The following is a 46,440-nucleotide window of genomic DNA, read 5'->3' as shown; positions in this document are numbered from 1 at the left end:
TATTAGGTGATCGGCTTAGATAGTATTAGGTGATCGCGATGCATGAGAATATGCACAAGTATTCAACCAAATTTGCGAATCTGTAAAAGTTCACTCAGAACGTGGAAAGTTCTCTTTTGCAAAATCGTTATTAAAAAGTGCCGTTACAAAAGAAGAGCTAGAAGAAGTTTTATCTGAAGTAAAAAGTAAAGGTTACAAAATAACTATGCACTCTGAAAAAGAAGATTCTTGGCTTTTCGAAGTATCATGGTAAAGGACTTCTAACAAGACGCGTCAATAGGATTTCATAAGCGGTTGGAAACTGATATTAGCAAGGTATAGTAGCAAATTGAATGTTACGTTATTAGAAATATGTTCGATTAACGCACTATTTAAATACTGTGTTTTATTTGCGCTGCGCACTATACTGTTTATACATTCAGTGTTAACATCCGCAAAATTTTGAGTAAGGAGTAGGATATGGTCACAGCACTAGATGTTGCTAAGGTTTTGGTTAATTACCAAAATCAAGAAGACAGTGATTTGTCTAATCTAAAACTGCAAAAGTTAGTATGGTATTGCCTCGGTTTCTGCGGTGCATTGACAGGTAAGAAATTATTTGATGATGAGATAAAAGCTTGGGAGCACGGGCCGGTTGTACCAACTTTATATCATGAGCTTAAAAAGTTTGGTCGAAACCCAGTAGAACTGGACGTTAACCCTGATTTAGAAGAGAAGTTTGAAAAAGAACAGCTAGAAGTCATATATGAAGTTGCTGAAGTCTTTGGTAAATATAGTGCCTGGAAGCTAAGAAATATGACTCATGAAGAGGCGCCTTGGCTAAATCATGAATCAACAGCGGGTACAATACCTTTTAATGAAATTGTTGAATATTTTAAAACTAGGCTAAATTAATAAACGAATGGCTGGAAAAATCAAAGGAAAGATTAAAGATGCGGATAAAGCATCTAAAAATACTCAAGGTAATAAGTCTCGATTCCAGGTAAACGAGAATACTCAAGACTATGATAGCAGCAAAATAGTTTTTTCTTTGGAGCGCGTTGTAAATGGAAAGCATTGTTTTAGTAAACTAGATAAAAACAATAAAGCTTTTTTTGCTGAAGCTATTTTTCGTCGTAAACACCTCTCTTGGAGAGAGATTCAAGAAGAAAATCGACATGGCTTAGGATGCGAAAAGATTGCTAGAAATTCAATTAAAGTGGCTATCCCGAAAGAGATTCCTGAAGATACAGAATACTTTCTTGCCTTCCGATATAAAGCTAAACACCCTGTTGTAGGTATTAGAAGGCAAAATATTTTTTACGTGCTTTGGTTTGATCATAACTTCAAAGTTTATCCTCATTAAAAAAATAACAACCACTTTACTCTATCGCTCTAGTTCGTTGGGAAGTCCAGTAACACGTGTGCTCTGTCTTAGCCCATAAGTAATGATTCCTTATATAGGTACTGTGTAAAATGAGACCTATGAATCACACAGCTTCAAAAAGTTTCCTGCAAAGCACAGCATTCCCTATGTCTGCTTTTGGCACAAAGCACGCATTCGTCATAACTCATTTTTGTCCATCGACGATTTATCAATATAACTCACCTTTGCCCCAAAACGTGTTGAGGCGAATGCCTCAAAAGAGCGAAAACCAGTCATTGTAGTTCGAGCAATTTTACTTCGTATTGATATACTAATGTCATGATTAAAGTTGATTTTATGGTTGGACGATGAAAACAATAGGCAAGTTGGCTAAAGAACTTGATATAGGCGTAGAAACTATACGGTTTTATGAGCGGGAAGGCTTGATAAAACAGCCTCAAAAACCTCAAAATGGTTATCGTGTCTATGACGACTCAATCACCAAACAATTACAATTCATCTGTAAGGCCAAAGCACTTGGCTTTACTCTAAAAGAAGTGGCTTCATTGATGTCAATGGATGGCGATTGTGCCAAAGTAGAATCCCTAGGCTTGCTGAAATTGAACGTAATTCAAAATAAGATAGCTGACCTTCAACGCTTAGAAGTCGTCATAAAAGAAATGACTAATTCATGCCGCAACAATAACGATCAATCCCACTGCCCAATAATCGATTCGCTAAAATAGTATTGACTCCGTACCTACCTACGGAGTTCATACTCAAATCATTCAAATAATGTTAGACGTTAAAAATGATTAATAAGATTTTAGATAAAGTTAGCTCAGGTGGTGTTTGGCTTGCGGCTCTTAGTTGTACGGGGTGCTTCCCCGCACTCGGCTCGTTAGCATCAGCATTAGGATTAGGCTTTCTCTCTCACTTTGAGGGAATTGCTGTAAATACCTTGTTACCTATATTTGCAACTCTGGCATTGTTGGTAAATTTGTATAACTGGTATAAAAACCAAAATCATGCGAGAGGTATTCTTGGGGTTATTGGCCCTATAGCGGTTTTGTTAACCCTCTATCCACTATGGCAATACGAATGGAGCACTTATTTGTTTTATGTAGGTATTTGTTTGATGATTGTAATGTCCGTATTAGACATTGTTAAACCTTTGAAGGAGCAAACATGCAAAGTATAGAGTTAAATTCTACCATTACTTGCCCTGAGTGTGGCTTCAGTAAAACTGAAGAAATGCCAACCAACGCTTGCCAGTGGTATTATGAATGTGAATCTTGCAAAGTTCTCCTAAAGCCTTTGAAAGGCGATTGTTGCGTATATTGCTCTTATGGAACAGTGAAATGCCCGCCAATTCAAGAAGGTCAAAGTTGTTGCGATAGCTAAATGACAGTCTATTAATGGCAATGAGAAGGCATAAAAAGAAATAGTGAAATGTCAGCAATCGTATCATTGCAGCCTTTATCACTAAGTCACTCAAGGGCTGCTTTTGGCACAAACCAGAAATAGCTTCCAATGAATTCTGTATTTAAATTTTAGGTTTAAGCTGGGCTCTAATTAATAAATCATAATCTAATTGCAACACCTTGCTTAAATTCAAATTATTCTTAAGTTAACGCAAATTTTCAATTTAACTGGTGCTGGCCTAATAAAGGCTCATATGAGAACCAAATAGCCAACTTATTAAATGGAAACTAAAAAATGTGGCTGTTAAAAGGTTTATACTAACTAAAAAGTAACTACTCTTAGCTATGACTCAGTTTTCTCTTTATAGTCACACAAATCCTCGATTATACAGCTTCCACATTTTGGTTTTCTCGCTGTACACGTATAGCGCCCATGTAAAATAAACCAATGATGGAGGTTAAACATAAACTCTTTTTTATTTGGCGTATTTTTAATTATGGCCTGTTCTGTCTGCTCAACAGTTTTACCTTTAGCGTAACCCGAACGGTTTGCAAGACGTTGGATGTGAGTATCTACTGCTAAAAAGTATCTACCTTCATTATCCTTTAGCCAGCCGAAGGCCGTATTTAATACTACGTTAGCAGTTTTACGGCCAACGCCAGGGAGGGCTTCTAGGGCTTCACGATTTTCTGGCACTTCACCGTTATGCTGATCTACCAATATTTGGCACATTTTGTATACGTTCGCAGCTTTGGAATTAAATAAGCCGATGGTTTTTATGTAATCACGCAGTGTGTCGTGGCCAATATCTAAAATGGCTTGTGGCGTATTAGCAACCGGAAATAATTTACGAGTGGCTTTATTTACCCCAACATCGGTGGCTTGTGCTGAGAGCGTAACGGCAACTAACAACTCAAATGGGCTTGAATATTCAAGCTCCGTTTCAGGATGTGGATTGTCATCGCGTAAGCGAGTAAGTATTTGGTGACGTTTTTCTTTATTCATATAACTTAAAACGCATTAGCTTTATTAGGTTAATGCGTTTTCCCCTTAAGTTAAGCTAGTAACACGCGCTCGAGGGCCTTTTTCAGCTTCTGGCGGTGCGACTTGTTTTGATTTTATTTGTGCATCAATTACGTTTTTAGCGGCGATCAGCAGCCCAAGCCCTAAGAATGCGCCCGGTGGTAAAATGGCCAGTAAAAACTGGCTATCAAAGCTAAACACTTCAATGCGCAATATAGCAGCCCAAGGCCCGAGTAATAAATCGGCACCATCAAATAATGTGCCTTGTCCAACCAGCTCTCGCATAGCGCCAAGTACAACCAGAACTAACATAAAGCCTAAGCCCATCATCAAGCCATCAAAGGCGGATAAGTGCACTGGATTTTTTGAGGCAAACGCTTCTGCACGGCCAATAATGGCGCAGTTGGTTACAATTAACGGAATGAAAATCCCTAAAGATTGGTAAAGGCCAAAAGTGTAAGCGTTCATTAACAGTTGCACAATTGTTACAAAACCGGCAATAATCATCACAAACACAGGTATTCTAATATCTTTAGGTACCCAGTTACGCACTATTGATACAGTAATATTAGAGCCCACTAATACCAATAAGGTTGCTAAGCCTAAACCTAGTGCATTAGTAATTGTAGAGGTAACAGCGAGTAAAGGGCATAAACCTAATAACTGTACCAAGGCGGGGTTATTTCCCCATAAGCCTTCTTTGTAAAGGGTTTTTAATTCGCTCATGGCGTTACCTCTGGGCATGCGTTTGCTGCTGTGAACAGAGCATCAAAGTTATCTTGTGCATAAAGTACCGCGTTTTTGACTGAGCCTACAACGGCACGAGGTGTAATTGTAGCGCCAGTAAACTGGTCAAACTGGCCGCCGTCTTTTTTAACGGCCCAACGATCGTCGCTTTCGCTTTGTACTGTTTTTGCATTAAATGTGGTGATCCAGTCTGATTTTTTTATTTCAACCTTATCACCTAAACCTGGTGTTTCTTCATGCTTAGTAACCCTTACACCAGCAACGCTGCCATCGCGATATACCGCACTGAGTAAGTTTATATCACCACTGTAGCCGCTAGGGGTGACATGACGAATGACTAATGCCACAGGTTCGTTATCTTTTCGGGCACGATAAATAACTTGGTTGTCGTATGGCCCCAGTAAAGGGTCTGATATGATTACACAATCTTGCGATAGCTCATTGCTGTATTTGGAATGCGGCAATACTTCTTGAAGCTGATTAGTTAATTGTAATTGCTCTTGCTCTGCAATTTTATCAGCGGTAAGTGTATTAATTGTGGCAACGAGTCCCGTTGTTAGTAACGCAAACCCACACAATATTGCGCCATTTTTTACCATTGAAGAAATAATCATTTTACTGCTCCATGGCCATAGGTTCTTGGTTGTGTATAGTAATCGATAAGCGGTACCGCTATGTTTATTAGCAACACCCCAAATGCAACAGCATCAGGAAAACCACCAAAGGTGCGAATTAAATACACAATTAAACCAATTGCTGCACCATAAATAAGGCGACCTCGATTGGTGGTTGCAGCTGATACAGGATCGGTGGCGATAAAAAAGGCTCCGAGCATAGTCGCACCACTAAATAAGTGAAATACCAGACCCGGCTCAGTGCCTGGCGAGGCAATATAACCAATTGCAGCGCATAGGCTTAAACTGGCAATAAAACTCACTGGTATATGCCAGTTAATCACTTTTGTTTTTAATAAATAAAGGCCACCGAGTAAGAAGGCTAAATTAACCCAACCCCAACCTAGGCCAACCCATTCATTAAATACCGGTTTTTGCATACTTTCAGTGACGGTAAGGCTATGAGCAATATCTGTTTTTAACGTATCAAGAGGGGTGGCCATCGTGCTGCCATCAATACCCACTCTGAGCTGATCTAAGCTGTATCCTAACGTTGTAAAGTCACTAAATATTAGACTAAGCTGCTGGCTAAAAGTAATGCCCGTATTGAGTAACTCTGTAACCGGTAACCAAGCCGTCATTTGCACAGGGAACGACACTAATAAAAGTACATAGGCTGCCATTGCAGGGTTAAATAAATTAAAGCCTAAACCACCATAAAGTTGCTTAACAATAACAATGGCAAATAAACACCCTATAACAATAACCCACCAAGGCGCTAAAGGCGGAATACTAATCGCTAATAGCACGCCGGTTAGCCATGCGCTGCCATCGCTTAATGCAGGCCAAATAGGGCGCTTACGCATTAGCATAATGGCTGCCTCAAATGCGCTTACACACACTAACGCTAATAATAATTGAATAAGGACACCGGTACCAAAAAATACAACTTGTGCAATAACACCAGGAATACAAGCCGCAATCACAGTTAACATTAACCGTGTCACAGATTTGTGACTATGATTGTGGGGTGAACTGGCCATGGTTAGTTTCATGACTGATCGTTTCCTTCTTTTTGTTGCTTTTTAGCTTTAGCACGGGCAATGGCGGCGGCTACGGCGGCTTTCTTTTTTTCTTGAGCTGTTTGCTGTGAACCTTCTGAAGATTCATCGTTGCCTTGTGGCTCAGCGTTTTCACTTTGTTTTGCTAATTCATTAGCTTGCGCTGCTTTTTTAGCTTTAGCACGGGCAATAGCCGCAGCCACGGCGGCTTTTTTATCATCGGCAGCGTCAGGTAATTCACTTGCTGTGTTATCAGCTGCTGCTTTTTTGGCTTTAGCGCGGGCAATAGCCGCAGCAACGGCAGCTTTTTTATCATCGGCAGCGTCAGGTAATTCACTTGCTGTGTTATCAGCTGCTGCTTGCTCATTAGCTTGTGCTGCTTTTCTGGCTTTAGCGCGGGCAATGGCGGCAGCTACCGCAGCTTTTTTATCATCTGCAGCAACTGGCGATTCACTTACTGTGTCATCACTTGGCGCTTGCTCATTAGCTTGTGCTGCCTTTTTAGCTTTAGCGCGAGCAATGGCGGCAGCGACGGCAGCTTTTTTATCATCGGTAGCGACTGGCGATTCACTTTCTGTGTCATCACTTTGCGCTTGTTCATTGGCTTGTGCTGCTTTTTTGGCTTTAGCACGGGCATTAGCGGCAGCAACGGCTGATTTTTTATCATCTACAGGCTCGTCATCACCATTGTTTTGTGCCTTTTGCTCTTTATAAAGGCGAGCTTGCTCTTTACGTGCTGCGCGCTCTTTTGCAACTTCACTGTTATCTGGCTCGAGTTCGCCACCTTGCTTTTTGGCTTTAGCACGCGCAATTGCCGCTGCTACAGCTGATTTATTGTCACCATCGCTGGTTTTATCTTTAACGCGGGCAAGGGCATCGGCTACTTTTTGCTGCTCTTCGGTCGATTTAGGGGCAGGTTTACGTTTATGGCGATTTTTTCGCTCAGCTTGTTCTTGCTCTAAACGCGCTTTACGTGCATCAAAGCGCTCTTTAGCACGATCAGATTTTATCTTCTCGGCAATTTGCTCTTTAATTTCAACTTTTGCAACGCGGTAATACTGAACAAGTGGTATTTCACTAGGGCATACATAGGCACAGGCACCACATTCAATACAGTCAAATAAGTTATGCTCTTGGAGTTTGTCGTATTCTTTTGATTTAGCAAACCATTGTAATTGTTGTGGCAATAACGAGGCAGGGCAGGCATCGGCACAGGCACTGCAGCGAATACAGGCTTTTTCTGGGCCAGGCTCTGCTAATTCTTTATGATCTGGGGCAAGTATGCAGTTTGTTGTTTTAACAACGCCAATACGAACTGTGGGTAAGGTAAAGCCCATCATAGGGCCGCCCATGACCACGCGTTGTTGTGGCACCGGTGAAAAACCTTGGCAATCAAGTAAGTGCTTAATTTCAGTACCTAATAACGCCCATACATTGCCTGGATTATGTATAGTATTGCCGGTAACGGTAACGACACGTTCAATTAACGGTTTACCTTCGTATACAGCTTGCTGAATCGCAAATAAAGTGCCGGTGTTATGTACTAAAATGCCGATATCAGCAGGGATACCGCCGTTTGGTACTTCACGGTTAGTGAGCAGTTTTATTAGCTGTTTTTCACCGCCAGAAGGGTAAACAGTAGGCACGGTTTGTATTAAGATATGCTCGTTATGCTTCGCTGCTTCTGTCATGGCTGTGATAGCCTCGGGCTTATTATCTTCAATACCAATAATACACAGCGTCGGATTGAGTAACTGCTGCATTAGCTCAATACCTTTGACTATTTCAGCGGCGTGCTCACGCATTAAGGTATCGTCAGCCGTGATGTAAGGTTCACACTCAACCGCATTAACAATCAAAATTTCAATAGGTTGTTTAATATCAGCTTTTACATAGGTTGGGAAACCTGCGCCGCCCATCCCAGAAATACCCGCATTATGAATAACATCAACCAGTTCATCGTGTGATGCAGTGGCTGGGTTTGCTAAAGGCGATAATTCACACCAGGTATCCTTGCCATCGGGTTCAATAATAATGCTTAATTCAGGTAATGCCGAAGGATGCGCTGATGGCATAGGCGTAATATCAATAATTGTGCCTGATGTAGGTGCATGTATTGGCACCGACCAATTAGCTGATGGCTTTGTTAAGGCTTGGCCTTTTAATACGTGCTGGTTTTTTTCAACTATTAATTTACCACTAGCGCCAATGTGCTGCTTTAAAGGCAGAACAAGTTTTTCAGGCAATGGGAGTCTGGCTATAGGCGCACTATTAGATAATGATTTCTGCTGAGGAGGATGTACGCCGCCAGGAAATGCCCAAACGGTGCCTTTTTTTATTTGTTCAAGTAACTTTTCCACTCAAACCTCTAATCTATTTGGGTAACTGGAATAGCGTCTAATTGCCATTTCCAGGTTTGTTTTGTTGGTTCAACAGGTAGCATGTCAATACAATCGACCGGACAAGGTTCAACGCACAAATCGCAGCCAGTGCATTCGTCAATTAGAACGGTATGCATTTGACGTGTTGCACCCACAATGGCATCAACAGGGCAGGCTTGAATACATTTGGTACAGCCAATACATTCGTCTTCGCGGATATACGCCACTGTTTTAACCGGATCTGCTTGTTCACCGCCAGCGAGGGGTTTAGCCTCAACACCCATCAAATCAGCCAATTTTTTAACTGTTGCATCACCACCTGGAGGGCATTTATTTATTTCATCGCCATTGGCAATGGCTTCTGCATAAGGACGACAGCCCGGGTAACCACATTGGCCGCATTGTGTTTGCGGTAAAATGGTGTCTATTTGTTCTACAACAGGATTACCTTCAACTCGAAAGCGCACTGCTGCAAACCCTAAAATTAATCCGAAAATTAACGCCAGCAAACCCAGCGCTATTAAAGCGTACAACAAGGTCATATTAAAACTTCACTAATCCAGTAAAACCCATGAAGGCCATTGACATTAAACCTGCCGTTATCATTGCGATTGAGGCACCTTTAAATGGGGTTGGTACGTCTGCTGCGGCTAAACGCTCGCGCAATGCAGCAAATAAAACCAATACTAATGAAAACCCCACCGCAGCACCAAAGCCATAAACGGCCGATTGTAAAAACGTGTGATCTTCTTTGATATTTAATAAAGCAACACCCAATACCGCACAGTTAGTGGTTATTAAAGGTAAAAATATTCCCAGTAACCGGTAAAGCGTTGGACTGGTTTTTCTGACAACCATTTCAGTAAATTGTACAACAACAGCTATCACTAAAATAAAGCTCATTGTTTTCAGATAGGTAATATCCAAAGGTAATAAAATATACTCATTTACTAAATAGCTTGTTACAGAGGCAAGCGTTAGCACAAAAGTAGTTGCCAAAGACATACCTATGGCTGTGTCAAGTTTCCCAGACACACCCATAAACGGGCAAAGGCCTAAAAATTGTACTAATACAAAGTTGTTGACTAACACTGTTCCAATTAATAACAAGACGTATTCTGTCATGTGTGCCTCACGCTAATAAAATCCCGTGTATTATCCTTTTTTCTGCTGTGATTAACAACACGTTGAGTGATTATCAGTTAAATAAACAACGTTAAATAATGGGCTAATTGTAAAGGGTTAAAATCAAGGGACATTGCAATTAAAAAACTGTCAGCATTTTAACGGCTGAAAATTCATAAAAGCACACTTTAGAACGTAAAAAAGAGCATACATGCTCTTTTTTACGTTAATTGGAGTAGAGGCGTTAGATGTCTTTGGGCTTTTCAATGTAGTAACCTTGAACACCATCTAGGCATAACGTTTCTACAATGTGTTTTTCTTCTTGGCTTTCAACGCCCTCAGCAAAAACACTGACGCCAATTCGGTGTGCAAGGTCGACCATTAAACGCATAAAGTACTGATTATTTTTATCATCCTCTAAGCCTCGGGTATAACTTGCATCCATTTTAATAAAGTCTGGTTTTAAATCTCTGAAAAACTTAAATGATGTGAGTCCTACACCAAAGCGTTCAACAGTAATTCTGGCTCCAACGCGATGCACCATATCAATAAAACGTTTGCTTGCTTTAATGTTTTGTAGCAGACCAAATTCACTCACCTCAAAAATTAACTTAGAAGCAATATGGGTATCTTTAAGCAAACGACGCTCTAACCAAATCATAAATTGGTCACTGTGCGCACTTGAAGGGGTAATATTTAAGCCAAAGTATTTTTCAGATAAATTACTCGATTTTATTCTTTCTAACGACGATTCTATAATTAACCTATCAATTTCTATTGCCATATCGAGCTTTTCAGCCATTGCTAAAAATGAAGCGGTAGGCAAAGCTTGATTTTCTTCTGTTTTGAAGCGGGCTTGAATTTCAGCATAGGCTTTAATGCTTTTACCTAATGGCATAATATTTTGGATCACAAAATGGACGCTTTTAGACTCGATCACCTGGTTAATCACTTTACGCCAGTTTTGGTTACCAAACCCTGCGCTCACATTATTAACAAGATCAGTATCGCGCTGCACATGCCACGCATTAGCTTGCTTAGATTGCGCCATACTCATTGCGTTATCAACGATAGAGAGCAACTCACCTAAAGGTTTGGCTTTTTCGTACCCCACAATACCTGTGTTTGCAACCGAGCTAAGCTCTTGGTTTTGCATATATTGAGTAAAGCGAGATTGTAAGTTTTCACCAAATTTTTCAGCTTCTTTTAACGGGGTATTCGGCAATATAATTATAAAGTCAGAGCTGTTTACTCTAAAAACTTGACTGCCGGAATAGGTACCACTGATATGTACTATGATATCTGCAACCGACTTAATGTACTCATCACCTTTTTGATAGCCTCGACTTTGATTAATTGACTGTAACTCACTACAGCGGACAAGTGCTAAAGAGCCAAATGTACTTATTTCGGTGTTTTCTATATTTTTTTCGTAGTAATCAACAAACATATTGCGATTACCTAATTCAGTAACGCCGTCTTTGTAGGCTTCACGTTTAATATCGTTGGCTGCATTTTTTATATTGTCGTTTTTGCTTTTTAAAAAGTGCGATAAACGATTAAAGCTAGGAATTAAACTTTTCCCCAACTTAGCTAACTCAGGTGAATCAATTTGAGTTGCAAAATCATCACCTAGTTGGTTTTGATTGATATATACATCAATAACATCAGCAACGTCCGTACATATATTGTCGTTAATGTGCTTAACAATGGTTTTCATCAATATAATAGGTATTAGGGCGAGTAGGGTGCTAACAATTAAAATAACAAAAAACGCGGTTTGAAACTGCTCACCCAAGTGAGTAATGTTTAATTTAAATTCAATTTTTATATCGGCGTTATTGTTTGTGGCGTACTGAGGACGTACTGAGTTGCTACTAGATTGAATAAGCTCAGCAATAAAAGGTAATTGCACTGCATTGTTAACCGAAAATACTTCAACGCCTTGATAGTCACGTAAAACAAAATTTGAAAAGGTTTCACTAGTTGCAAGCGTGTTCTTAAGATTTTCTGCTGATATATCTGTCGCAGAGAGATTTTTAATGTATTGCTCAACGGTCGCTTGTGCATTTTTTTGAGCATTGCCGATGGCATTATCAAAATTTTGGCTAATAAAATAACTACCAGCGGACACAAGTACCAGCCAAGCTAACAGTTGTATAAGAATAAGTTTTTTGAAAGCTGCCATTATTTAATCTTTTTATGTCAAATGGGGGAGGACACAACCTCATGATTATTAAACTAATTATAGCTCGATATCAATAGTTATCAAATGGTTAGTTTTTTAAGCAAAAAGGTTTTTATTTTAAAAGAAGAATGGTAGAGCAAATTGAAGGGTATGTCTATGTGATTGTAGTAAATTGGCTCCCCCTCCCCGACTCGAACGGGGGACCTGCGGATTAACAGTCCGTCGCTCTAACCAACTGAGCTAAGGGGGAATCGTTTATGGCTGAAAAACTTGGCTCCCCCTCCCCGACTCGAACGGGGGACCTGCGGATTAACAGTCCGTCGCTCTAACCAACTGAGCTAAGGGGGAAGCGTCTTGCCTTTCAACGGGGCGAAATATTAATGACCGCATAGCAAAGTGTCAACATATAAAAGATCATAAATTCAAAAAAGAGGTCTATTCGTTGTTTTTATGTGCAATCTGCGCGTTTTGTAACACTATTTAAGTAAAGCGCAGTGATATTGTTTTATAAAAACAGGGAAATATTTGCATGAAGTTTGTAATTTGAGGCAATAAAGTGATGAGTAAAATTTAAGAAAACGGCTTTTAATAGCAAAAACGCGTTCTATTTCCTGTATTTTTATAAGGCGATAATTAACTTATTTAAAAAAAATGGCTCCTTTTTATTTTTGGTACGTTAAAACGGTTGAACTAAATGCGTATTAGTTACGTAAATTAAAACTAGCGCTAAAACATAATATAAATTTTGACTGCAGCAGCAATGCTTTGTACAAAAATAAAACAATCAATGAGTTAGCTACCTGTTTGAGTGTGTTACTCACTGATATTAGTCTAAGAAAATATCGCCTTCATACATGTAACTAACAGATCTTAATGGGTAATAGGGAATAGATAAGAATAGATGGGAAAACGCGGGAGAAATAAGGGTTTAAAGGGAGTTTAACAAAAATTAAGTGCGAAAAGGAAAGAGCGAATAAAATGGGTAAAATAAAAAAGCTTTTTAAAATTCGCGGGAGTAAATGGGTAACTAAAAAATAAGCTCAGCCTTAATAATCCTACCTAAAAGACCTAAAGTTTTTAAAACATAATGCAATTCATTACTACCACCCTCAATATTAAATTCAGCATCTTTACGCTTTGCGTTATCAAACACCAGCTTAAGCTGTGCATCAGTTAACACTAGCTTAGCTGCAAAGTAACAACCGGTCATTGGGTTTAGAAAGCCATACATAGCACCAGGTGTAACGTTCTTGTTGCAAGTATCAATGTATATGGTTGAGTCCATAGGCACAGCCGTATGTGAAAGCTCACCAAGTTTTACTTGCAGTAATTCACTGCTAGTTTTGTATTTAAGTGAATTATCAGAAACTGTGTTATCGGTTGAATTTACTGTATTTAAAGAACTAATAGCTTTTTTAGCCGCTTCTTTATTGGCTTTTGAATAATCCAGGCGTTTCTTAAGAATCTCAGCAAAAGACACACCCACCACCTCAGCAAAATCAACCAAGTAATCAATTGGGGGATCTCTGTGGCCCTCATAATTTGACTGAGTATGTCTATGCACTCCAATGCGTTTAGCAACAGTGCCTATGTCCAGGGCTTTTTGTTCCCGTAACGATTTTAAATAGTCGTTGAATGCAGCCATTTATCAGCAAGTCTGTGTTCGGATGATTGATGTATATATATTTAAGCACACATACGAGTGCATACAAAATAAAAAATTTACACAGTCTGTGTTATCAAGTGCGATCTTTCGCACTTTAAAGCGCGAACCGCGATCCCCCCTAAGAAAAAATAAATAATATTAAATATCAACAGCTTAACCTTTTCGTGTATACGTTCGTATAAAAATAGTTTGAATGTATATAAATGTATGTATATGCTTGTGTGCATGGATACAAACATATACAACAAAAGGTGGCTTAAATGGATAGCATAGAATGTCCAGGTTGGACAAAAGCAGATATAAAAGCTGCGCTAGAGGATGAGGGTTGGTCATGCCGCCAGTTGTCTTTTAGTCGCGGCTACACCTCAAATGCTGTGCAAACTGCATTACACAGACCCTACCCAGCTATAGAGCGAATCATTGCCGATGTAATCGGCGTAAGTGCCTGTGAAATATGGCCTGAGCGCTACGGTAAAGATGGCAAGCCAAATCGTAAGCTCGGACGTCGTAAGATGAATGGGGTGTAAATTATGGAACTCTACACAGCTAAACAACTTGCTGATTACTTACTATTTAGTAAGCGCAGCATTCAAATCAAAGCTAAAAACGAAAACTGGCCTTTTACAGAAGTACCTAGCCGTGGTGGCAAAGTGCGAAAATACGCGCTTAGCGATTTACCTGTATATGTTCGTATACAAGTTGAAGAGGCTATTATTAAATCAATGGATACACCAGCGTCAAAAAGTGGTGCATCTTACCTAGCTGTTAACGAAAAAGTGAACAGCCTAGACAAAGATTTAATTGACCACCAACGCCAATCAAACCTAAAAACCTTAGCCGGATTAGAAAAAATCGATCCAAAAGCAAGCGCCAAAGTGCAAATATTAAATGCAGCAGACGCATATATAAATGCAAATAAACTAGGCAAAATTGTTGGCTTAAAACTATTTAGCGAACGCTATAACCAAGGTTTAATTGAAGACGTATTAGAGTGTAAATCTGTTATACCGTCAGTGTCGCGTAATTCATTAATACGCTGGCAAAAAACCGTAGCTGAAAAAGGCATAGCAGGGCTAGCTTTAAAGCCTAAGCGTACCGGCAAATCAATCATCGACTCAGACAAAGAGCTAGCCGATTTTTGCATAGCAATGATCTACGAATACCCACACGTAAAAGCCACCCAAATAAAAGAGGGCTTAATTGCTCGTTTTTATCAAGTAGGTAAATCGTTACCAGCAGAAACCACAATCCGCGATTGGCTAACACGTTGGAAGCGCGAAAACAGCGCACTTTATACCAAAATGGCAAACCCAGATGCTTGGAAAAACAAGTATATGAGCGCCATGGGTAAAATGGACGAAAACGTAAAACGTCTTAACCAATTGTGGGAGTTCGATTCAACCCCATCAGACGTAATGCTAACCGATGGCCGCCACTCACTAATCGGAATTATCGACGTATTTAGCCGCCGTGCAAAAGTCGTAATTCACCCAACCAGTGACAGCACCGGTATCTGTTTAGTTATCCGTAAAGCAATACTCGATTGGGGCATACCCGAAATAGCCCGCACCGATAACGGTAAAGACTACACCTCAATACAAATCAAAAGTGTGTTTGACGCGCTCGACATAAAGCACGAAACAACACGCCCGTTTTCAGGTGAAGAAAAGCCCTACATAGAGCGCTTTTTCAAAACGTTCTCGCACGATATAGCCGAGCTATTAACCGGTTACATAGGTCACAACGTGTCAGAACGCCAAGCAATAGAAGCGCGCAAAACCTTTGCACAGCGTTTATTAGCAAAGCAGGGCGGTGATAAATCAGCTATCGAAATCAACATGACAGCCCAACAGCTGCAAGAGTTCGTAGATAACTGGATAGACAGCCGTTACCACCACAAGCCGCACAGCAACATAGGCAACAAAACACCATTCGATTTATTCGCAGCAAGTCGCGACCAAATCAAAGTGATCAAAGACGAGCGTTTACTAGATGTAATGCTACAGCCAATACCGTCAAATCGTGGTTTACGCATAGTAGGTAAAGAGGGCATTAAACTAAGTGGCGGATTCTATATAGCCCCAGAACTGGGCGCAATCGTAGGTGATGAAGTGCTATGCAAATGGGACCCTAAAAACGTAGGCCGTATTTACGTATTTAATCGCATGAATAACGAGTTTATCTGTATCGCAGTAGACCACGAAATTCAATCAGCAGGCATGACACGCCAAGACGTCGCACACCATGCAAAACGCAGCCAATCAGCCGAAACATCACGCAAGCTAAAAGAGCTTAAAAAAACCGCTAAAAGCGTCAACGTATCAGACATAGCAAACGAAGTGCTAGGGCATTACACAACCCAAAACAAAGCGCTTGCAACACTGCCTAAACAGTCGGTTGAACACACCAATGTCATAACGCAGTCAGCCACAAAAGCGCTCGACAGCAAGCCAACAGTCGGCTTTAGCGACGAGCAATTAAGCGAATTTGAAAAACGCCGTAAGCAGTTAGAAATTGAAACCGCCATAGCAAACGTCAACCCAACGCCGCTATTCGACAACCCACAAAGCAAAGCCATGTTTCATAAAAAACAACGCCTAACAAATCAGTTAAGCGAATCAGATGCAACCTGGTTAAACACATGGGAGCAAAACAATCGCGCATCATCAAAACGCCTAGACGACCTACTAAGCGACATGAACGCAGCACCTGCTGCAACCACAAAATTACACAAACAGTAAAGGAATAAAGCATGAAAACTAAAATAGCAATCGTAAGCAACGTAGTAGCCACACAAATGATGGTAGAAGCGCTAAACCAGCGCGCTCATGGCGTACCAGGTATTGGCCTTATTTACGGCGATCCAGGTCTTGGTAAAACCACCGCAACAGCATGGTTGGTTAACCGCTGCGACGGCATCTACATACGTGCCACATCAGGCATGACATTAGCGCAGCTTTTACGCCAAATAGTTAAAGAGCTAAGCGGCCCAGACATTTACACCCGTGAAGCCATGCTTAACTACATCATAGAGCACATGGCAATACACAATCGCCCACTGTTTATAGACGAAGCCGACTACCTATTAAACGACAAAAACACCCTAGAAATCGTGCGCGATATTCACGACCTAACCAACTGCCCAGTAGTACTTATTGGCATGGAGTCAGTGCGCCGCAAATTACAGCGTCACCGTCAATTTTATAACCGTATATCAGAATGGCTAGAGTTCCAGCCAACCCAACGCGAAGACCTGCAAATTATCGTCAATGCAGTCATAGAGCCAACGCTCACAATACAAGACGACCTACTAAGCCAGCTGCTTAGCGACACCGACGGCGAGGTGCGTCGCATCATCACAGGACTATCAAAAATAGAAGCCTTTGCACTGGCAAACGGCCTAACGAGCATCGACCTACAGCAGTGGGGTTCTAAAGAATTTTTCCTTAAAAAAGCGTAAGGAGAGATTCAGTGAGCCGCCCACAACTACAAGACGCATGGCAAGCAATGAGAATCCTAAAAACATTCTCATTGCAACAAGTGCGCGATGCCATAGAGCACACAACACTCGACAGCTTAAAAGCCTTTGCAAAACGCCTAATCGCAGCAAAGGCCATAGCCGAAAATGTTGATTACGAACACATCACCTACACCGTTTTAAACGCCCAATACAAGCCGTTTAAACAAGTCAATAACAGTGATGCAAAACAAAAAAACTCAGGGAGACAGCGCATGTGGCAATCAATGCGAATCCTAAATGAATTTGACGCAGGGCAAGTAGCAAGCACCGCCGACATATCGGTAGCCTCTGCGCGTTCATATATCTCAATTTTAAAAAAAGCAGGGTACATATTTGTTGTCAAATCAGCCCCGCGCACAGGCTCAGTCATTGAGCGAGCAGGAGAGACAACCATATACCGCATGCTTAAAAATACCGGTCCTAAACGCCCCGTTCCAAAAGCAACAGGCGTATTTGACCCAAACACAAACGAGCTAGTTGAGTTTAACGCCGTGCAACGTAAAACCGTAAAAATAGCCCCCGTCACACTGGGAGAAGCGCATGACTTCAACAACTAACTGGCTACACGTTTTAAAAGACGAAGTAGCAAAGCAAGGCATGCGCAGCGTTGCCGAAAAACTAGGCGTAAGTAAAGCCACAGTAAGCCAAGTAGTAAACGACAAATACAAAGCCTCTACACACGTAATACAGCAGCGTGTAGAGGGTGTATTTATGGCATCAACAGTAACTTGCCCAATCTTGGACGAAATACCGCTGAACGAATGCCTAGAACATCAAAACAGAAAGTTCGCAGCAACCAACCATGTACGCGTAGCGCTATATAGAGCCTGCCGTAACGGTTGCCCACACTCAAAATTATGCGGGAGTAAATAACTATGCAACTACGCAACGCACTAAAAGAGTTACAAAAACAAGGGCTGCAAATTATCAGCTCACACAAAGGCTTTAGCCGCCATGTAATCGAAGTGGCAGGCCAAGCCCCAGCACACTTACCCGTAATAACCGAAACAAAAAACGGGCGAACGCGACAAGTTCGTCCAGCCAAATTACACGGCCAAATCATCATTTTTATAGAGAGATAACCACTATGCCACAAGAATTTTTAATTAATCAAAAAGGCCACCAGGTGCCAGTTAAAGCTATACGCCCAGCCGACATAATTCGCCATGAATTTGTGCAATCAGCCATAGCTAAAGCCAAAGAGCAAAGCAAAGCACTAGCTGAGTTTAAAAAGCAGCAAATGAGCGAGTTTGACGCATTCATAGCCCTACTGGCGCAAGAGTACGCGGTAGAGTTGGGCGGCACTAAAGGTAACGTCACGCTACGCAGTTTTGATCACAAACAAAAAGTAACCCTCCAAGTGCAAGAAAGCATAGAGCTTGGCCCCGAGCTATTAGTAGCAAAAGAGCTAATAGACGAATGCCTAAACGAATGGAGTGAGGGCGCAAACGAAAACCTCAAACTCATTATTGAACAAACCTTTGCCACCGACAAAAAAGGCAAGGTGAGTGTGCAAAAAGTGCTAGGGCTACGCCGCCTTAAAATCAGCGACGACAGCGGCAAATGGCAGCGTGCAATGGACATTATAGCCGACTCAATACTGGTAATGGACTCAACCCGCTTTATTCGTTTTTACGAAACCATAGGCGAGCACGAACACGCTATATCACTCGACATAGCCAAGCTATAAGGAGCAATTCATGGAAGGCATAACAATTCAAGTAAGCGAACACAGCGAGCTACAAAACATCGTAAATCAGGTCGCTCAAAGTAAAGAACCAGTAAGCATTAACTTTGTATTTCAAAACATCACCTTTGTAGTGCAAAGCCAACTGGTAAGTGTAAACCCAACAACATTAGGCCCAACCACAAAGCCTAATTAAGTAACCAAAAAGCGCGCACGGACGCGGCTTTTTATCAAAGTGTTTTACCCAAAGCAAAAGCACTTTGATAAACAGCAAACAACAAAAGGAGGTCACATGGCCTATATCGTAAAACCAGAATTAGAGCTAAGACAGCTTGTTGCCCTAGTTAAGTTTTTAGAGTGCTCACACAAGCTAGCAGTAGACACCAGCGTATTTACAGACCAAGAAGCCGAGCTAATAGGCCAAGGCTACTTAGCCCTACGTGCGCAGCTAGAAGAGTTTAAAAATGACTAAAGCAAAGCTAATACAGCTAATTCACATAGCAAAAGGGCAACTAGGGCTAGACGACGACACCTACCGCGCCGCATTACTCGGCTCAGTAGGTAAAACGTCATGCAGCCAAATGAGCCTACCCGAGCTAAACAAAGTGTTAGACCACTTTAAAAAAGCAGGGTTTAAAACAAAGGCTAAACGCCGTTTAAGCCCTAAATCGTCACCAAAGCAATTAGGCGAAATAAACAAAATCCGCGCAATTTGGATCACCATGCACAAACAAAGCTTTGTGCGCGATGGCTCAGAAACCGCGCTAGACGCCTACGTAAACCGCATGCTAAATCGTGCCAAGGTGGGCGAAAACGTCAGTTACCACACCCAGTTTTTAACGCTCACGCAAGCCATACAAGTGCTAGAGCCGCTTAAAAAATGGCATAAACGCGAAATGGTAGCGCATTTAAAAGCAAACAACATGCAAGCGTACGAAGCATTTAACTGCCTTGTATCAGGCCAAACCTACGCACGGCCAATACCGCTTAGCACCGTACCCCATAAATCATACCAAGCCGTATGCAACATATTTGAGATCAGCACCAATGAAATTAACCCGTTGCCCCGTGTGTAAAAGCCACCTAAGCCTAGATCAGCTAGTGCAAGACGACGCAGGCAAAGAGCTATTAAGCATCGTAGCCAGCATCAACAAGCGCACAGCCCAGGCATTGGTCGGTTACTTAGCCCTGTTTCGCCCAGCAAAGCAGGACTTAAGTGCCACACGTGCAGTAAAGCTAGCCCATGAAGTACTTGCCCTAACCGAGAACGTAGCGGCACTGGGCCACGCTATGGAGCAAACCACCAATTCAATCATGGCAAAGCGAGTAGGCCAGCCAAACATTAAGCCGCTTGCAAACCATAACTACTTAAAACAAGTGCTCACCACCTCACTAGAGCAAATAGTGCAGCCAACCGCAGCAGAACGTAGCCGCAGTATGGAAATAAAACGCCAGGGCTTAGAAATGAGTGAGCAACAAAACCACCAAGCCTATTTAGAGCAAATGAACCGCTACGGCGCAAAAGTGAATAAGGAGGACAAATGAGAACAGGCCAAAAGCTTGTACTGCAAGCCTTAGAAAAAGAGCAAAAGCGTTTAACGCTTAAAGCTCAAAAAGCAGCCCAGTTATCAGAGGACTTTATAAATGCACCATCAATAATGATGGAGGCAAGGCGTAAAGCCGCTGACATTTTAAATACAGGTGGGTATGAAAAAAACATTAATAAATTTGAAGAGTTAGCAAGCCAAGAAAAAACAGCAATTAACTTAATGGAAAAAGATGCCAATAAAGTATTTGACGCTGAAAATAAGGCTAAAAGCGATCTTGATGAATTTTCATATGAACTTTCATTTTTATCAATGAGATATAACCGAGGTGGTGTATGAGCGAACAACAATCAGAGCTTTTTGGCGAAAGCGTAGAGCAGCTGCAAGACTGCCTAAGCAAGCTATCTACTGAGGATGCAGCCGAAGTACGTAAACGCTGGCCTAGCAACCTACAATCGCTTGCATTGCTTATTGAAACCCAACTAACCAAGGCCAGCGTAAACAACCCGCAAGGGGTAGGCGAAGCCATAACCCTAGCAATAGGCCATTATTTTGGTGGGCGCGACGTATACATACCCACCGACCAACGCCTAAAAGCAGCCCTGCGCGATATACAAATATGGCAAGAATACAAAGGCAACAACATAGAGCAGCTTGCCAATAAATTTAAACTAACAGAGCGCCGTATAGCTGAAATAATCCAGCACCAGCGCATTGTAGAAACCGAGCGCCGCCAAAGGAGATTATTTTAATGAGCAACCCAGCCAAAAAAGCCCCAATGAGCGAAGCGGTCAACGTAGCCGCCGAGGCCGAAGAGTACGTAGATACCCTAATAGTTGATATGTTAGAGGGTAAGCACCCAAACAATTACGTACTACTGGGCACACTGCAAGAACAGCACACCGACATACAAATACAGCTGCACGTAATGCAAGACGAAAACAAATTCATAGACGAAGTAGGCGCACCGCTCATAGCTAAAACGACCGCAGCGCTTGAAAAAACAAAGGCACAAGACCTAGAGTTTATGCTTATTCACCAGCCAAACGAGCTGCTAAGAGGCATTACCGAACTACAAAAAAAGCTAAAGGAGCTAAGCCAATGAGCAGCACAATCAAAGCCGCTGAAAAAATGCTACAAACCCAGCAGTTCTATAACTCACTGGCCTTGGCTAAAGTGTTTGGAGTGTCAACTAATCGCGCAGCCACTTGGTTAAAAAACATCAAAGAGCAAGAGAGCTACCAAACATTAGAAAGTACAGATCAAAGCGGTAGCATAAAAGTGTTATCAATTAACGGCAGAAAAGCCAGTATAGAAGACCTACAAACTAGGGCATTATTATTTAAACGCCCATCAATTATTACCAGTACACAAATTTGAAATACCAAAAAGCCGCTTTACGCGGCTTTTTTATTGCTAGTTAATCCAGTGTTGAACAGTACTTAAACCCGTGCCACCGTGGTTTAAAAAGCAATTAAACGGCTTAGAATCCCCATACCCACCATAACCATTTTTAGCATTCACTTGCATAGCTAACACTAATCGCGCCCCGCTTGCATCATCGCGCCATTGCTTTTCATGCGACACAACAATAAACGAATTGGGATCACGCCAGGCATAGCTGTTTTTTGCAAGCGCAGTGCATTGCTGCAAAATAGAATGACTAACGCCAGGGCTTGGCGCTTTGCTTACTTTTAAATGCAGCTCTTTAGCATCCGGTGCGCAAGGGGTTTGGCTAAATGTGGGCACATCATCAATAACACATTTATAAATAGCCGCATGGCTTGAAAGTGAAAACAACGCGATTAAAACAAAGGCTGGGTATTTCATAAATTAAGTCCTTTTAAATGGTAACTAGCGAAAATGGCTAACTTGCAGTACCATAAAAAACTTTATTAAATCTGTCTACTTTTTAACTAAACTTTCCCGAAACCCCGCACGGCCAACACCTAAGCACAACCCCCCACAATACCGAAAAACAACAAGGCTTTTCGGTATGTTCGTATTCAACCCACTCAACTTAAATTATTTTAAACAAGTGCCCGAAGTGCAAAATGCGCTTGCCCCGTACTCGCTTAAATTTGCCCAGTGCATATTACCTATCTTGTATTTGGAGGGAGGCTTGCGCAGCGATGGTGGGTTAAATAACGTAGCATCAGACCGTGGCGGCCTTACCAAATACGGTATAAGCCAGCGCGCTTACCCAACTGTAGATATTAAAAACCTAACGCTTGCTAAAGCGCTAAGCCTGTATCACCGTGATTATTGGCGTGCCATGCACTGCGAGCAAAGCCCCGCAGGGGTTGACTTTATGCTGCTAGATGGCGCAGTACAGCACGGCGCACCCGCCATGACCCAATTAACCCAGCGATTAGTCAACTCAAAGCCCGATGGTCGCATGGGGCCAAAAACCCTAGCCGCTATCCTACAGCGTCCAGCCCTTAGCCTAACCGTATTGCTCAGCGTAAACCGTGGCCGTAAGTACGCCCGCATTTGTGCAAACGACTCAAGCCAAAAGCCAAACCTAGAGGGCTGGTATAACCGCCTAGCCCATGTAACCGAATTTGCAGTAAACCAGCTAAGCGGGGTGGCCTAATGGGTAAAAATTGGGATTGGTCATATCAAAAAGGTCGCGAGAAACGCATGGAGCAAGAAGTTGATGCGCGCATGCACAACATGCCATTCGACCCCCGCAAAATACCAATGCACAGCCATTGCGGCACCATGCAAAGCCACTTTAATAAAGGCTGGCAATCAGTAAGAGCCATCGATATACAGCTACGGGTAGACGGCCAGCAAAGCTACAAAAACGCCCGTGAAGCCCTTAAAAAACGCTTTGGAGAGTCTAATGGCCGCTAAAGTAAAACCACTTACCACAGCGCAAAACACCGTTATTAAAGAGCTAGCGCTTACCTTAGTGTTTAGCGAAATAGAGCAACAGGTAGTTAAGCCAAGTTACGAAGAGGCCACCGGTAAAAAGTACAACTCACAACACCCCGAGTCATTTACCAACAAAATGTTAAACGCCAACCCCAAAGCTAAACAGGTATGGCACGCCTTGCAGGACGCAATTAAAAAAGAGCACAAGCGCCAACACCGACTTTGTAAGGAAGATAAAAATGGCAATTAAAAACTGGTTTAACGTGGTCGAGCCAATCACCAATTTAATTGATGATCTCTTTACCAGCGACGAAGAACGCCAAGCCGTTACCAACGAACTCAAGCGCATTGAAAACGCAGGTCAAAGCCAAGTGCTAGAGCTTGAGGGCAAAATTGTCGAGCTACAAGGCAAAGTGCTAGAGGCGCAATCGCAAATTATTACCGCCGAGGCCAAAGGTGAAAGCTGGCTTCAACGTAACTGGCGGCCTATCACCATGCTTACGTTCTTAGTGTTGGTGTGCCTTGATTCATTCGGTCTATTAGCGTTTCGCTTATCAGAGCAAGCATGGGATTTATTGCAACTTGGTATAGGTGGTTATGTTATTGGCCGCTCAGTTGAAAAAGCCGCGCCAAGCGTTAAGCAAAGCATTAAAAACGTCATTGAAAAAGTAAGGAAACCGCAGTGAGCAAATTAGACGACGCGCAAAAAATAGAACAACACCTACTCGATGCCGCGCTATCAATTCAGCGCGAAAAAGCAAATACGTCCGGTGCAGCGTTTATGCACTGCCAAGAGTGTGGCATAGACATACCAAAACAACGCCGTGACGCGGTTAAAAACTGTAGTACCTGTGTAGATTGCCAATCACTCATTGAAATACAACAACAGCACTATAGGCGCTAGCATGGATTTTATATTGGAATGGTGGAAAGCATTTTTAACCGTAGGTATTGCCATTATTGGGGCAAGCGCACTGGCATGGTTGCGCAGCACCTTTGTAACTAAAACAACCCATGAGGTTGTATCTAAAGCGTTAGAAAGCCGTTTAAGTGCCGTAGAAAAAACAATAGAAGACCTGCCCAACGCCGACGACATACACGACCTAGACAAACGCCTATTAGAAGTAAGCGTAAAAATAGACGGCCTTAACCCACAGCTCACCGACATAAAACGCTTAACCGACTTACTAATGGAAAACGAACTCAGAGGCACGCGCAGCAACGACAGCTGAGCAGGCTAACCAAAATTTAATTCAGGAAAAACCACCATGGCAATGTTACAAGTTCAAGCCGAGCACCAACGAATTAGCATACTTATAACGCTAAAAGAATCCGCCGATTTTGGCGCTAACACCAGTATGCTAGCCGATGTATTGCAGCGCTATGCACTGGGTTGCAGTCGCGATCAGCTTAAAACCTTACTCAATTGGTTAGAGCAAAACGGCTATATAACACTCGATAAACTCACAGAAAACACATGGGTAGCCCGTATTACGCAATCAGGCATCGACGTAGCCGAGGGCATAAGTGTAGTACCTGGCATTAAACGCCCTGGGCCACGAGGTTAACTATGAGCGAGTCAATCCGCAGAGGCCAACCCAGCAAAGTTGATTTACTGCCCGAAGACATTAAAAAGCAGCTCGACTCAATGCTACGCGACAAACGCTTTAGCCAGGGCGAAATACTCGACGCCGTAAATACCCTTATTATTGAGTCAGGCTTAGACGAGGGCGCAACCATTAGCCGCAGTGGCCTAAGCCGCCACGCACAAAAAACCGAAGCCATAGGCCAAAAGCTACGCGACCTGCGCGAGTCAACTAAAGCACTTACCGCAGAGCTTGGCGAAAAGCCCACAGGCGATACCACCAAGCTTATTTTAGAAATGGGCCGTTCTCAGCTGTTCCGCGCTATGCAGCAACAAATGATGAACCCCGACGAAGACGCAGCAGTAGACATCGACACCATAAAAGACGCCATGCTAGCAGCTCAGCGACTAGAGCAAACCGCTATGGCCGCACACAAACGCCAGCAAGAAATCGAAAAAGCCTATGCGCAAAAGCTCGCCAAAGACCTAGACCAAAAGGTTAAAAACGAAAACTTACCGCAAACCGCAGACGACATGCTGGCATTTTTCAAACGCGACATATTAGGGCTAAAGCATGACTAGCACCGCGCAAAGCGTTACCCAAACCAACGAGCTACCGCTTAGCAAAGTGTCAGGTTCGTTAGCGGTTGCCATGGGCACAGACATACTTTTTGGCTATCAAAAAGCATGGATGGAAGACAACGCAATAGTAAAAATTGCCGAAAAGTCACGCCGTACTGGGTTAACCTTTGCCGAAGCACTAGACGACGTACTAAGCGCAGCAGCAACCGCCAACGGCCAGAACACCTATTACCTTGGCTCAGACAAAGAAATGGCTAAGGAGTTTATAGACGCCTGTGCATTTTGGGCGCAAAAGCTCAACATGGTAATGGGCGAAGTGGAAGAGGGCATATTTGAAGAAAAAGATCCAGACGGCACAAAGCGATCAATCAACACCTTTGAAATTAAATTCCCAAATACCGGTAAAAAAATTGTAGCGCTCAGCTCCAATCCACGTAACTTGCGTGGCCGTCAAGGCAACGTAGTAATAGACGAAGCCGCATTCCACGACAAGCTAGACGAAGTACTAAAAGCTGCCATGGCCCTTACCATGTGGGGCGGTCGAGTACGTATTATTTCAACCCATAACGGCGTAGATAACCTATTTAACACCCTAATTACCCAAGCAAGGCGCGGCACTAAAAAGTATTCCGTGCATCATATCCCCATTGATAAAGCGCTTAAACACGGTCTATATAAACGCATTTGTTTGGTAAGTGGGCAAACGTGGACGCAAGCCAAAGAAGACGAATGGCTAGCTAATCAAGTTGATTTTTACCCCACGGCCGATGCCGCAAACGAAGAGCTATACTGCGTACCAAGCCAAGGCGCAGGCCAATACCTAAGCCGACGCCTGCGTGAACGTGCCCTAAGTGACGACTGCAAAGTAATACGCTACGAAGCCCCCACCGACTTTGAAAGCTGGACAGAAGAGCAGCGAGTAAAAGACGTAGCCACATGGCTTGAACAAAATAGTGATGATTTACTCAGTGGGTTAAATCCTGATCTAACCCATGCCTTTGGTGAGGATTTTGCCCGCAAAGGCGATTTAACCGTATTCAGTATTGGTGAAATAAACCAAGACACCAGCCTAACCGTGCCCTTTATGGTCGAGCTGCGCAACGTCACCTACGAGCAGCAAAAGCAAATCATGCTCTATATTTGTGACCGCATACCAAAACTACGCGGCCTAGCGTTTGACGCCACAGGTAACGGTGGTTTCTTAGCCGAAGCAGCAAGCCTTAAATACGGCACCGAGCTAGTAGATAGCGTGCATTTATCACAAGCCTGGTATCGCGAGTGGATGCCAAAACTAAAAGACTACTTTGAAACTAACAACATCACGCTACCAAAAGACCAAGACGTACTAGACGACCTAGGCCAAATTAAACTTAAAAACGGTATTGCTCAGGTAGATAAAGGTAAAAACACTGGCACCGATGGCAACAAACGCCATGGCGATAGCGCCGTATCAATCGCCATGCTAATACGGGCAGCCGAAATGGACGGCAGCGCCATAGAATACACACCACTGCCTAGCAAAGCTCAGCAAGCCGCTAACAGTCTACGCCCCGACCACAGCGACGACCTAGCAAGTGATCGTAAGGCAGCCTGGTAATGCCACGTTTTAGAGTCGTTTACCAAGCGCTATTTACAGCCAAAGCAGAGCAGCTTGATATAACCGCCGCCAATTTAGCCAAGGCCCACCAACACACTAAAACGCTAGACGTATACGTGCTAAGCGTTAAGCCCATCATAAGAGTAACCGCATGAACCAAATAGTAGACATTCACGGCAACCCGCTAAATTCAACCGACTTTAAGCAAGCCCAAACCCAGCAAGATAGCCGCATTGGCATGCTAATGCGCCAATATGCTGAGCATCCAAGCGAAGCGCTTACCCCTGCTAAGTTGTCGCAACTATTAAAAGATGCCGATGCAGGTAACTTATCAGCCATGGCCGACCTAGCAAAAGACATGGAAGACAAAGACGGCCACCTATTTAGCGAACTTACCAAACGTCGCAGAGGCTGGCTTAAGTACGATTGGTCAGTAGAGCCACCGCGCAACGCCACAGAGCAAGAAGAAAAAGACGCCGCAGCAATTCAAGAAATACTAGAAGATGCCACCTGGCTAGACGACCTACTATTTGATTGCAGCGACGCCATACTAAAATCGTTTTCATGTAACGAGCTTAATTGGGCATTTGATAACGGCGAGCATATTATTACCGGTTACGAATTTCGCGACCAAAACCTATTTCAAACCCACCCAGATAACCGCAATCAGCTTATGCTGCGCGACAATAGCTACACAGGCCAAGCGCTAAACCCGTTTGGTTGGTGTGCCCACGTTCACCGCAGTAAGTCAGGTTATATACACCGCACCGGTTTAACATCAACCGTGGCATGGCCGTACTTATTTAAAAACTATTCAATACGCGACCTTGCCGAATTCCTAGAAATTTACGGCCTACCGCTGCGCCTGGGTAAATACCCTAATGGTGCCAGCGAAGACGAAAAAGCCACCCTGTTACGTGCCGTGCTTAGCATCGGCCATAACGCAGGCGGTATAATCCCTAAAGGCATGGAAATCGACTTTCAAAACGCAGCCAACGGCCAAGCCGACCCATTTGAAGCCATGATCAAGTGGTGTGAAACCACCCAAAGCAAAGCCGTATTAGGGGCAACGCTCACCAGCCAAGCCGATGGCAAAACCAGCACAAACGCCCTAGGCAGCATTCATATGGACGTGCTAGACGACATAACCGAAAGCGATTTAAAGCAAGTAGCCAACACCATAACGCGCGATATTATTTACCCAATGCACGCGCTTAACTCTAAAAGCTACTCAGGCGCGCGCCGTATCCCGCGCTTTAAATTCGACACCAGCGAAGCCGACGACATAGCCGTACTCGCACCTGCGCTTAAAATACTCACCGAGGCCAACTACCCAGTGCCGGTTAGCTGGGTAAGTGAAAAAACCCAAATACCACTCCCAGAAAAGGGCGAGGCCATTTTAAGCATTGCACCACTTACCGCACCAAACGAACCAAGCGCCGCACTAAAAGGGTTTGCTGCGCTTAAAAATACACCGCAAAAAGATAACGCCGACCTAGTAGCCGAGCAGCTGGCCGCACAAGCACAAACTCACTTAAACAGCATGAGCGATGCCGTAACCGAGCTGGTTAAAAACGCCAGCAGTTTAGAAGAAATCCGCGACGGCATACTAGAACTAGAGCCACAAATAAGCACAGAGGGCTTTAGCGAGCTAATGGCAAAGGCCATGGCAGCCAGCGAATTACTAGGCGCACTAGAAGTGGATGAGGGGCGTTAAATGGCTGTTAGATACGGCTCATTACCGTTTGATGATGCCATACGCTTTTTTAGGCAAAAGCTAAACACCCCCAGCACCAGCTGGGATGATGTATGGCAAAACGCCCATAACCGCGCATTTATGGTAGCAGGTGTAACTAAGGCCGACATGCTTAACGACTTTTACACATCAGTCGACAAAGCCATAAGCGAGGGTAAAAGCCTGGGCTGGTTTCAAAACGAATTTAATAACATTAAATCGCGTTACGGTTGGGAGCACAACGGCCAGCCTGCATGGCGCAGCCAGTTAATATACGAAACCAATATACGCCAAGCCTATAACGCAGGGCGCGAGGGGCAAATACAAACCCTTAAAGCCAGCCGCCCTTATGCACTATACAAACACGGCGATAGTGAAACCCCGCGCGTACTGCACTTAAAATGGAATAACCTAGTGTTACCGGTTGATCATCCATGGTGGGATACCCACAGCCCACAAAATGGCTGGGGCTGTAAATGTAAAAAGTTTAGCCTAAGCGAACGTGAGCTTAAACGCCGTGGCCTAACTGTAGGCACCGCACCCGACGAGGGTAACTACACCTGGACAAACAAAAAAACAGGCGAAGAGTTTGAGCTACCACGCGGTATTGATCCGGGCTTTGACTACACCCCCAAAAATACAGCGCAGTTAACAAGCCAGGCTAAAAAGCAAGTGGCCGACAAACCACCGCTTACACAGCGCGTAGCAGACTACCAAGCAAGCCGTATTGTGCCATCGGCTTATAGCACCGCTAAAAACGTTACTGCACTAAAGCTCGACCCACTATTAGCCCAGCTCGATAGCGAAGTACTTAACGGCTTAAACAGCTTTTTAACCGCCAAGCAAACTAAAACCTTGTTTGTAAAAAGTAACGAAATGAGCGCAGGCTCTAAAGCAAACGCAGCCATACGTAGTGAGGTAGGCGAGTATTTAGGCGTAGACGACTTTTACGCCCGTATGCAATACGCAACCCGAAGCCCTAAACGGGTAGGCGGGTTTACCTCAGTGGGGTTTGAGCATGTAGTGGTAAAAGTAAAAGCCAGCCAAAACTTAGCCAAGGTAGACATGCAAGCCGTGCAAGATACCGCAGCACTTACCGTAAGGCTTGCCGCTAACAACGCAGGTAAGTACAGCTTTAAGCACAATGGGCAAACCTTAAAACGCGATCACACAATATCAAGTACACTTAACGCACTAGATAAAAACGAAGCCCACGCAGTGGTAGCCACATGGCTACACGAACTAGGGCACCAAGTGCATTACTACGCAGGCGCACCGGCCTTTTTAAAAAACGCCTTACCCGTAACCTATTACGGAGCCGCCAACAAATACGAAGAATTTGCCGAGGCATTTACCGCCTGGGCGCTGGCTCGCAAAGAGCTTAAAAAATGGCAACCCGACCTAGTAAGCTGGATAGACCAACTAGTAAACGATGCCGCTAAATCACAGGAAAAAAGACGATGACATTACTACAACAAGCGCAGCAGCTGCTAAAGCAAAACCCATACACCATACAAACGTGCCGCGATTTTGCACACCTTGAAAAACGCGCCAAAGGCCAAGAAGCCGACCAAATAGCCGACCTACTACCTGCACTAATCGCAGGGCTAGACCAGCAAACACATATGCAAGCTTTTGAAGAGGGGCTAGTGTAATGGCAGGCGCTAAAATACAAATAAGCACTCAAGGCGCACAAGCTGTAAGCGATGTGCTCACCCAGCTTATTAAAAATGCCAATAACCTAGCGCCCGCATTGGGCAACGTAGGCGAGCACTTAATGCTTACTCATCGCGATCACTTTGACGAGCAGCGCAGCCCCGACGGCACACCATGGCAAGCACTTAGCCCCGACTACGCTAAAAGTAAAAAAAAGAACAAAGACAAAATACTCAGGCTAAACGACATACTGCGCGACACGCTCGCTTATAACATCGGGGACGAATCACTAGAGTTTGGTACAAACATGGAGTACGGCGCTATTCATCAATTTGGTGGCACCAGCGATATGATCCCCCGTTTAGCCGCCATACCCGCACGGCCATTTTTAGGGTTGTCGGATAATGACGAAAAAGAAGTGATTGAGATACTCAGCGAGTTCTTAATTAATTAAACCACAAACGCCTGTAAGCCATTTTAAGCGCAGATAAAAGCGAACTTGCAATCTCACAGGCAAAATTAAATACACAGCCTTAAAATCAATTTTAAACAGTGTTTAAACAGGGTTGTACGTTAACAGGAGGGTAGCCAATGCGCCCAGCACTTACCAATGCACTCACCAACGCCATAAGAAGTGCATTTAATTATACAGCAAACGAGGCAGCCGATGCTGAGCAATGGGTAGCGCAGTTAGATGGGGCTATGCAGTATTGGCAGCTGACAACGCCTATAAACCTAATTCCATTAGATGTTGTTGAAATTGATTTTATCGGCGGGGCAGTTTCTAACGGATTTGCCGCATTTATTGGAACCACAAATTTTGCAGTTAGATTTGATGTAGATACAACTAAAAGTTTTTTACGTGAGCAGGGTTTAGATGCCACTTTAAACGGTATAGCTGTTAATTCTGGCTCAACGCAAGTACCAGCAAGTGGAGAAAACAAAGCTTCACTTCTAGTATCCTCTTCAGGTGTTCTAGAGGAAATATCATCTATTGTAGGATCTCGTTTGATGAATTTACCTGTTTATAACTTTAGAGTTATTCGTAATGGCGTTGTAATCCACGAAATCCCCCTAACCAACAAAGCCCAAGGCGCAACCCAACTCGCAACAGTCGGTAACATCAACGCATTTATGCCTAATTACACTAACGCAGTTTGGAGAAAGCCATGAGCAACTTATACCAATTATACGCATTTGTAACGGCGCAATACTGGGCACTGCACTTAAATGAACGCTGGCCAGATGCCCCGCTTGTGGGCGGCTATCGCGTTTTAGTATTCACAAACGCAGATTACACATTACTTAAAGAGCAATACCCAACCGCTGAATTTAAAGAACTAACCGCCGAGCAAACAATAAGCGCTATGAACGCTAACGAGTTAGGCCCATTCGTTTGCTCGCTTGAGCAGCTAAAACAAATTATGAACCACTTTGCACCACCCGAACAACTAACCAAGGAGTAACACCATGCTATTTAGCCATGTATTTGCAGTCACCGCTGCACCCACTGTTATTAACCAAAACGATTTAGGCGCACAAACCTGCGATAACTACTCAATTATTGTGGCAGGCCCAGCGGCCAGCGTTAAATACAAAATTAAAGGAGCAACCAATCAAGTAGATTTAGGCGAGTTAACCGGTCAAAATAAACTAGAGGTTGGCGATATAACCGAGTTTGAGTTAATATCAGCATCCGCCACAGAGGTAATTATACAAGGGTTTTAACCTGCCTTAACCCCACTGTAAATTCCCGAAACACCGCACGGCCAACCAATTCAATTCTAAATCCATACTGAGCACAGATTATTCAAACTGTGCTCAGCCATGAAAAAACCATTTACTAAACAAAGCTTACTAGAAAATACAATAGGACTCGCTGTTTTATCAGCAAACCAGCCGGCTGATTTAGGCTTTGCTGCGTGCCGCTTTGCAAGCGAAATTAACGAGCAAGGTATCAGCGAGCGCGTAATGGTAATGCCAGACGGCTATTTTAAATCACACGATGGCCGCCCGTTCGACGTACCTGCTAATGCCTGGTTACTAGACCAAGCTGCATTTGAGTTACTTAAAAGCACAGCCAGCACCCGCACCAACGACTACCACTTTGACTACGAGCACCAAACCCTACACGCCGAAGAAAACGGCAAGCCAGCGCCAGCAAGTGGTTGGTTTAACCCAAGCGATTTAGAGTATGTACCAGGTGAGGGGCTTTATGCCCTAAATGTACGCTGGACACCTAGCGCTCGTGCACACCTAAAAAACGACGAATACCGCTTTATAAGCCCTGTTTTTCATTACGACAAACAAACAGGACGCCCAACCAAATTACGCCACTTTGCCCTAACTAATGACCCTGCGGTTGATGGTATGGACAAAGTAGCTGTATTGAAATCCCAAACCAATCCAGACAATGGAGAAACCACCATGAATGCAGCTCAAAAATTGCTGAGCTTGCTAGGTATTACTGTGGATGGTGACAAAATCACCGATGCAGACTACACCCAAGCAACAACAGCGCTCACTGCTTTAAAGGCCAAGGCCGACGAAGCCGACTCGCTCACAACCCAGTTAAGTAACGCCAACGATGCCGTTGCCGCACTAAAAGCCAATAGCCCTAATGAGGTTAATTTAGCTAAGTACGTGCCGGTTGAAACCTACAACGCATTGCACACTGAAATGGTGGCCCTTAAAAGCACCACTGAAACCCAAACGGTTGAGCAGGAAATTAGCAAAGCTAAACAAGATGGCCGCATTATTGCCAGCGAGGTTGAATACTTAACAAGCTTAGGTAATCAGCAAGGCGTTGTTGCATTAAAAGCGGTGTTAGATGCCCGTTCACCAATTGCAAGCTTAACGGCTCAGCAAACCACTCACGCACCTAAGCCAGAGCAAGACAAAGACGGCTTAGCAGCACTCACAGCAGAAGACAAGTATGCAGCAGACCAATTAGGTCTTAGCCATGCTGCTTATGCCAAAGCTAAACAGGAGCAAAACTAATGGCTTTAGTGACCCCAGCAATTTTAAACGCTTTATTTACCGCGTTTAAATCTGAGTTTGAACAAGGTAAATCAGAAGCAGCACCGCAATTTAATAAAATTGCCAGTGTAATTAAATCTACATCGGCCAGTAATACCTATGGCTGGTTGGGTAAGTTCCCAAGCCTGGCTAAATGGATTGGCGATCGTAATATTCAAAGTATGAAATCGCAGGCGTACACCATTACCAACGACGATTACGAGTCAACGGTAGGCGTAGACCGCAACGACATTGAAGACGACAACCTAGGCGTGTACTCACCTATTTTTAAAGAAATGGGTAACGCGGCGGCCATTCACCCAGACGAAATGATTTTCCCATTGTTGGCAGCTGGTTTTACAACCTTGTGCTACGACGGACAAAACTATTTTGATGTTGATCATCCGGTTTATCCAAAAGCCGACGGCACAGGTGTAGCTGTGTCTACTGCCAATATGGCCGAAGATGTAGCCTACGAGGGCGAAGCCTGGTACGTACTCGACACCTCAAAAGCCCTTAAGCCGCTTATTTTCCAAGAGCGTAAAAAGCCTAACTTACTTGCTATGACAAAAATGGACGACGAAGCCGTATTCACTCGCAAAGAATACCGTTACGGCGTTGATTGCCGTGATGCAGCAGGCTTTGGTTTTTGGCAACTTGCCTTTGCTAACAAACGTGCATTAACGCCAGATAACTTATGGGACAGCATCGAAAAAATGCGCAGCTTTAAAGCCGACGGTGGCCGTAAGTTGGGTATTAAGCCAACCATGTTAGTTGTTCCTGCCAGCATGGAAAAGCAAGCCACCCGCATGTTAGAGCGTGAAATGGAATCAAACAGCTCAAACGAACTTAAAGGCCGCGTAGAGCTATTAGTAGCTGACTACCTTTAACCACCCATAAAACCCTATTAAGCACGGGGCTTTAAAGCCCCATGCTTTAAACCAGGAGTAATAATGAAATGGCTAAAAACCTTAAGCTTACTGCCCTTGCGGCTATCATTGTCCATTGCACGCAGCCTACGGGCTACCGTCGAGGCGGCATTAGTCTCACCAGCGGAAAGCAAACATTACCCGCAGAGCAGCTTACTCAAAAGCAGCTTGAAGCAATTGAAAATGATCCACGCTTATCGGTGCAAGCTGTACCGCTCGATGCGAGTACTGCGCAGAACCCACAGCTGGACGCAAATAACGTGGGTGCAGATTTAGATGCCCCTAAACTCTACGCTCAAGTTGATTACACCCAAGCCCCAATTGAGCTACAACCCGTTATTGCATTAATGATTGATGCACAAATGGAGCTTAAGCCGGTTGTTGAGCAGGTGGCTTATGAAGCACCAGGCGAAACCGAGGGCGAGGTAGTTAAAATTAAAGTATCTGCCGCACAGCGTGATGAAGCATGGCAATGGCTACAAGAAGCAGCCAAAGCAGGCGAGGGCGAGTAAATGGCCTACGCAACAATAGCCGCAATGCAAAAGCGCTTTGGTGAGCAAGAGCTTATTTATTTAAGTGAACGCGACGACGCCCCCGCTGGTGCAATTAATACCGCAGTTATTGAGCAGGCCATTACCGATGCAAGCGACATGATTAACGGCTATTTAGCTGGGCGTTATGAATTGCCGCTTGTAACGGTGCCTAACCTACTTGAGCAATTTTGTTGTGATATTGCCCGTTATAAATTAGGCACAAACGACACCCCTGAGCACATAGAAACCCGCTACAAGGACGCAGTAAAATTTTTAACCTCAGTAGCTAAAGGCGAATTAAGCATAGGTGTTAACGCCCTAGGCGAAGACGCAAAAGTGCAAGACACCGCCACCATACAAAGCGCAGGGACTGTGTTTTCACGTGAAAAGTCAAAGGGGTTTATTTAATGTTTGAAATTACCACCGACTATTTTGCCGCTCAAAATCCGCTTAAACAGGCACTTGAACAAGTACCAGGCATTAAGCGTGTTTACCTAAGCGACGAGCTAGCCAACGTAAAAGAAGACGTCCAAACAACCCCTAGCATTCACCTTATGTACTACGGCGATAACTTACCAGAGAGTAAAAACGCCGGCCATTTAATGCAGCTAACCCAAACATGGATTGTTGTGTTGGTAGTACGTAAGCAAGACACAAACGCAGGTGAGCACATAACTAACATTATTCGCGCTATGGCGGGCAAAGTGCTTAACGGCACGGGGCCATGGCTTAGAGTAAACACCCCAGCTAAACCCCAATTCACCAAAGGCCATGCGTATTACCCGCTGGCTTTTACTTGTCAAATGAGACTGAAAGGAGCGCTTTAATATGAGCGACGGTATTTTACTAGCGGGCAACATTTTTGTAGACCGCTTAAATGAGCAAGGCATAAGCACCGGCCAAATCTTTGGCCCAATCAACACCACTAAGCTAGGCATTAAGGCCGAAGCCGATTCGGTTGTACGTACATCAAATAAAAAAGCCACTAAGGGCCAATCACTTGATGACGTAAAAATAGGCAAGCCAACCGTTATTACATGGGAGTTTGACGACCAGCCAGCCGAAATGATCGCACTTGCGCTTATGGGCAATGTGGCCGCAATCAACGACGCAGCCGGTACATTAACCGACGAAGCCGTAACCATGCCTGCTAACCAATCGTGGGTTTCAGTACCAGGGCAAAACTTTACAAACGACGTAGTAGTAAAACAAGCGACTGTAACCTTAGTTGCGGGTGTTGATTACGAGTTTAACTTTGCCCTAGGCATGATACGCGCTATTAAAGGCGGTGCATTAGACGCTGGTGGCAGTATTACTATTACGGGTAGTTACAACGCTCGTACAGGTAAACGCATTAACGGTGCAACAGTAAGCCAAACGCGCTTACGTATTTTTGGCGAGGGCACAAACCTAGCCAATGGTAAGCAAGTTAACTTTGAAATTTACGACACTTCAATGATGCCAACCTCTGAGCTTGACTTAGCAAGCAGTGAGTTTGTAACCGCTGCGCTTGAGGGCACAGCTAAGCTGGTAGCAAACAAAAATGAGCCGTACTACATTGACGAGCTAGACGCTTCATAAGCCCTATTAAGCGTATTTATAAAGGGGCATTGTTTGCCCCTTTATCCCCATTTAAACCTTGTTTAAACTGAGTTAACACCATGGCAGATAAAACCCTCGAATTAGCCCTACGCATAGTTGCCGAAGCCACAGGCAAGCAAAATATTGAGCAACTGGTAACAGAGCTTAAAAATATTGAGCAAAGCGCCGATGCTGCTAATCCTGCCGCTGATAAGCTCAGTGAGTCGTTAAACCAAACCGATACAAGTGCAAAACAAACCAGCCAAACAGCGGGTAAACTTGCCAACGAATTAGACGGGTTAGCTAACCAAGCTGATCTAATACGTGCGTTTGAGCAGTCAAAGCAAAAATTAGAACAACAAGAAATTGCCACCGCAGCAGCTGCACGCGCATTAGAACAATTACAAACCGAAGCCAAAAACACCGATAAGCCATTTGTGCAACTTGCGCGCTCACTCGACGCCGCAGAAAAAGACCTAACACAAATGCGCACCGAGCTTACCCAGCAAACAAGTAAGCACACCGCACTACAAAATGCCCTTAAAAAGTCAGACGTAAACACCAATAACTTACGTGCCGCAAAGCGCGATTTAGCAGCTCAGTTTGATAAAACAGGCCGCTCAGTTGATAAGTTTAGTAATGAGCTACGCCAAGGCACTACAGCGCAACGTGCCCAAGCACAAAGCCTAGACGGTGTAATAGGCAAAGTTACCGCATTGGCTGCCGCGTATGTGGGGCTTGATCGGGTAGCCCAAGCAGTAAGCCAAGTATTTAGCACTGGTGATAAGTTTGAAAAGCTAGGCGTACAAATGCAGGGGCTTATGGGCAGCATTGCCGCAGGTGATAAAGCCACTGCATGGGTAAAAGACTTTACGTTAAAAACCCCGTTACAAATGGACGAAGTAAGCCAGGCGTTTGTAAAACTTAAAGCGTTTGGCCTTGATCCAATGGATGGCACCTTGCAGTCTATTACCGACCAAGCACTAAAGCTAGGCGGTGGGTTTCAAGAGGTACAAGGCGTAAGCCTTGCATTGGGCCAAGCCTGGGCAAAACAAAAATTACAAGGCGAGGAAATACTACAGCTGGTTGAACGTGGTATCCCAGTATGGGATTTACTGCAAAAATCAACAGGCAAAAACGTACAAGAATTACAGCAATTATCTACAGCAGGTAAGTTAGGCCGTGATGTAATTAAAGGCTTAATTGATGAAATGGGGCGTAGTAGCGTTGGCTCAGCAGCTGCGCAAATGGCGTTATTTAGCGGGCAGGTATCTAATGCTAAAGACAACATGGCCCAGTTTTATAACCTTATAGCGCAAAGTGGCGCTATGGAGTGGTTAAAAGGGCAAATAACCGCCCTTAATACCGAATTTGCAGCCATGGCGAAAGATGGCCGTTTAAAAGAATGGGCGCAGCAAATTAGTGACGCCATTGTAAGCACGGGTAAAGCAATACAAAACACCGTTACTACCATGTACGAATACCGCGAAGAAATAGCCACCGTAGCCAAAGTGTGGTTAGCCCTTAAAGTAGGCACCTATTTTAGTAGTGTGATCAGCGGCGCTACTACGGCCATTGCATCGCTAAGAACCTACCAAGCAGCCATAGGCGCAACCACCGTAGCCACCAATGCCGCAGGTATTGCAGCGGGTAAGTGGGGCATGGCTCTAAAAGCCGTGGGCAAAGCCGGCTTATACACCTGGTTAATTACCGAGTTAATAGACGTAGGTTTACTATACAAAGACCTGCTAGTAGCAGAGGAAGCGCTGCGCAAATCTAAGCAGCAATCAGCCCAACAAGCCCAGTTACTTGCTGACGAGCTAAAGTATTTATCTAATTCTACCGGTTTGGTTATTACCAACATGACCGAGTTAGACGCGCTAATAGAAGCCGGCACACTTATTTGGGATGAGGCAAACCAGCAGTATATAAATGTTGAGTACCAGCAACAAAAACTCGCCGAGGCCACCGCTAAAACCCTAGAAGCTGAAAAGCAGCGCCAGGCTTTTTTAAGCTTATCGTTACCCGAAGCCCTTAAAACCATTGCGTCATTAGAGCAACAAGCAACAGCCATGGACGGTGTAACCGTTGGGGTTGATGGCTTTATTCAAAGCATTGAATCTGCCCGTGTGGCAATACAAGGCGCGGGTGAGCAGTACCAAGGCCAGTTGGCTATTTTAGATGCCCTACAAATTAAATTTGAAGAGCACGGCGCAATGCTTGAGCGCCAAAAGGTATTTGCTGGCGATGTTGAAAAAGCCTACAAAGAGCTTGGTTTAACCTCAACCAAAGCCCTAGACGATACAGCTAATAAGCTGCGCGCTGCTTACGAGCTAATGCAGCAATCCGAGCAGCCGTTAGGCATACAACGCCAGGCATATTTAAAATGGGCAGAGGCTGCTATAGCTGCCGCAGATGCAACCGACCAAACCATACCCGCGAGCATTCAAGCCGCAGCAGCTGCATTGGGCCTAACTAAAGAGCTAGATAAGCTCATTGAAAAAGCAAATGCTCTTAAGCCTGTTACTGACACAAACAGCGACGCGGTTAATCGCTTTGCCCGTGAGCTTGATCAAACCCGTGCGGCAATCATTACTAATCAGCAAGTAATGGCGAGCAGCACGGCCACCGCAGAACAAAAAGCCCAAGCCCAAGCCGCGCTTACTATTCAGCAACAACGCTTAACCGACCAAACCACCGACTTAAACCGTGTGCAGCAGTTAGAACTAGCAAGCCTAGGGCAATTGCAAAGAGAGCACAGCCGGCTAACGGATGAATTAGCCCGCTTAAACGATCGTTATTCAGCAGGTACGTTAACAGCCCAAGAATACAACTATCAAAAAGAGCGTTTGGGCGATGTATTAGCCGTTGTAAATAACTTATTGGGCGATTTTAAAGGCGCTCAAGATGCGGCCACAGCATCTACCCGCGCAGCTACACAAGCCACTAACGACCAAGTAAAAGCTAACGAGTTTGCAACTAAAAGCCTACGTGAGCAGCGCGACGAGTTAGACCGTGTATCACGTTCAGCAAGCACAGCAGCTACTAGTGTAGGGCGTTATAATTCAGCACAGCGAGCCAGTGTAAGCGATGTTGTAGACTACCAAGAAAAAAACGGCACAGGCGCATACGACTTAAACACCAAGGCCATACGTGACGAAAAAGCGAAACGTGCTAATGAGGGTTTTTCTAATAGCCAGTTTGGTAAATTTAGCAGCCAAATAGATAACGCCAGCACCAGCGCCGCCCTTAGCGATTTATACAATAAAATTAATAAGCAGCTTACGTATTTAACACGTGAGCAAAAAAGCACATTAAATGCAGCCATTAACGCACAGCGAAACGCGCTAAAAGCGCAACAAACAGCTCAAAAAGCGGTGCAGCAATATGTACCACCTACGTACAGCAGCACTCCAAGCTATTCGCCAGCGAGCAATAATGCGCCTAGTTACAGCGCCTCTAACACTCAGTTAAACAGCCTTACTAACGCTATTAACCAGCTTGTTGCGCTACTTAAAAAGCAGCAACCAAGTACGAGTAACGCTAAAACTGTACGCTTAGAGCTTGCTTTACCAGGTGGGCAAACAGCCAGTATTTTAGCCGATTTTGAAGAGCAGTTTTTACAACGCCTAGAACAGTTGAGTAACACCCAATGATTATTATTAACGCACAGCAATTAGATAATTTTACATGGCTTGATGAAATCGACTATATACCGGTTGCCGAGCAAGCAGAGCGCGCATTAAACGGCGCGCAGCACATAGAAAAAACCCTTATACCACTAGGCCGCCCAATTAATTTATACAGCGATTTTGAACAGGCAAGCGTAGTTAATCCATTACTTGAGCATGCAAAAACCACGCTTGATGCCTTTGAAATAACTATACGCGGCACGGTATTTAATGTTGTTTGGGACCACACCCAAAAAGCAGTAGAAGCCACGCCACATACTTACTTTTCAGACGCAGCACCAACCCATTACCAAAACGTAAACCTACGTTTAAAAACCGTTTAAAGGCCAAATAATGCTTAGAACCGATTTAAAAATATTTAAACCACAGCGCATTGGTAACGAGCTATACGCTGGCGGCCACCGCACAAGTAATGCAATTGTAAGCGGTAAACTTAACGATGTGTTTAGCTCAATTAGTGACATTGATCATGCGCGTTCATCGTTTGATTTAGTAAAGCTGTACCCAGCGCTTAGCACAGACGATGCAAGCCGCTTGCAAGATGCGCATATATTCTTAAGCGACCAACCAGACGACCCGCTTGTAAACGTACTGCTAGTAGAAGCCCAAGAGCTAAAAGACACTGACACCGTTGCTGAAATGCTGCCTTTACTCGGCCTTGAAACAACTAAATTTCATGGTACCAGCATTTTAACTGCCCCAGTTGATAATCAAGGGCAGGAGCTTACAGTTGAATCGGTCATGCGCTCACTAACGCCAAGCGTTAAAACAATTAATACTAAAGTGGGCTTAAAACCCGATGCAGAGCCTGCGTTCAGCGTGTACCGCACCAAACGCATTCAAAGCTTTGGCAACATCACCGAAGTTAATATACCGGTTCCCGATATGCTGATTGGTGATCCGCACTTTTTTGCCGAGTACCAATATGCTCGATATATAGGTCATGGAACAAGCCTTGGTGTTCATTTAGCTGTTTTAACTGAGCATATGGCGCAATCAAGACTTACATTTGAAAACGGTATCGTATCAGCATCATTAACCCAACCGGTAACTAAGCATAAGTATTTTACGCTTAGTTATATGTCTGAAGAAGATATGCGATTTCATTCGTTTTCGACCAGCCCAACCCTTACGCTAGCCCCCGGTGAGCGCGTTTTAAAAAACTCGGTACGAGTCAGAAAAGTAGGTATTGAAGGAATATTTGAAGATGATGGCTTAGGCAATTTCATTCACGATGGCTATGTATTTGCAACAATTGACTATGAAACCGGGGTTATAACTGAAATAGACCCCGTTGAATATAACAGCACAGTACAAGCTAATCTCGGTGCTATTATCATAAGAAGCAACTTAGAAATCACAAAAAAACAGTGGCAGCTACCCAACTCAAGCTTTGCGCGTGACTCACTTTATATAACCTTTGAAACAACCGCAGGTGCCATGCTTAGCGCATCAAGCGATTTAAGCGGTGCAATAACTGGCACCAAAGTAACCGGCACAGTAAGCGATACTGGGTATGTTGAACTGGTATTTGCCGAGGGCGTAAAGCCTGACTCAATAAGCTACGATTACAACGAAGTTGAAGTAACAACAGTACCCTCACCACCGGGCGAGTTTGACACCTCAACGTTGCCCGGTGGCGGCACTGTACGTATTTTTCATAATTTCAACCCAATCAGTGTGCAAAATCGCGAGCGCACAGCAGCAGCAACGCTTACCAGCGGCCAAACAGTTAACGTGTTAGCCGATGCCGATTTTATCGACATTGTAGACAGCTTAGGTGCAAGTCTGTGGTCTGTTACTAACGATAATTACAGCTACGATGCGACCACCGGCACCATCACCATTAATGCCGGGGTTAGCGCGTTTACTGGGCCGTTTATTATCACGGCTATTCAATCCGAACTGGCACTGATAAATGACATAGACAGCACTAAACTAAGCTTATTAACACCGCTGAGTCGCGCTTACCCAGCGGGGGCTACAGTCAGCAGCGTACAAGTGCTTGGTGACTTTCAAGCCCAAACTAAAGACGAGCGCACATTAGCGGCATGGCAAAACAATTTTGGTGATACAGGCGCGGCTGCATCAAGTGCAATCAATACCACGCAATACCCAATAGAGCTTACAAACATAGGCGCAATAGCACAGCGCTGGGCCATCGTATTTACGTCAACCACTGCGTATAACGTGATCGGCGAATCAGTCGGTAACATTTACAGCGGCGACACCCTAAATGACTGTGCGCCGATTAATAGCTTTGCAGGCGCACCGTATTTCATATTACGCAAAGCTGCATTTGGTGCGGGATTAAACCCCGGTGAAGCGTTTTTATTTGAAACCATAGCCGCCAGTAAACCAACCATGGTTACACGCTCAGTATCACCCGGGCACTCTGAAATAGTGCGCGACAATTCAACTTTAAGTTTTCGTGGAAATAAGGATTAAATTATGGCTCAAGCAGTAACAGTTTATCGCTGGGATGATGAAGGTGCACCGCAAATAACAACAAGTTCACCAACAGAGTATATGAATGTATTAATTAAATGTTTAGTGGAAGGTTATGGAACTAAACAGCCAGTTGGTTGGGAGGTTTTGGAAAACCAAGCAAGTACGCCATTTTTAGCACTGCACAATAATATTCAAGCAGGTGCATCTGGTGGTAAGTTTATTTTAAAAGCCCAAGATAATGGTAATTATGCCGATATTACCGTTACCAGCGCACTAGAATATATAGACAAAGATAACTATTCAAAAGTCGGTAGAAATTATGTTTTCAACAGTTATAGTTCTAGTGGAAATTCAATGAAAAATTGGATGATATTTGCAACACCCTATGGTTTTTACTTTTTTGCTGTACGTCCCACTCAAACATTGAACAATTTAAACCGTACATCAGCATATTGTTTTTTTTACTGTGGCGATTTAATACCATCAATACCAAATGATCCAGTGCCATTTGTTATGCTCTCAGGCGCTGGTAATACATTTCCAAACTACGATAACGGTTTGCAAAGCAGGATTCAATATAGTGATAGAGAATGCTGTTTTACATATGGAATAGATGGTGGTTCTTCTCCAATAAATGGCTACATTAGAAGTGTTTTTGGAATATCAACAAGTACTAATTCATCTGTTTATTTGGCTGAAAATCCGGCGATAACAATGTTACACCCATTATTTATTGTTAGAGAAAGTAAGGATGATTATAACAATAACTCAGCGCCATTCTGTAAAGGTCAAGTACCCGGGCTTTATTTAAGCCCTCAGTTCGGCTACGCAGAACAAAACTTACCGTTTTATAAAACGTTAGATAGCCAAGAGTATTTTAGCGTACCGTCCACTGAGAAAGCAGGCACTCGCATGTGGCTCAACACTGAGGTTTGGTAAATGATAGCAAATTCAATTTTTATAAATGATATTGACCCTATTATGTTTTCTTTAATTTCAGTTGATGCAGACCCTGAAGCTGAGCGGCTCATGATTTTAGATAGAGCAACAGGTGAGTTAGTTAAGAATGCCAAGGCAACTAACAATACTGTTTGTTGGCTCCCTTACGAAGCTGCAACTAATAATAAGTTCATGGTTATAATTTTGGATGATAATGCCGCTTTCAACGCTGCAATTGCTGACAATGTGGTGGCCGAGTTAATAGATATAACAAAGTACAGTCAATAATGAGTCTGGGTAGTGTATGAACGTAATTAAATTTTTATCGAGTCATACTGAAAATAAATCCCCAGTTTCAGTTAGGTTTAAAGTAGATGAACCAGCAAGCTATGTTGTAAAAGTTCTTTTTGATACACCACATCAGTTAAATGAATCACCTTTAACAATACGTTTTGGTGATGACACAGGGCCAGTTGATCCAACGCTACCTTTTTTACAAGCTAATATCGGTATCGAGTCGGATTTAAGTTGGTTAACCCAGCCATTAATCACACAATTTCAAGCGCTGGCATGGCAAACACAATCTGTTAAAGCCGAGTTTGAAACAGCTTTTAGCAACGCTGAGTTAACCCCTGCGGCTTTAAGTTTTGATTGGCAAACCACCGCATTAGTCACAGCACAAAAGAGCGTTACATGGGGTAACAGCGGCTATGTATCAAACGTTATTCAAATGCCCTACAAAATCATCACTGCAATTGAATATAACGAAAAGGATTTTAACTGGTTAACTCAATTAGACGTTGAGCATACCGAGTTTAAACAGCTCTGGAACAGCTCAAAATTGCTCAAAACAGTCCGCGAGCTGCATTGGCATGTTAAGCCACTTTTAGAGTCTCGTGAGCTAGTTATTCACTACGGCGAAACAGACAAACAATACATTTGTTATTGGCGCAATCATCCGTTTAAAGGTTATGTGAATTTAGAGTTCACAGCGCCTGCAAGGGTAACTAATGGACGCTTAGTTATGCGTTTTAACAACCCCGATAAAGTGTGTTATTGGGGCATCCCCGGCGGACTAATTCGCGGTGATGATGACGTACCCACACTCGATCGTAAAATACCGATAGAACCTCAAATTAGGAATACATACATTATGCAGCCAACTATAGATTGTGTGCGTGTATCAGACGATTTAAAAATACTAATTAGCAGCGTTAGTTACTCTATTTCACGCGGCCAATTTAGCGCCACATGCAATATTAAATTCTGTTCCCGCATCGACTTTGAACGCGCCCTGGGCCAAGAGCTTAAAATCTCACTAAATGGCTACGATTTTTATGTAATTTGCGAGCAGCCAAGCACTAGTAATAGCTTTGCAAATGCAAGTTATAGCGCAAGCTGCCGTAGTCGTTTTGCCTTGTTGTCTGCGCCATACGCCCGCGCTACTAATTATGCTAACCCAACGGCAAAAACACTTGCAGGGATCATGTCAGACATTCTAGTAAACACGGGGTGGTCACTCGACAATCAAATGATAGATTACGCAATACCAACAGGGGCATTTAGCTATACAAATTTAACCCCAGCGGCAGCATTATTAAGTGTGGCTAAATCGGTAGGTGCAATGCTTGATATAGACAACGCAAACAAAACGGTATCTATTGTGCCGCTTTGGCCTGTAATGCCATGGGACACTGACAACGCTATATGCGATGTAATACTAAACGACTCAATCATACTTGAGCACAGCACTAGCCAAACAATAAGCCCAGAGCATAACGCAGTATTTGTAAGGGGCGAGCAGCAAGGCGTAGCTTGTAAAGTTAAACGTGCAGGTACGCTAGGCGATAAGTTTGCAAAAGATGTGGTAGACAGTTTAATAACAGACAACCAAGCAGCAAGACAGCGCGGAACGTGTAAGTTAGCAAACAGTGGTAATAAGCAGCAAGCGACAATGCGCACAAAAATAAAAGCTGACTTACCACCTATTCGCCCAGGCATGCTAGTAGGGGTTACTTATGGCAGCTCTACATATAAAGCCACCTGCGACAGCCTAACTATAAACGCCTCTATTAACGCGCAAGGCGCTATAACGGTAAACCAAACCATTAAGGTGATCAGCAATGTCTAACACACTAAATCGCCTAGGCTCAGTACTCGATAAAACCCAACGCACAATAGCAACCATAGTCACAGTCAACCCAAACGGCACCACACTCGTTGAGTATAGCGACAGTAGCCGAAGTATTGCGTTAGGGGATAGCGTTCAGCAAGGCGCTGTGTACGTTGAAAATGGCCGTATTATGGGTGCAGCCCCCACATTGCCTTACACAGAAATAGAGGTTTAATTTAAACAGTAGTTGAACTATCTGTTTAACTGCTGTTTTAAGATAAACCAAAGCGGTTTGGTTTAGATTACGGCCTTTACTATTTGCGCTGAAACCACCGCAATTTTACCCACCTTAACCCGCGCGGCTCCTTTGGGTAATTAACATTTACCCACCTTAACCCGCGCTATTACCCATTTTTACTCGGCGGCTACATGCTGTTTGCATATTGGTAACGGAAAAAACCAAATGATCAGACAATTTAGCACCCGGTTGTAGCCCTTTATAAACGTGGGGTTGATTGAGTTATCCACGGTTTCTGTGGATAACTCTGTTTATGAAACTTTAAGAACATCAGCACCCCCAGCATTGTAGGGCGCTACAACGATTTCAAGTATTTAAAAGCTTTTTTTTTATACATTTAAAAACAATAGCTTACGATTCAGCTAAGTTACTCACTTAATCGATAAATAAAATTTTTCGTGATGATAAAACAAAGTCTCTGACTGTGTGATAAATCAACAAAACCTAAAAATAAATGTTGCAAAAGTTAGGGGCTGTTGATCTTTGTAGTACATATATCAATCAGCCCACATTGGTAGCCAC

The 46,440-nt window shown here is 43.7% G+C and carries 60 protein-coding genes and 2 tRNA genes; 50 read left to right on the top strand and 12 right to left on the bottom strand.

Translation table 11 applies throughout. The annotated features are described in order from the left end of the window. Nucleotides 1–459: 459 nt before the first annotated feature. The 5 genes from QMA00_RS12370 (at nucleotide 460) to QMA00_RS12350 (ending at nucleotide 2,749) form a co-directional block, all read left to right on the top strand. The gene (locus QMA00_RS12370) at nucleotides 460–894 is read left to right on the top strand and encodes a type II toxin-antitoxin system antitoxin SocA domain-containing protein (protein WP_076923038.1); all 435 of its coding nucleotides are present in this window, start codon (nucleotides 460–462) and stop codon (nucleotides 892–894) included. Between the two features lie 7 nt (nucleotides 895–901). Beyond that, a complete protein-coding gene (locus tag QMA00_RS12365) occupies nucleotides 902–1,345 on the top strand; it encodes a hypothetical protein (RefSeq protein ID WP_076923039.1) in 444 nt (147 codons plus the stop codon). A gap of 368 nt (nucleotides 1,346–1,713) precedes the next feature. Then, the gene (locus tag QMA00_RS12360) at nucleotides 1,714–2,091 is read left to right on the top strand and encodes a MerR family transcriptional regulator (RefSeq protein ID WP_010557530.1); all 378 of its coding nucleotides are present in this window, start codon (nucleotides 1,714–1,716) and stop codon (nucleotides 2,089–2,091) included. Between the two features lie 65 nt (nucleotides 2,092–2,156). Further along, entirely contained in the window at nucleotides 2,157–2,546 is a 390-nt protein-coding gene (gene merC, locus QMA00_RS12355) for an organomercurial transporter MerC (RefSeq protein WP_024601094.1), read from the top strand. Further along, complete coding sequence (locus tag QMA00_RS12350; protein ID WP_076916053.1) at nucleotides 2,534–2,749, top strand: GDCCVxC domain-containing (seleno)protein; 216 nt, start codon at nucleotides 2,534–2,536, stop codon at nucleotides 2,747–2,749. Before merC ends, QMA00_RS12350 begins: the two co-directional genes overlap by 13 nt. A 363-nt stretch (nucleotides 2,750–3,112) precedes the next feature. On the opposite strand, the gene nth is transcribed toward QMA00_RS12350, so the two are convergent. From nth to QMA00_RS12295, 11 genes are all read right to left on the bottom strand, one after another. Continuing rightward, nucleotides 3,113–3,775, bottom strand: a complete 663-nt coding sequence (gene nth / locus QMA00_RS12345) for an endonuclease III (protein WP_076923040.1) — start codon at nucleotides 3,773–3,775, stop codon at nucleotides 3,113–3,115. A 45-nt stretch (nucleotides 3,776–3,820) separates the two neighbouring features. After that, nucleotides 3,821–4,519 carry an electron transport complex subunit E gene (locus QMA00_RS12340; RefSeq protein ID WP_010388435.1) on the bottom strand — a complete coding sequence of 233 codons (699 nt, stop codon included), beginning with the start codon at nucleotides 4,517–4,519 and terminating at the stop codon, nucleotides 3,821–3,823. After that, a complete protein-coding gene (gene rsxG / locus QMA00_RS12335) occupies nucleotides 4,516–5,154 on the bottom strand; it encodes an electron transport complex subunit RsxG (protein WP_262977212.1) in 639 nt (212 codons plus the stop codon). The genes QMA00_RS12340 and rsxG overlap by 4 nt, the downstream gene beginning before the upstream one ends. Next, nucleotides 5,151–6,209 (bottom strand): electron transport complex subunit RsxD, encoded by a 1,059-nt coding sequence (gene rsxD, locus QMA00_RS12330; protein ID WP_290157486.1) that lies wholly within the window; start codon nucleotides 6,207–6,209, stop codon nucleotides 5,151–5,153. Before rsxD ends, rsxG begins: the two co-directional genes overlap by 4 nt. Continuing rightward, the gene (rsxC, locus tag QMA00_RS12325; RefSeq protein WP_290157485.1) at nucleotides 6,206–8,575 is read right to left on the bottom strand and encodes an electron transport complex subunit RsxC; all 2,370 of its coding nucleotides are present in this window, start codon (nucleotides 8,573–8,575) and stop codon (nucleotides 6,206–6,208) included. The genes rsxD and rsxC overlap by 4 nt, the downstream gene beginning before the upstream one ends. Before the next feature lie 8 nt (nucleotides 8,576–8,583). Continuing rightward, a complete protein-coding gene (gene rsxB, locus QMA00_RS12320) occupies nucleotides 8,584–9,138 on the bottom strand; it encodes an electron transport complex subunit RsxB (RefSeq protein ID WP_069439672.1) in 555 nt (184 codons plus the stop codon). A 1-nt stretch (nucleotide 9,139) separates the two neighbouring features. Beyond that, a complete protein-coding gene (gene rsxA / locus QMA00_RS12315) occupies nucleotides 9,140–9,721 on the bottom strand; it encodes an electron transport complex subunit RsxA (protein WP_008115244.1) in 582 nt (193 codons plus the stop codon). Nucleotides 9,722–9,965: 244 nt separating this feature from the next. Then, nucleotides 9,966–11,909 (bottom strand): GGDEF domain-containing protein, encoded by a 1,944-nt coding sequence (locus QMA00_RS12310; RefSeq protein ID WP_290157484.1) that lies wholly within the window; start codon nucleotides 11,907–11,909, stop codon nucleotides 9,966–9,968. Nucleotides 11,910–12,082: 173 nt separating this feature from the next. Continuing rightward, nucleotides 12,083–12,159 (bottom strand) — tRNA-Asn (locus QMA00_RS12305). A gap of 21 nt (nucleotides 12,160–12,180) precedes the next feature. Further along, nucleotides 12,181–12,257 (bottom strand) — tRNA-Asn (locus tag QMA00_RS12300). Between the two features lie 679 nt (nucleotides 12,258–12,936). Further along, a complete protein-coding gene (locus QMA00_RS12295) occupies nucleotides 12,937–13,554 on the bottom strand; it encodes a helix-turn-helix transcriptional regulator (RefSeq protein WP_290157483.1) in 618 nt (205 codons plus the stop codon). Nucleotides 13,555–13,835: 281 nt separating this feature from the next. Here QMA00_RS12295 and QMA00_RS12290 point away from each other — a divergent pair, with 281 nt between their 5' ends. The 15 genes from QMA00_RS12290 to QMA00_RS12220 all read left to right on the top strand — a co-directional run bounded on the left by QMA00_RS12290 (nucleotide 13,836) and on the right by QMA00_RS12220 (nucleotide 21,709). Continuing rightward, nucleotides 13,836–14,102, top strand: a complete 267-nt coding sequence (locus QMA00_RS12290; RefSeq protein WP_109874407.1) for a helix-turn-helix domain-containing protein — start codon at nucleotides 13,836–13,838, stop codon at nucleotides 14,100–14,102. A gap of 3 nt (nucleotides 14,103–14,105) precedes the next feature. Then, nucleotides 14,106–16,316 carry a DDE-type integrase/transposase/recombinase gene (locus QMA00_RS12285; protein WP_290157482.1) on the top strand — a complete coding sequence of 737 codons (2,211 nt, stop codon included), beginning with the start codon at nucleotides 14,106–14,108 and terminating at the stop codon, nucleotides 16,314–16,316. 11 nt (nucleotides 16,317–16,327) lie between these two features. Next, on the top strand, nucleotides 16,328–17,035 hold the full coding sequence (locus QMA00_RS12280; RefSeq protein ID WP_138607657.1) for an ATP-binding protein: 708 nt from the start codon (nucleotides 16,328–16,330) through the stop codon (nucleotides 17,033–17,035). An 11-nt stretch (nucleotides 17,036–17,046) separates the two neighbouring features. After that, the gene (locus QMA00_RS12275) at nucleotides 17,047–17,652 is read left to right on the top strand and encodes a hypothetical protein (protein WP_290157481.1); all 606 of its coding nucleotides are present in this window, start codon (nucleotides 17,047–17,049) and stop codon (nucleotides 17,650–17,652) included. Then, nucleotides 17,636–17,968, top strand: coding sequence for a LacI family DNA-binding transcriptional regulator (locus tag QMA00_RS12270; protein WP_290157480.1), 333 nt, complete (start codon nucleotides 17,636–17,638; stop codon nucleotides 17,966–17,968). The genes QMA00_RS12275 and QMA00_RS12270 overlap by 17 nt, the downstream gene beginning before the upstream one ends. Nucleotides 17,969–17,970: 2 nt before the next feature. Further along, nucleotides 17,971–18,177, top strand: coding sequence for a hypothetical protein (locus tag QMA00_RS12265; protein ID WP_290157479.1), 207 nt, complete (start codon nucleotides 17,971–17,973; stop codon nucleotides 18,175–18,177). 5 nt (nucleotides 18,178–18,182) lie between these two features. Then, the gene (locus tag QMA00_RS12260) at nucleotides 18,183–18,785 is read left to right on the top strand and encodes a DUF3164 family protein (RefSeq protein WP_290157478.1); all 603 of its coding nucleotides are present in this window, start codon (nucleotides 18,183–18,185) and stop codon (nucleotides 18,783–18,785) included. Nucleotides 18,786–18,795: 10 nt separating this feature from the next. Beyond that, nucleotides 18,796–18,978: a hypothetical protein gene (locus tag QMA00_RS12255; protein WP_002960355.1), complete on the top strand. Its 183-nt coding sequence runs from the start codon at nucleotides 18,796–18,798 to the stop codon at nucleotides 18,976–18,978. A gap of 96 nt (nucleotides 18,979–19,074) precedes the next feature. After that, nucleotides 19,075–19,254, top strand: coding sequence for a hypothetical protein (locus QMA00_RS12250; protein ID WP_290157477.1), 180 nt, complete (start codon nucleotides 19,075–19,077; stop codon nucleotides 19,252–19,254). Beyond that, nucleotides 19,247–19,858 (top strand): regulatory protein GemA, encoded by a 612-nt coding sequence (locus QMA00_RS12245; protein WP_290157476.1) that lies wholly within the window; start codon nucleotides 19,247–19,249, stop codon nucleotides 19,856–19,858. The genes QMA00_RS12250 and QMA00_RS12245 overlap by 8 nt, the downstream gene beginning before the upstream one ends. Next, entirely contained in the window at nucleotides 19,830–20,327 is a 498-nt protein-coding gene (locus QMA00_RS12240) for a hypothetical protein (RefSeq protein ID WP_138764268.1), read from the top strand. Before QMA00_RS12245 ends, QMA00_RS12240 begins: the two co-directional genes overlap by 29 nt. Then, nucleotides 20,324–20,668, top strand: a complete 345-nt coding sequence (locus tag QMA00_RS12235) for a hypothetical protein (protein WP_290157474.1) — start codon at nucleotides 20,324–20,326, stop codon at nucleotides 20,666–20,668. Before QMA00_RS12240 ends, QMA00_RS12235 begins: the two co-directional genes overlap by 4 nt. Further along, the gene (locus QMA00_RS12230) at nucleotides 20,665–21,081 is read left to right on the top strand and encodes a Mor transcription activator family protein (protein ID WP_138764266.1); all 417 of its coding nucleotides are present in this window, start codon (nucleotides 20,665–20,667) and stop codon (nucleotides 21,079–21,081) included. The genes QMA00_RS12235 and QMA00_RS12230 overlap by 4 nt, the downstream gene beginning before the upstream one ends. Then, entirely contained in the window at nucleotides 21,081–21,434 is a 354-nt protein-coding gene (locus QMA00_RS12225) for a hypothetical protein (RefSeq protein ID WP_290157471.1), read from the top strand. The genes QMA00_RS12230 and QMA00_RS12225 overlap by 1 nt, the downstream gene beginning before the upstream one ends. Beyond that, a complete protein-coding gene (locus tag QMA00_RS12220) occupies nucleotides 21,431–21,709 on the top strand; it encodes a hypothetical protein (protein WP_290157470.1) in 279 nt (92 codons plus the stop codon). The genes QMA00_RS12225 and QMA00_RS12220 overlap by 4 nt, the downstream gene beginning before the upstream one ends. 36 nt (nucleotides 21,710–21,745) lie before the next feature. On the opposite strand, the gene QMA00_RS12215 is transcribed toward QMA00_RS12220, so the two are convergent. Then, nucleotides 21,746–22,159 carry a DUF4124 domain-containing protein gene (locus QMA00_RS12215; protein WP_290157468.1) on the bottom strand — a complete coding sequence of 138 codons (414 nt, stop codon included), beginning with the start codon at nucleotides 22,157–22,159 and terminating at the stop codon, nucleotides 21,746–21,748. Between the two features lie 166 nt (nucleotides 22,160–22,325). Here QMA00_RS12215 and QMA00_RS12210 point away from each other — a divergent pair, with 166 nt between their 5' ends. The 30 genes from QMA00_RS12210 (at nucleotide 22,326) to QMA00_RS12065 (ending at nucleotide 45,855) form a co-directional block, all read left to right on the top strand. Beyond that, complete coding sequence (locus tag QMA00_RS12210; protein ID WP_290157466.1) at nucleotides 22,326–22,925, top strand: glycosyl hydrolase 108 family protein; 600 nt, start codon at nucleotides 22,326–22,328, stop codon at nucleotides 22,923–22,925. Then, nucleotides 22,925–23,188: a hypothetical protein gene (locus QMA00_RS12205; protein ID WP_290157465.1), complete on the top strand. Its 264-nt coding sequence runs from the start codon at nucleotides 22,925–22,927 to the stop codon at nucleotides 23,186–23,188. The genes QMA00_RS12210 and QMA00_RS12205 overlap by 1 nt, the downstream gene beginning before the upstream one ends. Further along, nucleotides 23,178–23,459: a hypothetical protein gene (locus tag QMA00_RS12200; protein ID WP_290157463.1), complete on the top strand. Its 282-nt coding sequence runs from the start codon at nucleotides 23,178–23,180 to the stop codon at nucleotides 23,457–23,459. The genes QMA00_RS12205 and QMA00_RS12200 overlap by 11 nt, the downstream gene beginning before the upstream one ends. Continuing rightward, the gene (locus tag QMA00_RS12195) at nucleotides 23,449–23,895 is read left to right on the top strand and encodes a 3TM-type holin (protein ID WP_290157461.1); all 447 of its coding nucleotides are present in this window, start codon (nucleotides 23,449–23,451) and stop codon (nucleotides 23,893–23,895) included. The genes QMA00_RS12200 and QMA00_RS12195 overlap by 11 nt, the downstream gene beginning before the upstream one ends. After that, on the top strand, nucleotides 23,892–24,113 hold the full coding sequence (locus tag QMA00_RS12190) for a TraR/DksA C4-type zinc finger protein (protein ID WP_138764257.1): 222 nt from the start codon (nucleotides 23,892–23,894) through the stop codon (nucleotides 24,111–24,113). Before QMA00_RS12195 ends, QMA00_RS12190 begins: the two co-directional genes overlap by 4 nt. Nucleotide 24,114: 1 nt before the next feature. Continuing rightward, nucleotides 24,115–24,441, top strand: coding sequence for a DUF2730 family protein (locus QMA00_RS12185; RefSeq protein WP_198523392.1), 327 nt, complete (start codon nucleotides 24,115–24,117; stop codon nucleotides 24,439–24,441). A gap of 36 nt (nucleotides 24,442–24,477) precedes the next feature. Continuing rightward, complete coding sequence (locus QMA00_RS12180) at nucleotides 24,478–24,777, top strand: hypothetical protein (RefSeq protein WP_024606090.1); 300 nt, start codon at nucleotides 24,478–24,480, stop codon at nucleotides 24,775–24,777. A 2-nt stretch (nucleotides 24,778–24,779) separates the two neighbouring features. Further along, nucleotides 24,780–25,376, top strand: coding sequence for a DUF3486 family protein (locus QMA00_RS12175; RefSeq protein WP_002960376.1), 597 nt, complete (start codon nucleotides 24,780–24,782; stop codon nucleotides 25,374–25,376). Continuing rightward, on the top strand, nucleotides 25,369–26,973 hold the full coding sequence (locus QMA00_RS12170) for a terminase family protein (protein ID WP_290157454.1): 1,605 nt from the start codon (nucleotides 25,369–25,371) through the stop codon (nucleotides 26,971–26,973). The genes QMA00_RS12175 and QMA00_RS12170 overlap by 8 nt, the downstream gene beginning before the upstream one ends. Beyond that, nucleotides 26,973–27,128, top strand: a complete 156-nt coding sequence (locus QMA00_RS12165; protein WP_290157452.1) for a hypothetical protein — start codon at nucleotides 26,973–26,975, stop codon at nucleotides 27,126–27,128. The genes QMA00_RS12170 and QMA00_RS12165 overlap by 1 nt, the downstream gene beginning before the upstream one ends. After that, the gene (locus QMA00_RS12160; RefSeq protein ID WP_290157450.1) at nucleotides 27,125–28,690 is read left to right on the top strand and encodes a DUF935 domain-containing protein; all 1,566 of its coding nucleotides are present in this window, start codon (nucleotides 27,125–27,127) and stop codon (nucleotides 28,688–28,690) included. Before QMA00_RS12165 ends, QMA00_RS12160 begins: the two co-directional genes overlap by 4 nt. Further along, the gene (locus tag QMA00_RS12155; RefSeq protein ID WP_290157449.1) at nucleotides 28,691–30,172 is read left to right on the top strand and encodes a phage minor head protein; all 1,482 of its coding nucleotides are present in this window, start codon (nucleotides 28,691–28,693) and stop codon (nucleotides 30,170–30,172) included. It begins immediately after the preceding gene. Further along, nucleotides 30,169–30,363: a hypothetical protein gene (locus QMA00_RS12150; RefSeq protein WP_290157447.1), complete on the top strand. Its 195-nt coding sequence runs from the start codon at nucleotides 30,169–30,171 to the stop codon at nucleotides 30,361–30,363. Before QMA00_RS12155 ends, QMA00_RS12150 begins: the two co-directional genes overlap by 4 nt. Beyond that, a complete protein-coding gene (locus tag QMA00_RS12145; protein WP_290157445.1) occupies nucleotides 30,363–30,818 on the top strand; it encodes a phage virion morphogenesis protein in 456 nt (151 codons plus the stop codon). The genes QMA00_RS12150 and QMA00_RS12145 overlap by 1 nt, the downstream gene beginning before the upstream one ends. Nucleotides 30,819–30,955: 137 nt before the next feature. Further along, nucleotides 30,956–31,537, top strand: coding sequence for a hypothetical protein (locus QMA00_RS12140; protein WP_290157443.1), 582 nt, complete (start codon nucleotides 30,956–30,958; stop codon nucleotides 31,535–31,537). Beyond that, the gene (locus tag QMA00_RS12135; protein WP_290157441.1) at nucleotides 31,534–31,830 is read left to right on the top strand and encodes a hypothetical protein; all 297 of its coding nucleotides are present in this window, start codon (nucleotides 31,534–31,536) and stop codon (nucleotides 31,828–31,830) included. Before QMA00_RS12140 ends, QMA00_RS12135 begins: the two co-directional genes overlap by 4 nt. Nucleotides 31,831–31,834: 4 nt before the next feature. Continuing rightward, the gene (locus QMA00_RS12130; RefSeq protein WP_290157439.1) at nucleotides 31,835–32,092 is read left to right on the top strand and encodes a hypothetical protein; all 258 of its coding nucleotides are present in this window, start codon (nucleotides 31,835–31,837) and stop codon (nucleotides 32,090–32,092) included. A gap of 99 nt (nucleotides 32,093–32,191) precedes the next feature. Further along, nucleotides 32,192–33,364 carry a phage protease gene (locus QMA00_RS12125; protein ID WP_290157437.1) on the top strand — a complete coding sequence of 391 codons (1,173 nt, stop codon included), beginning with the start codon at nucleotides 32,192–32,194 and terminating at the stop codon, nucleotides 33,362–33,364. Next, nucleotides 33,364–34,272, top strand: coding sequence for a Mu-like prophage major head subunit gpT family protein (locus QMA00_RS12120; protein WP_109874438.1), 909 nt, complete (start codon nucleotides 33,364–33,366; stop codon nucleotides 34,270–34,272). Before QMA00_RS12125 ends, QMA00_RS12120 begins: the two co-directional genes overlap by 1 nt. A 68-nt stretch (nucleotides 34,273–34,340) precedes the next feature. After that, nucleotides 34,341–34,823 (top strand): HI1506-related protein, encoded by a 483-nt coding sequence (locus QMA00_RS12115; protein WP_290157434.1) that lies wholly within the window; start codon nucleotides 34,341–34,343, stop codon nucleotides 34,821–34,823. Further along, the gene (locus QMA00_RS12110; RefSeq protein ID WP_290157432.1) at nucleotides 34,824–35,252 is read left to right on the top strand and encodes a phage protein Gp36 family protein; all 429 of its coding nucleotides are present in this window, start codon (nucleotides 34,824–34,826) and stop codon (nucleotides 35,250–35,252) included. It begins immediately after the preceding gene. Then, nucleotides 35,252–35,671: a hypothetical protein gene (locus QMA00_RS12105; protein WP_109874441.1), complete on the top strand. Its 420-nt coding sequence runs from the start codon at nucleotides 35,252–35,254 to the stop codon at nucleotides 35,669–35,671. Before QMA00_RS12110 ends, QMA00_RS12105 begins: the two co-directional genes overlap by 1 nt. 1 nt (nucleotide 35,672) lies before the next feature. Further along, nucleotides 35,673–36,425 carry a hypothetical protein gene (locus QMA00_RS12100; RefSeq protein ID WP_290157429.1) on the top strand — a complete coding sequence of 251 codons (753 nt, stop codon included), beginning with the start codon at nucleotides 35,673–35,675 and terminating at the stop codon, nucleotides 36,423–36,425. Between the two features lie 80 nt (nucleotides 36,426–36,505). Next, complete coding sequence (locus QMA00_RS12095) at nucleotides 36,506–40,081, top strand: tape measure protein (protein ID WP_290157427.1); 3,576 nt, start codon at nucleotides 36,506–36,508, stop codon at nucleotides 40,079–40,081. Continuing rightward, a complete protein-coding gene (locus tag QMA00_RS12090; RefSeq protein ID WP_198523379.1) occupies nucleotides 40,078–40,440 on the top strand; it encodes a hypothetical protein in 363 nt (120 codons plus the stop codon). The genes QMA00_RS12095 and QMA00_RS12090 overlap by 4 nt, the downstream gene beginning before the upstream one ends. Before the next feature lie 10 nt (nucleotides 40,441–40,450). Beyond that, nucleotides 40,451–42,565, top strand: coding sequence for a hypothetical protein (locus QMA00_RS12085; protein WP_290157424.1), 2,115 nt, complete (start codon nucleotides 40,451–40,453; stop codon nucleotides 42,563–42,565). Between the two features lie 3 nt (nucleotides 42,566–42,568). Then, nucleotides 42,569–43,507, top strand: coding sequence for a hypothetical protein (locus tag QMA00_RS12080; RefSeq protein ID WP_290157422.1), 939 nt, complete (start codon nucleotides 42,569–42,571; stop codon nucleotides 43,505–43,507). Continuing rightward, on the top strand, nucleotides 43,508–43,795 hold the full coding sequence (locus tag QMA00_RS12075; RefSeq protein WP_290157420.1) for a hypothetical protein: 288 nt from the start codon (nucleotides 43,508–43,510) through the stop codon (nucleotides 43,793–43,795). A 16-nt stretch (nucleotides 43,796–43,811) separates the two neighbouring features. Then, nucleotides 43,812–45,638 carry a hypothetical protein gene (locus QMA00_RS12070; protein WP_290157418.1) on the top strand — a complete coding sequence of 609 codons (1,827 nt, stop codon included), beginning with the start codon at nucleotides 43,812–43,814 and terminating at the stop codon, nucleotides 45,636–45,638. Beyond that, on the top strand, nucleotides 45,631–45,855 hold the full coding sequence (locus tag QMA00_RS12065; RefSeq protein ID WP_290157416.1) for a hypothetical protein: 225 nt from the start codon (nucleotides 45,631–45,633) through the stop codon (nucleotides 45,853–45,855). The genes QMA00_RS12070 and QMA00_RS12065 overlap by 8 nt, the downstream gene beginning before the upstream one ends. Nucleotides 45,856–46,440 lie beyond the last annotated feature (585 nt).

This window comes from Pseudoalteromonas sp. APC 3694 (assembly GCF_030407565.1).
GTDB classification, from domain to species: Bacteria; Pseudomonadota; Gammaproteobacteria; order Enterobacterales; family Alteromonadaceae; genus Pseudoalteromonas; species Pseudoalteromonas tetraodonis.
This window is presented reverse-complemented; position numbering and strand designations above follow the sequence as displayed.

Coding starts and splice junctions, on each gene's coding strand:
- QMA00_RS12135 (WP_290157441.1), top strand. CDS start 31,534: ATGAGCAACTTATACCAATTATACGCATTTGTAACGGCGCAATACTGG.
- QMA00_RS12240 (WP_138764268.1), top strand. CDS start 19,830: ATGAAATTAACCCGTTGCCCCGTGTGTAAAAGCCACCTAAGCCTAGAT.
- QMA00_RS12295 (WP_290157483.1), bottom strand. CDS start 13,554: ATGGCTGCATTCAACGACTATTTAAAATCGTTACGGGAACAAAAAGCC.
- QMA00_RS12195 (WP_290157461.1), top strand. CDS start 23,449: ATGGCAATTAAAAACTGGTTTAACGTGGTCGAGCCAATCACCAATTTA.
- QMA00_RS12085 (WP_290157424.1), top strand. CDS start 40,451: ATGCTTAGAACCGATTTAAAAATATTTAAACCACAGCGCATTGGTAAC.
- QMA00_RS12065 (WP_290157416.1), top strand. CDS start 45,631: ATGTCTAACACACTAAATCGCCTAGGCTCAGTACTCGATAAAACCCAA.
- QMA00_RS12270 (WP_290157480.1), top strand. CDS start 17,636: ATGACTTCAACAACTAACTGGCTACACGTTTTAAAAGACGAAGTAGCA.
- QMA00_RS12175 (WP_002960376.1), top strand. CDS start 24,780: ATGAGCGAGTCAATCCGCAGAGGCCAACCCAGCAAAGTTGATTTACTG.
- rsxD (WP_290157486.1), bottom strand. CDS start 6,209: ATGAAACTAACCATGGCCAGTTCACCCCACAATCATAGTCACAAATCT.
- QMA00_RS12165 (WP_290157452.1), top strand. CDS start 26,973: ATGCCACGTTTTAGAGTCGTTTACCAAGCGCTATTTACAGCCAAAGCA.
- QMA00_RS12245 (WP_290157476.1), top strand. CDS start 19,247: ATGACTAAAGCAAAGCTAATACAGCTAATTCACATAGCAAAAGGGCAA.
- rsxA (WP_008115244.1), bottom strand. CDS start 9,721: ATGACAGAATACGTCTTGTTATTAATTGGAACAGTGTTAGTCAACAAC.
- QMA00_RS12200 (WP_290157463.1), top strand. CDS start 23,178: ATGGCCGCTAAAGTAAAACCACTTACCACAGCGCAAAACACCGTTATT.
- QMA00_RS12235 (WP_290157474.1), top strand. CDS start 20,324: ATGAGAACAGGCCAAAAGCTTGTACTGCAAGCCTTAGAAAAAGAGCAA.
- nth (WP_076923040.1), bottom strand. CDS start 3,775: ATGAATAAAGAAAAACGTCACCAAATACTTACTCGCTTACGCGATGAC.
- QMA00_RS12220 (WP_290157470.1), top strand. CDS start 21,431: ATGAGCAGCACAATCAAAGCCGCTGAAAAAATGCTACAAACCCAGCAG.
- QMA00_RS12105 (WP_109874441.1), top strand. CDS start 35,252: ATGTTTGAAATTACCACCGACTATTTTGCCGCTCAAAATCCGCTTAAA.
- QMA00_RS12110 (WP_290157432.1), top strand. CDS start 34,824: ATGGCCTACGCAACAATAGCCGCAATGCAAAAGCGCTTTGGTGAGCAA.
- QMA00_RS12310 (WP_290157484.1), bottom strand. CDS start 11,909: ATGGCAGCTTTCAAAAAACTTATTCTTATACAACTGTTAGCTTGGCTG.
- QMA00_RS12260 (WP_290157478.1), top strand. CDS start 18,183: ATGCCACAAGAATTTTTAATTAATCAAAAAGGCCACCAGGTGCCAGTT.
- QMA00_RS12280 (WP_138607657.1), top strand. CDS start 16,328: ATGAAAACTAAAATAGCAATCGTAAGCAACGTAGTAGCCACACAAATG.
- QMA00_RS12145 (WP_290157445.1), top strand. CDS start 30,363: ATGGCAGGCGCTAAAATACAAATAAGCACTCAAGGCGCACAAGCTGTA.
- QMA00_RS12095 (WP_290157427.1), top strand. CDS start 36,506: ATGGCAGATAAAACCCTCGAATTAGCCCTACGCATAGTTGCCGAAGCC.
- QMA00_RS12150 (WP_290157447.1), top strand. CDS start 30,169: ATGACATTACTACAACAAGCGCAGCAGCTGCTAAAGCAAAACCCATAC.
- QMA00_RS12205 (WP_290157465.1), top strand. CDS start 22,925: ATGGGTAAAAATTGGGATTGGTCATATCAAAAAGGTCGCGAGAAACGC.
- QMA00_RS12230 (WP_138764266.1), top strand. CDS start 20,665: ATGAGCGAACAACAATCAGAGCTTTTTGGCGAAAGCGTAGAGCAGCTG.
- QMA00_RS12290 (WP_109874407.1), top strand. CDS start 13,836: ATGGATAGCATAGAATGTCCAGGTTGGACAAAAGCAGATATAAAAGCT.
- QMA00_RS12100 (WP_290157429.1), top strand. CDS start 35,673: ATGAGCGACGGTATTTTACTAGCGGGCAACATTTTTGTAGACCGCTTA.
- rsxB (WP_069439672.1), bottom strand. CDS start 9,138: ATGACCTTGTTGTACGCTTTAATAGCGCTGGGTTTGCTGGCGTTAATT.
- QMA00_RS12180 (WP_024606090.1), top strand. CDS start 24,478: ATGGCAATGTTACAAGTTCAAGCCGAGCACCAACGAATTAGCATACTT.
- QMA00_RS12350 (WP_076916053.1), top strand. CDS start 2,534: ATGCAAAGTATAGAGTTAAATTCTACCATTACTTGCCCTGAGTGTGGC.
- QMA00_RS12125 (WP_290157437.1), top strand. CDS start 32,192: ATGAAAAAACCATTTACTAAACAAAGCTTACTAGAAAATACAATAGGA.
- QMA00_RS12225 (WP_290157471.1), top strand. CDS start 21,081: ATGAGCAACCCAGCCAAAAAAGCCCCAATGAGCGAAGCGGTCAACGTA.
- QMA00_RS12160 (WP_290157450.1), top strand. CDS start 27,125: ATGAACCAAATAGTAGACATTCACGGCAACCCGCTAAATTCAACCGAC.
- QMA00_RS12170 (WP_290157454.1), top strand. CDS start 25,369: ATGACTAGCACCGCGCAAAGCGTTACCCAAACCAACGAGCTACCGCTT.
- merC (WP_024601094.1), top strand. CDS start 2,157: ATGATTAATAAGATTTTAGATAAAGTTAGCTCAGGTGGTGTTTGGCTT.
- QMA00_RS12210 (WP_290157466.1), top strand. CDS start 22,326: ATGTTCGTATTCAACCCACTCAACTTAAATTATTTTAAACAAGTGCCC.
- QMA00_RS12265 (WP_290157479.1), top strand. CDS start 17,971: ATGCAACTACGCAACGCACTAAAAGAGTTACAAAAACAAGGGCTGCAA.
- QMA00_RS12075 (WP_290157420.1), top strand. CDS start 43,508: ATGATAGCAAATTCAATTTTTATAAATGATATTGACCCTATTATGTTT.
- QMA00_RS12360 (WP_010557530.1), top strand. CDS start 1,714: ATGAAAACAATAGGCAAGTTGGCTAAAGAACTTGATATAGGCGTAGAA.
- QMA00_RS12185 (WP_198523392.1), top strand. CDS start 24,115: ATGGATTTTATATTGGAATGGTGGAAAGCATTTTTAACCGTAGGTATT.
- QMA00_RS12340 (WP_010388435.1), bottom strand. CDS start 4,519: ATGAGCGAATTAAAAACCCTTTACAAAGAAGGCTTATGGGGAAATAAC.
- QMA00_RS12215 (WP_290157468.1), bottom strand. CDS start 22,159: ATGAAATACCCAGCCTTTGTTTTAATCGCGTTGTTTTCACTTTCAAGC.
- QMA00_RS12115 (WP_290157434.1), top strand. CDS start 34,341: ATGGCTAAAAACCTTAAGCTTACTGCCCTTGCGGCTATCATTGTCCAT.
- QMA00_RS12070 (WP_290157418.1), top strand. CDS start 43,812: ATGAACGTAATTAAATTTTTATCGAGTCATACTGAAAATAAATCCCCA.
- QMA00_RS12130 (WP_290157439.1), top strand. CDS start 31,835: ATGCTATTTAGCCATGTATTTGCAGTCACCGCTGCACCCACTGTTATT.
- QMA00_RS12250 (WP_290157477.1), top strand. CDS start 19,075: ATGGCCTATATCGTAAAACCAGAATTAGAGCTAAGACAGCTTGTTGCC.
- QMA00_RS12140 (WP_290157443.1), top strand. CDS start 30,956: ATGCGCCCAGCACTTACCAATGCACTCACCAACGCCATAAGAAGTGCA.
- QMA00_RS12080 (WP_290157422.1), top strand. CDS start 42,569: ATGGCTCAAGCAGTAACAGTTTATCGCTGGGATGATGAAGGTGCACCG.
- QMA00_RS12120 (WP_109874438.1), top strand. CDS start 33,364: ATGGCTTTAGTGACCCCAGCAATTTTAAACGCTTTATTTACCGCGTTT.
- QMA00_RS12365 (WP_076923039.1), top strand. CDS start 902: ATGGCTGGAAAAATCAAAGGAAAGATTAAAGATGCGGATAAAGCATCT.
- QMA00_RS12090 (WP_198523379.1), top strand. CDS start 40,078: ATGATTATTATTAACGCACAGCAATTAGATAATTTTACATGGCTTGAT.
- QMA00_RS12370 (WP_076923038.1), top strand. CDS start 460: ATGGTCACAGCACTAGATGTTGCTAAGGTTTTGGTTAATTACCAAAAT.
- QMA00_RS12285 (WP_290157482.1), top strand. CDS start 14,106: ATGGAACTCTACACAGCTAAACAACTTGCTGATTACTTACTATTTAGT.
- rsxG (WP_262977212.1), bottom strand. CDS start 5,154: ATGATTATTTCTTCAATGGTAAAAAATGGCGCAATATTGTGTGGGTTT.
- QMA00_RS12255 (WP_002960355.1), top strand. CDS start 18,796: ATGGAAGGCATAACAATTCAAGTAAGCGAACACAGCGAGCTACAAAAC.
- QMA00_RS12155 (WP_290157449.1), top strand. CDS start 28,691: ATGGCTGTTAGATACGGCTCATTACCGTTTGATGATGCCATACGCTTT.